This is a genomic window from Pandoraea soli (assembly GCF_902459595.1).
GTDB classification, from domain to species: domain Bacteria; phylum Pseudomonadota; class Gammaproteobacteria; order Burkholderiales; family Burkholderiaceae; genus Pandoraea; species Pandoraea cepalis.
Window position 1 is genome coordinate 113,150 of record NZ_CABPSG010000005.1, and the last position, 57,671, is coordinate 170,820.

Below are 57,671 nucleotides of genomic sequence, written 5' to 3' on the forward strand. Positions count from 1 at the left end.
GAAAAGGTGAGTTCCGTCGTCACGCGCATCGTTCGATGCCGCGGTTCAGATCGCGCTTGATCGCGGACCGCGCTCGCTGGCGTTATCGCGCATCGGCACACACGCTTTGCTGCCGTCGCGATCGTGTCGCCGTCCAGCACAGTATCGACCCGCCGCACACCATCGCCGCGCCTTGCCAGAACGCGTAGGACAACGGCGCGTGCAGGAGCATCGCAGAGATTGCCGCGGAAAACACCGGGATGAAATACGACGCCCCGGCCAGCACCGTCACATTGCCGCGCAAAATGCCGACGTTCCAGGCGGCATAGCCGAAACCCATCGCACACGCGGCCAACACCAGGTAGACGATGCCACTCACACTCAATTGCATCGGCCCACCGCCCGCCAACCCATACTTGGCCCACAGCGCCGCGGCAACCAACAGGAAGAAGAACGTCACGCCGTTCTTGCCCTCGGCGTAGCGCGTCGTCACCGTGCAATAAGCCGCCCAGATCACGGCGCCCGCGAACGCCAGGCCGTAACTCAGCGGGTTGGCGAGCACGTTGGACGCCATCTCGGCGATGTCGAGGCCATGATCGCCGCCCAGTACCCAGCAGATGCCGAGCATCGACAGGAAGAACCCCGGAATCACCCAGAGATTCGCGCGCTGCTTGTTGAAGACGATGGCCGAGATCAGCGTGAACGTTGGCCAAAGATAGTTGACCATTCCGACTTCGATCGCCTGCTGCGCACTGTTCGCGTAGCCGATCGACAGTGACAGGCACAGCTCATAGGCCACGAACAGCAGACTTCCCACATACAGATACCGCTTCGGGAACGTCTTGAGTTGCGGGAAACCAACGGAGAAAAGCAGAAACACCGAGGCCACGGTGTACATCATCGCCGCGCCGCCAGTCGGCCCGAAGCTCTCGCTCACGCCGCGAATCAGCCCGATGATCGAACTCCACAACATCACGGCCATCAACCCAATGAGCGTCGCCCGGTTCTTGCGCTTGCTATCCATGCTCCCTGCCTGCCTCCACGTTCAACGATGTCGCCTGCCGACGCATCATAAGCCAGCAACGTCCGCTGCCTGCCGGCCGCCCCTACCCCTCCGCCATCGTCTCGCGAAGTACCTCGGCCAGCGCGATGATGCCCGACTCGATGTGCTCGAGCCGTATCGACGAAAAGCCCAGGCGGAACCGGTTGAGCGGCGGCGTATCGCCCATGAAGAAAATGTCGCCCGTCTCGATGAGAATGCCGCGCACCTTCGCGCGCGCCGCCAGCACGTTCGCGTTAAGCGTCGGTGGCCCTTGCACCCAGCACGACGCCCCGCCCTTCACCTGCACGAACGACACCTCCGGCATATGCGCGGCAAGCGCCGCGCTCAGCACCTCGGCTCGCTTCGCATAGGTGTCGGCCAGACGACGCAGCAAGGCGTCGTGATGGCCCAGCGCGAGGAACATCGAAAACGAGCGTTGAATGAAGGCCGACGGATGGCGAATCATCAAGCGGCGCAACGCCCGCAACTCCGCCACCAGCGCCGCCGGCGCCACGATATACCCCAGGCGCAGCCCAGGGGCGAACGACTTGGACAAGCTCCCGATATAGATCACACGGTCGCTGCGATCCAGGCTCTTGAGCGCCGGGATCGGAATGTCCGAATAGCTGTTTTCGCTCTCGTAGTCGTCCTCGATCACCACGAAGTCTTCGGCTTCCGCCCGACGCAGCAACGCCTCGCGATTCGCCAGCGGCATCGTGGTCGTCGTGGGGCACTGGTGCGACGGCGTGACGTATACGTAATCGCACTGCGACAAGCGATCGTCGACCGGCAGACCCGACTCGTCCACGGGCAAGCCCACGAGCTTCGGCGTGCGTATCGCGAAGATGTTGCGCGCGTCCGGGTAGCCCGGGTCTTCGATCCCCACCGTCGTGTGCGCCCCGACCAGCAAATCCGCCAGTAGATACAGCGCCTGTTGCGCCCCATTGGTGAGCACGATCTCGTCGGCGTCGGCCCACACGCCGCGTCGCGGCAGCACGCGCGTGCGGATCTGCTGGATCAGTGTCTCGTCGTCGCGCGCGATCATGTCCGGCGCCCAGTCGCGGATCTCCATGACCGTGAGTGCCTTGTGGCAACACTCCCGCCAGTCCGCCGTCGGGAACATGGTCGGATCGAACTGGCCGTAAATAAAGGGGTACTGATACTTCTGCCAATCGATGGGCTTCACGATGTTGCGTTGCCCCGACGGACGCACCACGTAGCGCCCCTCCCAGTCCGGTGTCGCCGGATCCCGTGGCGCGATGGTGCCAGCGGCCAACGCCGGCACATCGCGCGCCGGCGTGACCTGCGACCCGACGCGGGGCGCCAGAATATCGCCGTTGACGAAATATCCGCGCCGCTCCCGCGCAATCAGGTAGCCCTCGTCGACCAGTTGCTGATAGGCGAGCACCACCGTGTTGCGCGCCACGCCAAGCCCTTCGGCCAACTCGCGCGACGACGGCACCGCAGCGCCGCGCATCAGCCGCTCGTCGAGAATCGCCGACACCAGCATCTGGCGAATCTGGCTTTGCAAACTCATGCCGGCGTGCGCCGACATCTGAAACAACTGGTTCCACATCGCCGCGGAAATCCGGCTCGACATCGCGCCCCCTCTCGACTCACCCTTCCAGAACATCAATTATTACTCAAGTGACGGTGACATCCCTTCCGAGTTGGGGTTTATCCGCAGTCGTGTGAAATCGCGTCGGAATCCAGCATTCATGCGGCTTGCGAGCCGATTTCGGGTCAACTGGACCAGTTGGCATCATCAAATGCGGCCAACTGGCTCTAACGAACAAAAAGGCTGGCGGCAATGATGCAATCACTTGGCGCCGATTCTTAACAGCGTGTGCGTCAAACCCGAGTGTTCTACCGAAAACTTTCCCATTAGAGGTGAACCATGATTGGACTTCCGAACCGGCTGCGACGGGTGTTCGCCGCCACGGCACTGGCGGCAGCCGCGCTCCCCGCTGCGCTGACGCTCGGGCTTACGCTGCCCTCGACGGCGCAGGCGCAGGAAAAAGAGGTGACGATTGCGTACCAGCAAATCGTCGATCCGTGGCTGGTCGCCATTACCGGCGGCGAGTTCGAGAAGACCACCGGCTACAAGATCCACTGGCGTCAGTTCGAGTCGGGTGCCAAGGTTGCCACGGCCCTCGCCTCCGGCGACATCAAGATCGGCGTGCTCGGCTCCAGCCCGATGGCCGCCGCCGTCTCGCAGGGGCTCGACCTGCAACTGTTCTGGATTCTCGACGACATCAACCAGGCCGAGGCCATGGTCGTGCGCAACGCCTCGAACATCAAGTCGCCTGCCGACCTGAAGGGCAAGAAGATCGGGGTGCCGTTCGTCTCGACCACGCACTACCACACGATGTTCGCGCTGCAACAATGGGGTATCAAGCCGACCGAGGTGAAGGTGCTCAACATGCAGCCGAACCAGATCGTGGCGGCTTGGGAGCGCGGCGACATCGATGCGGCCTACGTCTGGGATCCGGCGCTCGCGCAGATCAAGAAGAGCGGTCACGTGCTGATCACCTCCGGCGAACTGTCGAAGCAGGGCAAGCCGACGTTTGACGGCATCGCCGTCGACCGCAAATGGGGCGAGGCGAACGCCGACTTCATGGCGAAGTTCGTCAAGGTGATCGCCGACGCCGACGCGGCGTACCGTGACCATCAGGCCGCCTGGACCGCCACCTCGCCACAGGTCAAGGCCATCGTGAAGATGATCGGCGGCAAGCCGGAAGACGTTCCCGGCGCGCTCTCGCTCTACGCCTTCCCCTCGGCCCAGCAGCAGGCCTCGGCCGAATGGCTGGGCGGCGGCAAGGACAGCCGCGCCGCCAAAGCCCTCAAGGACACTGCGGAGTTCCTGAAGGGTCAGCAGAAGATCGATGCCGTCAAGGCCGACTACACGCCGTATGTCACGTCGCGCTACGTCGACGCCGCACTTAAACTGAAGTAAGCCGTACCGGGGCGGTCACGCCGAAAGTTCAGGCGCGACCGCCCCTCCCCGATCGCTCGATCGACAGGAGAAGGGCTTCATGGAACAACTCATCGTCAACGACGTCAGCGTCGTCTATCCCGGCCGGCGTCCCGGCGAGCAGGTGCAGGCGCTCGCTCACGTCGATCTGACCATCGCACCCGGCGATTTCGTAGTGGCGCTCGGCGCCTCGGGTTGCGGCAAGACCACGCTGCTCAGTCTGATGGCTGGCTTCATCGCGCCCACGTCCGGCGAATTGCTGCTGGGCGATGCCCCGATCGAAGGCCCTGGCGCCGATCGCGGCGTGGTGTTCCAGAAGCACGCGCTGCTGCCGTGGCTCAACGTGATGGAGAACACCGAGTTCGGGCTGAAGCTGCAAGGTGTGTCGAAGACGGAACGGCGAGCCATCGCGGCACGCAATCTCGCGCTGGTCGGGCTGCAGGATTTCCACAATCACATGATTTACCAACTCTCCGGCGGCATGCAGCAGCGGGTGGGCATTGCACGCGCGCTCACGTGCAATCCGTCGATGCTGCTCATGGACGAGCCGATGGCCGCACTCGACGCGCTCACGCGCGAAACCATCCAGGAACTGCTGCTCGACGTGTGGCGCGAGACCGGCAAGATGATCTTCTTCATCACGCACAGCGTCGAAGAAGCCCTGTTTCTCGCCAGTCGCCTGATCGTGATGTCGCCGCGCCCCGGACGCATCACGCACACGTACGAACTCGACTTCAACCAGCGCTATCTCGAATGCCGTGACGCGCGCACCATCAAGTCCAGCCCGGATTTCATCGCCATGCGCGAGACCGTGCTCAGCATCATCTACGGCGACGAACGTGCGGGCCAGACGACGACGTCGAATGCCAACGCGGTCGCAGCCTGATCGCCGCAGGAGAGAACACCATGATGACCAAACCCGTCACCCCTCACCCCACGCCGCCCGCCACTGCGGCCAATGCGCCCGGCGCGCGCCGCCCGGCGGTTGCGCCCCGTACACCGCGTCGGCGCGGTTTCTTCGCTCGCATGTTTGCCCCGCGCCCGGTCAAGGCCGGTGAGTCGTTCGGCGCCCCCGGCCAAGGCCCGAGCCTGGCGATCAGCGTCGTGACCGTGCTTGCCCTGTTGCTGCTCTGGATCGCCATTACGTCGTCGGGCATGATCAAGCCGCTGTTCCTGCCGGGACCGCGCGCCATCATCGAGAAGTTCATGCAGGTCGCCACGGAGGGCTTTGCCGGCTCTACGCTGTGGGAGCACACGCTCGCGAGTCTGTATCGCGTCTTCGGTGCCTTTGCGCTGGCCTGTGTGACCGCCATCCCGGTGGGCATTCTCATGGGCGTGTCGCGCATCGGCCGCGGCGTGTTCGATCCGCCGATCGAGTTCTACCGCCCGCTGCCGCCGCTGGCCTACCTGCCGCTCGTCATCATCTGGTTCGGCATCGGTGAATTCTCGAAGGTGTTCCTGATTTACCTGGCCATCTTCGCCCCGCTGGCCATTGCGGCACGGGCAGGCGTGCGCTCGGTGTCGATGGAGCAGATTCACGCGGCCTATTCGATGGGCGCTTCGCCGCGCCAGATCGTCATGCACGTGATCGTGAAGTCGGCGCTGCCGGAGATCTTCACCGGCATGCGCATCGGCATCGGCGTGGGCTGGACAACGCTGGTCGCCGCCGAAATGGTGGCGGCATCGAGCGGACTCGGTTTCATGGTGCTCAACGCGGCGGAATTCCTCGCGTCGGACATCGTGATCATGGGGATCATCGTGATCGGCTTCTTCGCGTTCGGATTCGATCTGATCATGCGCTACCTCGAGCGCGTGCTGGTGCCCTGGAAAGGCAAGGTCTGACAAGACGTAAGCAGGTCCGTTGGTCATTACAAAAGACGCAGGGCGGCTCCCCCCGCCGCACCTGCCGTCAGATAAGGTCTTCAGGAGGTTGTGTGGTAGTCGAGACATTGCAGGTCGGGCGTGTTGCCCGTGAGCGGCGCGTTGTCGCATTGGCGGTTCCCCCCCGGTTCTTCCTCTCCCCTTGTTCCATCAGCGTCTCCGATAGCGCCGTACGCATCGCACGCCCCGTCACGGGAGGTCGTCATGGCCAATCGTGAACAGGGCACGCATCTGCAATCGAGCCTCAAGCAGCGGCACATGAGCATGATCGCGCTGGGTGGCGTGATCGGTGCGGGCCTCTTCGTCGGCAGTGGCGTGGTCGTGCATGCCGCCGGCCCGGCGGCCGTGCTGTCGTTCCTGATTACCGGCGCGCTCGTGGTGCTCGTGATGCGCATGCTCGGCGAGATGGCGTGTGCGCTGCCCGCCGTGGGGTCGTTCTACGAGTACGCACGGCTCGCCTGGAACGACAAGCCGGTCGGCGGTGAGCTGGCCGGCTTTCTGACAGGCTGGATGTACTGGTACTTCTGGGTGATCGTGGTCGCGGTCGAAGCGGTCGCGGGTGCCAACCTGATCCAGTTCTGGCTCCCCGGCATCCCCGCCTGGGCCATCAGTCTCGCGTTGCTGGTGGTGCTGACATTGACGAATCTGGTATCGGTGGCGTCCTACGGCGAGTTCGAATTCTGGTTCGCGTCGATCAAAGTCGCGGCCATCGTCGTGTTCCTGTTTCTCGGCGGGCTCTTTGTGTTCGGCCTGTGGCCGGGCGCGGTGGCAAGCACCGGACACCTGCTCTCGCACGGCGGCTTCATGCCCAATGGCATTGGCCCAGTGATGGCCGGTGCGGTCGCGGCGACCGGCTTTTACTTCGGCGCGGAGATCGTGACGATTGCCGCCGCCGAAGCGGCCGAGCCGCAGCAAGCCGTGGCGCGCGCCACCAACTCGGTCATCGGCCGCGTGCTGTTCTTCTACATCGGCTCGATCCTGCTGGTGGTGATGCTCGTGCCCTGGAACTCCGCCAGCATGGCCACGCCGTATGTGAGCGCGCTAGAAGCGATGCACATTCCGGCAGCGGCGCACATCATGAACGCCGTGGTGCTGACCGCCGTGCTCTCGGCACTGAACTCGGGCTTGTACGCCTCGTCGCGCATGCTCTTCGCGCTCACGCGCCGTGGCGATGCCCCGCGCTCGCTGGCCAAGCTCAATGCACGTGGCGTGCCGGTTCGCGCCATTCTCATCGGCACGCTGTTCGGCTATGCGGCCGTGGTGATGTCTTACGTGTCGCCCGATACGGTGTTCGCCTTTCTGGTGAACTCCTACGGCACGGTGGCGATCTTCGTGTACGTGCTCATCGCCTTCTCGCAGTTGAAACTGCGCAAGCGGCTCGAGCGCGAGGCGCCGGGCAAGCTCAAGATTCGGATGTGGGGCTACCCGTACCTCACCTGGGTCGCGATTATCGGCATGCTGTCGATTGTCGGGGCAATGGCCTTCATCCCGGACCAGCGCACGCCGCTAGCCCTCGGGGTGGCCAGCCTGACGGTCCTGCTCGTGGCGTTCACCGTCCGGTCGATCTGGCGCAAGCTGCGCTCGCCGGACCCGGGCTTCGAGATCTGAGATAGGTCGGTGTGACAAGGGCGGTGGCAGAGATGCTGTCGATGGGCGAACGTTCAAATTCCGACGACCGCTTGCCACCGCCCTCATTCGCGGACTACCGCTGGCATCCAGACGATGCGGCATGCCTTCGGACGGGCCAACGTGCGCTTATGTCGCGTTACGCTTGGCGCCTCGCCCCCGCAGCCACTCGAGCACAAGTAGCAGACATGTGGAAAAGACGATCAGGATGGTCGCAAGCGCAGCGATGGTCGGGCTGATGTTTTCACGAATCCCCGTAAACATCTGACGCGGCAGCGTTGCCTGCCCCGGTCCGGCGAGAAACAGCGTCACGACCACATCGTCAAACGAGGTCGCGAAGGCGAACAGTGCCCCCGATATCACCCCTGGCGCAATCACCGGCAGCGTTACGCGGAAAAAGGTTTCCAGGGGGCCTGCGCCCAGCGACAGGCTCGCACGCACCAAATTCTGATTGAAGCCCCGCAAGGTGGCCGACACCGTGGTGACCACAAACGGTGCGCCCAGCGCGGCGTGCGCCAGCACCATGCCCAGGTAAGTGCCGGCCAGCCCCAACGGCGCGAAGCACAGATACATGCCGACGCCGACCACGATCACCGGCACGATCATCGGTGACATCAGCACCGCCATCAGGATCGCCTTGCCGCGAAATTGCACCTGGTTCAGCCCCGTTGCAGCCAGCGTGCCCAGTATCGTCGCCAGCAAGGTGGCCAACGGCGCAATAATGAAGCTATTGCGTGCCGCCGACATCCACTCGTCGGAGTTAAACAGGTTGTGATACCAGCGCAGCGAGTACGCCGGGATCGGATAGACGAGAAAGGTGCTGTCCGAGAACGACAGCGGCACCATCACCAGAACCGGCAGCACGAGGAACACCAGCGTAAGCGCATTGCCCGCGCGCAGCAGGTAGTACCAGAGCCGCTCGACCAGGGAAACATAAGGCGGAAAGCGCGATGGACGACCAACGGTTGCCGGCGGCTCCTGATACGCGTTATGAGAGTTGATTGCTTGTTGACTCATCGCTCACCCCATGCCCAATTCCGCGCGCGTCAGGCGCCCGTAGACCACATACAGCACGAGCGTGGCGGCAAGCAACAGGCCGCCCAATGCACACGCCATACCCCAATTGATGGAAACGTTTGTGAAATAGGCCACGTAGTAGCTGATCATCTGGTCGTTGGGTCCGCCCAGCAACGCTGGCGTGATGTAGTAGCCGATCGACAGGATGAACACCAGCAGCGCGCCGGCGCCAACGCCCGGATAGGTTTGCGGCAAATAGACGCGCCAAAACGCCGCGAACGGATGACTCCCGAGCGAGACGGCCGCGCGCTGATACGTCGAGGGAATCGACTTCATCACGCTATACAGCGGCAAGATCATGAAGGGCAACAGGATATGGGTCATCGAGATGTACACGCCCACCCGATTGAACAGCAGCTCGAGGGGTGCGCGTGTCATGCCGCTCGCCACCAGTGCCTTGTTGACCAAGCCTTGCCCTTGCAGCAACACGATCCATGCGGCGACACGCACGAGAATGGACGTCCAGAATGGGATCAACACCAGGATCATCATCAAGTTCGCGCGCCGCCCCGGCAGCGTCGAAATCCAATAGGCAAGCGGAAAACCGATCAACAAGGCGAAGCATGTCACCACGGCGCTGATGCCGAATGTGCGCGCAAAGATGTTCAGGTAGATCGACGCGTCCGGGTCGGCCGGCACCACCTCGCCGAACGCATTCTGTCGATGGTCCAGCGCCGCAAGCACATAGAACGCAGAGTAGCGGCTGCTGTTCTTGGCGATCGCCCGCCAATAGGGCAGTTCGCCCCATCGCGCATCAAAAGTCACCAGCCGCTCGCGCGCTTGCGTGAGCGGCACTGGCTTGCCGTCGTCATCGGTAAACGGCAACGCCCGCGCCGTCTTCATCACGAGTGTGTGAAATCCGGGCAATTCCGTGTTGAGGCGTCGCGCCAGGCCGCCAAGGCTATCGCCGTCCTGTAGCGCCGTCAGATCACTCACCAGTGCGACGTACGCGGCGTCGCCGGGCAATTGCTTGCGATCCCAGTCGTGCAGCGTGCGGCTCGTGGTGGGCAAGGCGCCGACGACCTCGGGATTCTCGACCGCGCGAGTGAGTAGCATCGCAATCGGCACGACAAAAATCAGGAGCAGAAAAATCGCCAGCGGCGCAACCAAGGCCAGCGCCTTGATCCGCTTTCGATTCCGGGTCTGACGCAACTCGCCTTTAACGAGTCGCATGTTCTCGGCAACGGCCAGTGTTGCGGTTTGCATGTGGGAGATCTCTTTTCTCGACGTCGAATCCTGCGATTCCACTACCGTTTCGGGTTCGCTCGTAGGTGCCGCGCGAACCCGAAACATAGGCTTGCTACATCGTCTTATTTCGAGGCCCAGGCCGCGAAGCGTTGCTCGAGTTCATCGCCGCGATCCGTCCAGAAGTCGATGTTCTGAAGCACGGCAGTCTTCACGTTAGCCGGTGAGTTAGGCAAGTCTTTCAGGGTGGAGGCATCGAGCGACTTGACCGCCTCGTTGTTGACCGGGCCGTAGGCTATGTGCTTGGCATAGGCATTCTGCGCGGGTGCCGACAGCGAATATGCGATGTATTGCAGTGCCAGGTCCTTCTTCGGCGACCCCTTCGGAATCGCCCAGTAGTCGAGATCGTAGATACTGCCGTTCCAGACCACCTTCAGGTTCTTCCCCTCACGCTGCGCCGCATCGATGCGGCCGTTGAATGCCGTCGACATGACAACGTCACCGGCTACCAGGAACTGCGGCGGCTGAGCGCCCGCTTCCCACCACTGAATCGACGGCTTGAGTTCGCTCAGCTTCTTGAAGGCTCGATCGACACCCTCCTTGGTCGACAACACGCGATAGACATCCTTGGGCGCAACGCCGTCGGCCATCAGCGCAAATTCAAGATTGCCGCGTGCGCCCTTGCGCATCGCGCGCTTGCCCGGGAATTTCTTGGTATCCCAGAAATCGGCCCAACCCGTCGGCGCAGTCTTGAGCGCGCTCGCGTTGTATGCCAACACCGTCGACCAGATGAAAAAGCCTGCGCCACAGGTCTGCACCGCTGCGGGCGTGAATCCATTCTTCGGCCCGATCTTGCTCCAGTCGAGCTTTTCGTACAATCCCTCGTCGCAGCCACGGCCAAGGTCACCGGACTCGACTTCGACCAAGTCCCAATTCACATGCTTGGCTTCGACCATGGCCTTGACCTTGGCCTGCTCGCCGTTGTACTCGACGCTCGTCACATGATGACCGGTGGCCTTCTCGAACGGCTGCACGAAAGCCGCTTTCTGGGCGTCGCCGTTGGCACCGCCGAAGTTGACAACGGTCACGTCGGCGGCTTGAGCAACGCCGAACAGCATGGCGCTGGCAACGACGAATACTGTGTTCACAACCTTCTTCATTTTCAACTCCTGTTGATGATCAGACGGACAACTAGACGACGAAACTGGATATCTTGATCAAGTGAACACGCGCAGATGTTCCGGCTCGAATGCGAGCGCGACCGGTACGCCCGGCACAAAATGCTCGAGCGCCGGCGTTCCCAGCGGCACCTTCACGAAGCATTCGTCCTGCTGCGGCAATTGGCACCGCATGCGCACGTGGTCGCCGAAATAGATCAGGCCGGCGGCACGTCCCACCACGCCATTAACGCCGCCGTCGACCGACGAAGCGGGGTCAATCAGGCGCATGCGTTCGGGGCGGATGCATGCGTTCACCACTTCGCCAATCTCGGCGCGACGGCCCGTACCGCCGACGTCGCGAGCCGCCGGCGCGTGAATGCTCATGCCACGAACCTCGCTTCCGTCCGCGAGCCGCAACGTGCAGTAGTCGTCCCCGAGTTGCGAGACCACACCGCGCAGGCGGTTACTGTCGCCAATGAAGTTCGCAACGAATTGATTGCACGGCGACTCATACAAGCGGTCCACGGTATCGAGCTGCTGTACATAACCTTGATCGAACACGGCGACACGATCGGACATCGTCAACGCTTCGCCCTGATCGTGCGTCACATACACGAACGTCACGCCCAACCTCTCGTGCAACGCCTTGAGTTCCAGTTGCATGTGTTCGCGCAGTTGCTTGTCGAGCGCACCCAGCGGCTCGTCCATCAACACTAGACGCGGCTCGAACACCAGTGCGCGCGCCAACGCGATACGCTGCTGCTGCCCCCCCGACAACTGCGCCGGATAGCGCTTGCCAAAACTCCCCATCTGCACCATGTCCAGCGCCGCGGCAACTCTCTTCGCACGGTCGGCGCCAGGCACACGGCGCACCTTCAGCGGGTATTCAACGTTCTGCGCCACACTCAAGTGCGGAAAAAGTGCGTAGTTCTGAAAAACCATGCCGATATTGCGTTGATGCGGCGGCACCGTGTTGAGCAGCACACCGTCGAGCCAGATCTCTCCGCCAGTGGGGTACTCGAACCCGGCCAGCATCATCAGGCAAGTGGTCTTGCCCGATCCCGACGGCCCCAGCAAGGTCAGGAATTCGCCTTGGTAGATGTCGAGGTCGAGTTGTTTGACCACCAACGTTTCGCCGTCGTAGGTCTTGCTCACGCGACGAAAACTCACCAGTACCTGTTTGCTGTTCACCATCGCGGGCCTCTTCATCCCTGGTTGATATGCGCGCACCGAAGCGCGACAAGCCCAATGCGCTTAGGGCGTCACGACGTTTGCGACGCCGTGGAACTTAACTTGCATCTGAATATAGACTGACTTGGCCCTACAATAGGGAACCATTTCTTTATTCTGGATGGGACCACTTTGGACGCAATCATTCTGTCGGACTGGCTGATCCAGCATCTCGACAAAGCGGGCGGCGAGCCGGCATATCGCCAGATCAATAGCCTGCTTCAGCAGGCCATCCTGAGCGGCCAGTTGCCGCCCGGCACGAAGCTGCCCTCCTCGCGAACGCTCGCCGCCGATTTGCAGGTGGCGCGCAATACCGTGCTGCATGTCTATGACCAACTGACTGCCGAGGGCTATGTCACTTCGTCCACGGGCAGCGGCACCTACGTGGCGGATACGCGGCCTGCGCGCGGTGTCGATACGGCCGCCTCGGAGATGACATCGCACGAGAAACCGCACAAGCGCTTGTCGACGCGGGGGCAGCAAATGATCGACCAGGCGGGCGTATCAAAGCGACAATGGGGTGCTTTCATGCCCGGCGTACCGGACACCTCCGAATTCCCGAGCAAGACATGGAACCGCCTCCAAGCCAAGCTCTGGCGCCAACCCAGCCATGAACTGCTGACGTATGCATCGGGCAGCGGCTACCGTCCGTTACGACGTGCCCTGTCGGATTATCTGCGCGTGGCACGTTCGGTCAATTGCAATCCCGATCAAATCATCATCACGACCGGCGTGCATCAGTCGGTCGACCTGGCAGTCAAGCTGCTGAGCGATATTGGCGACGTCGCGTGGCTGGAAGAGCCGTGCTATTGGGGTGTGCGCAGCGTGTTCCGGATGTCGGGCCTCGAACTGAAGCCGATCCCGATCGATACCGAAGGCCTCAACCCGAGCGTGGAAGACATGCAGGGCCCACCACCGCGCTTGATTCTCGTCACGCCGTCGCACCAGTATCCGATGGGGATGGTAATGAGCCTGTCGCGCCGTCGAATGCTGCTGGATTTCGCGAGCAAGCATCGTACTTGGGTGATCGAGGACGACTACGACAGCGAATTTCGCTATGGCAGCCGGCCGATCTCATCGCTACAAGGACTGGATACGGCAGGTCAGGTCATCTATGTCGGTAGCTTCGGCAAGACCATGTTCCCCGGTTTGCGCATGGGCTATATGGTCGTGCCCGAGAACCTGATCGAACACTTTCGCACCGGCCTGTCGGAGCTGTATCGCGAAGGCCAACTGATGCAGCAAGCGCTGCTGACCGACTTCATCATCGATGGCTACCTGACCTCGCACATCCGACATATGCGCGCGCTGTACGGCGAGCGGCGCACCTTGTTGATCGATACGATTCGCGCCAACTTCGGCGATGCGCTGCCGGTGATGGGCGACGAAGCCGGATTGCACCTGGTGCTTGGCCTGCATGGGCAGTCAAGAGACCCGCGCGACAACCCCATTTCGGATGAGAGAATTACCGACGAAGCGCTGGAAGCGGGCATCGTGGTGCGGCCTCTGACGCGCTATTACATCGACCCAGCCTCGGCACAATCGGGCCTGTTGCTCGGCTATGCGTGCGTGCCCAACCACCGTATTGAGCCCGCCTTCGACAGCCTCGCCCGCGTCATCGAAAAGCACCTGAAGCCGTAGACAAGCGCTGCCGAAAATACCCATGCTCAGCCATTCGGATCGGCGGGCGCGATTCTCCCTCAGCGACTGTCCATTCCCATCCGAGGCGAAGCCGCGCCTCATTCGCGAACAAAGCGGCTCCATTAAAGATAATGAAATGGCTCTTTTTTAAGAACCAGACCTGAGTATATTCCGAACTATCAGCCAGATCGTGTCGAACCTCGGCGCGGCAACCGGACCACTCAGGAGTCGAAATGTCGAATGCGGAATTTCACGCGCGCAAAAATGCCGCCACCCCACGCGGGATTGGAGTCATGTGCGATTTCTATGCGGAACGAGCGAAAAATGCGGAGCTCTGGGATGTCGAAGGACGGCGTTTCATCGACTTCGCCAGCGGCATCGCTGTGCTCAACACAGGGCATCGTCACCCCAAGATCGTAGCGGCGATTCGCGAGCAACTGGATCGCTTTACGCACACGGCATACCAGATCGTGCCGTATGAATCGTATGTGACGTTGGCCGAGCGCTTGAATGCCTGCACGCCGGGTGACCATTCGAAGAAGACGGCCTTCTTCACCACCGGCGCCGAGGCGGTCGAAAACGCGATCAAGATCGCACGTGCCGCCACGGGACGTACGGGGGTGATCGCATTCGGCGGGGCATTCCACGGACGAACAATGATGACCATGGCGCTGACGGGCAAGGTCGTGCCATACAAGAAGGGTTTCGGGCCGTTCCCTGGCGAGGTGTACCACGTGCCGTTCCCATCGGCACTGCACGAGATCGACTCGGCGCAGAGCCTGATGGCGATCGAACAGCTGTTCAAGAACGATATCGACCCGCAGCGGGTCGCCGCGATCATCTTCGAGCCGGTACAGGGCGAAGGTGGCTTCTACCAGGCGCCGCTGGAGTTCGTGCGTGCCTTGCACGCGTTATGCACGCAGCACGGCATCCTGCTGATCGCGGACGAGGTGCAAAGCGGTTTTTCTCGTACAGGCAAGCTTTTCGCGATGCAACACTACGACGTGATACCCGACCTGATGACCGTAGCCAAGAGTTTGGCAGGTGGCATGCCACTGTCGGCAGTCGTCGGTCGCACGGAGATCATGGATGCCGCCGCGCCGGGGGGGCTGGGCGGGACATATGCGGGGAATCCGCTGGCCGTTGCGGCAGCGCATGCGGTACTGGATGTGATCGAGGAAGAGCAGCTTTCATCGCGCGCCGAGACCTTGGGCAATCAGTTGAAGGCGCGCCTGCGCAAGCTACAGGCGTCGGTGCCGCAGCTTGTCGAGGTGCGCGGACCGGGCGCAATGGTAGCGGCGGAATTCCACGACCCCCAGACCGGGGCGCCGGCACCGGAAGTCGTGAAACGGATCCAGGCCCGCGCACTGGAACAGGGCCTGCTGCTGCTGAGTTGCGGTGCCTATGGCAACGTGATTCGCTTCCTGTTTCCGCTGACCATAGAACAAGCGGTGTTCGACGAAGCACTCGGCATTCTGGAGACAGCCTTGCTCGAACTTAGCGCCGTAACGGTCTGACCATACCTCGTTTCCACGCGCAGCAATTCACGCCGCCTATCGCATGGCCTCGTCGTCGCAAGCGCCTCGGAGAATGGCGGCTTCGAGCGCCTGCGTGAGCCGACGCTCGTCTTCGTCCGAAACAATGCCGATGAACACGATGACCGACGACGCGGCAGGGAGATCCGAGCGACGTGTGAGCATCGAACGACGCCCGACAACGTGCAGCTCGCTCATCTGCCCAGCCTGCAGCGCCACGAAGCCTTTCGCGCGCAGCAGTTTCTCGCCCAACAAGGCCAGCGCAGCCTTCAATCGCGACCGGTCGAATACGCCCCCCGTCTCGAAACTGAAGCTGCGCAGTCCGTGTGGCAACGCGCGCGATGCCGCGCCCATCGGGCGCGGGCTCAGCAGCCCGGGCAGGGTCATCCCATCATCGGGAAAGAGAATGGCGGGTGGCACGACACCTTGGGTCGCCGTGACAACGATCCGCGTTGCCCCCAGCGATGCCAGCCGTTCTCTGACGGCCTGCAACCTGGCGTCGCTCACCAGATCGGTCTTGGTCAGCACGAGCGTGCTGGCCGCCGCGATCTGACGCCGAACGATGTCGCCGACATAGCGATCGTCCAGCACGGCGTCGATGCCGTCGACGTCCACGGCCACCACGATGCCGTGCAGACGGAATGCCTTGTCGAGCAAGCCCACTTGCGCGATGCGCAGGGGATCGGACACACCGCTCGCTTCGATCACCAGCAAGTCGGGCCGCTGCGCGCGCTCGCCCAGCGAGATCAGCGTCTCGACCAGGCGTCCGCCAATGGTGCAGCACACGCAGCCGTTTTCGAGTCCGATCACGTCGTCGCCACGCTCACGGATGAGCGACGCGTCGACATTGATCGAACCGAAGTCGTTGACGAGCACGGTAACGCGCAAACCCTCGGCATTTTGCAGCAGCGCGTTGACGAGCGTGGTCTTGCCCGCACCGAGATAGCCGCCCAGGACGACCATCGGGATCGGCGGCCTGGGCGCCGCAGCGACCGCCGCGGGTGCGAGGGGTTGACTGCCTTGCATCGTCGTCACGCCGGGGCGCGGAACACCTCGCCCCCGAGCACCGTGCCCCACACCGGCATCTGTCGCAGGTCGTCGACGGGCACCTCGAACGGATCGGCCTCAAGGACGGCAAAGTCGGCGTACTTGCCGACTTCGACACTCCCGACCAAATGATCCATTCCCAACGAGAACGCGGCGCCCAACGTGATGGCGTGCACGGCGTCCGCCACCGGCAAGCGCAGCGACTCGCCCAACACGCGTCCCGACGACGTCTCCCGTTTGGCCGCGCACCAGGCGGTGAACAGCGGATTGAGCTGGGTGATCGGCGCATCCGAATGCAAGGCGAAAGGCAACCCGATCTGACGTGCAATCTCGGCGGCATCCATGCGGTTGGCACGATCCGGGCCCATCGTCTGCTGATAGTGCGCGTCGCCCCAGTAGTAGACGTGGTTCGCGAAGAAGTTCACACACATGCCAAGCCGTTGCGCGCGCGTGAGTTGCGCGGCATCCGCCATCTGGCAGTGCTGCAACGTGTGACGGTGGTCGACACGCGGATGCAGCGCCAGCATCGCTTCGATCGCATCGAGCACGACGTCGGTCGCCTCGTCGCCATTCGTATGAATATGCAATTGCAGGCCCGCCGCGTGGAACGGCATGAACGTCTCGACCAGTTGCGACGGGGGAATCAGCCAGAGCCCGTTGGGCTTGCCATTGTGGTATCCCGGCCAGCGCAGCCGCGCCGTAAAGCCTTGAATCGAGCCGTCGACGATGAATTTGACCGGCCCGTAATGAAGCTTGTCCGTGTTGCCCTCGCGCGCGCTCAACACGCGTTGCGGCCCGCCCTCCGGGCAGCGCTGCGGCGCAAACGCCGGCACGATGCGGATCGGATATGTCGGGTCACCTGTCGCCTCGCGAAGATTCGCATTGCCCGACGGCGTCAAGTCGTTGACGAGGTCGGTGGCCGTCGTCACCCCGGCGAGCTGCGCAACGCGTCCGAAATTCCAGATCGCGCGAACACTCTCGCTCGCTGCAATCGATAGTCCTTCCCCAATGACCCGATACACCGGAAACATCGCCGCGAACTCCTGCAATTCACCGGTCGGCTCGCCATCAGTGCCCATGACGACGCCTTCGACATCGGTGTCGCCGTCGATGCCCGCCAGCGCGAGCATTGCCGAATTCACATTCATCAGATGCACACTGGCATGCAGGATCGCAATGGGCCGGGTGGCGGACACGGCATCGAGGTCCCGCGCGACGAGCGGTGCGCCCTCGAAGAAGATCGGGTCGTAGCCCCAGGCCAGCAACGGCTTGGGGTCGCCGGTCATGCGTTGCTCAGCCTCGCGCAGGCGCTCCAGCACGGCGGCCGGCGACTTCAACCCTTCCCACAAGTGTCCATCGGGGCCGCGCCGGTCGTAGTAACCCACGTAGACGGCATCCCACATCGCGCCCTCCATGAGGTGGCAGTGCCCCTCCACCAGTCCGGGCATCAACACCTTGTCGCGCAATGTGTCGATCGGTGCCGCATCGGTCCAGCGACGCATGTCCTGCAAATCACCGACGGCCAGGATGCGGCCGTCGCACACGGCCACGTGCGTCGCGACGGGCTGCGCCGGGTTCATCGTCAATATCTTGCGGGCGACGTAGACGCGAATGTCGTCGCGGCTGGCTGCTGTGTTGTCTCTGTCTGTCATCACGACTTCTTGTAGGTGGAAAGCGAGCCGACCCCCGTGTCCATCGAACGCTCGCGACTGCCGCCAAGCAGCAGGTTGAGCACCGACATCACTACGATGTTGACGACCAGGCAGATCAGCCCGAGGTTCACGCCGCCAAGGTCCGGATTCTTGAAGTAAAGCACGAGCGCCAGCCCCTGACCGGCCAGCACGCCGGCCGCGACCGCCGACGCCCGGACACGCAGGCGCAAGACCACGGCGATCACGCCCGGCAGGAATTGCGTCACCCCGTAATACGCCATATTGATCAGCGTCAGCATGAGGTTCGGTGTGAGCAGCGTAAGCACGATGGAGCCCAGCAGATACAGCACGATCACGACCTTCGAGCTGGCTTTCTGACGATGTTCAGGCATGCCCGACAGGATGTTTCGCGTGACGATGGGGCCCAGCGCAAGGCAGATCCCCGCGAGCACCAGCAACCCCGACAACGCCGCGCCCGCGGCCACGAGACCTACCAGCCACGACGGCAGCAATTGCGTCACTGCGGCGAAGAACGCTTCGTTCGGCGACGCCAGCGTGATGTTCCGGCTGATCGCGTAATACGACGCCAGCACGAGGAACGGATACATCAGCATGTACAGCGGCATGGCGACCTGCGTGCGGCGAATCGTCGACGCACTCTTCGCGGTGAAGAAGTTCTGCACGCCAAATGGCATGACGTACATGCCGAGCGACTGGAAGACGATGGTCGTCATGGCGAACGTGAGCTGTTGCGTGCTCATCGCGTTGCTCACGTGCTGGCTAGCGGCCTGGAACACCGGCGTCACGCCCACTTCCCACGCAACGGCCACCCCCGTGATGACGATGGCGGCGACCATCAGCACGTCCTTGAGTACGGCGATATAGGCCGACGCGCGCACGCCTGCAATGGCGATGTAGATGAAGGCCAGCATCGCCGAAAAAGCGATGAGCCAAAGCGGCTGGAAGTTCCACCCCAGCCCCTTGAGCGCCGCCACCAGACCGGTGAACTGCAACTGGCCCCAAGGCAACAGGAAGACGATGGCGGTCACCGCCACCACCAGTTCGAGAAAGCGATTTTGAAAATGCCCCTTGAACAGATCGGGCAGTGTGATCGCGTTGTAGCGTTTGCCCGCATCCCAGATCTTCGGGCCGAGGAAATATCCGACCGGATAGGCCAGCAGGATGTAGCCGAGAAACCAAACGCCATACGTCGGCCCCTTGGCGTAAATGCCGCCGGGAAAGCCGACCATCGTGCCAATGCTGTAGATCTCGCCGGCCGCGAGGAAGAACACGAGCCACGCGCCGAACTGGCGTGACGCGACGAAGAAATCGTGCACGCTCTGCGGGCCGCGTCCACCGCGCGCTCGCAAGGCGAGATAGACCGACAACAAGATGAAGCCGGCAAAGATGAGGGTTGCCATCGACGCAATCTCCGGAGTTTCGGTAATGAAGCGCTGTTCGCGCTGTCTGCGCGAGCTGGGCACGACGGCAAAACACGCCGGCCGCCAGGAATTAAGGGGAAACGGCCGTTACGCCGGTTCCTCGACGGTATGTCGGTCGAAGAGCGCCCAGCACAGCGCAAGGCAGCCGGACGTGAGCACGAACCACAGGAAAATCCAGCCGTAAATGAACGGCACCCCGAGCACATAGCGATCGACGGACGCCGCCCACGGCAGCATTCCCACGACACCGAGATACGGCAATCCAAGACCAATGAACCATCTGAGCATCATCTCTCTCCGCTGCGCGAGGCGTTGATCGGCTTGTGTGCGCCGGCCACTGCGGCGCACACGTGGCCCGCATCGTCGAATGACGACCCGAGGCCGGTTGTCTGGCCCAGTATCCACAGCCAAAATTCGCGCCGTTTAGAGCCACATGCGACAAAAATGTGGTGCCAGAGAGGCGCTCACCGACCCGCGAAAACGCTGCAACGGTGCCGCTTTTCACTGGCACCATCACAAAGCGGCGGTGGTACTAATCGCGGCAAAATGTTCTTGGCAGTATGGTCACATTTCCGTCAGGAGCCTACCGTGGGTACGATTGAAACCTTCGCGCTGGATCGTCGCTCCGAAGCTGCGCCATACGATCCCCTCTACGATCCGCTAGTCTCGGCCAGCCCTGGCCTCGGCATGGACTACGCGCCCACTTACTGGGTCGCCACCGCGGGCGATGCGCCCGAAGACGACGGCCCACTGCCCGGCGATGCCGATGTCGACGTGGTCATCGTCGGTGCCGGTTTCACCGGTCTGGCGACCGCGCTGTTCCTCGCTCGCGAGCACGGCATTCGCGCCATGGTGCTCGAAGCGAACCGCACGTGCTGGGGCTGTACCAGCCGCAACGGCGGCCAGGGACAAAACGCCAGCGGACGACTCTATCGCTCGCAATGGATCGCGCGCTGGGGCAAGGAAACGGCCCTGCGTCTCGATGCCGAGATTCGCGAGGGCTTCAACACGTTCAAGTCGCTCATCGCCGAAGTGCCCGAGTGCGAGCCCCAACCGGGCGGCCATCTCTACATCGCGCACCGCGATCGCAAGATGGAATTCCTGCGCAACGAAGCCAAGGTCATGCACGACGTGTTCGGTTACGACACGCGCATCCTCTCGCGCGACGACGTTCGCGAGCGGTATGTCGACGACCAGGAGAACTGCGGCGCGATGCACGAACCCGATGGCATCGGTGTGCACCCGCTCAAGCTCGCGTTCGGCTATCTGCGCATGGCCCGCGCCCTCGGCGCTCGCGTGCATCCGGCCACGCCTGTGCTGGATGTGCAGACGATCAACGGTGTGCATCACGTGCGCACGCCGCGCGGGGTAGTGCGGGCCAAAGCCGTCGCCTTCGCCACCGGCGGCTACACGCGCAACGACGTGACGAAAGCCCTGCGCGCCAAGATCATGCCGATTCTGTCGAACTCGCTCGTCACGCGTGTGCTCACGCCCGACGAACTCGCCGCGACGAACTTCCGCACCCACGAAGTCATTACCGATACGCGCACGCTGCGCTATTACTACCGTCTGCTGCCCGACAACCGCGTGCAGATCGGCAGCCGCAGCTCGATCACTGGCGCCGACGCGCAGAATCCAAAGCACATGGCGGTGCTCGTCGAAGGCCTGCACCGCAAGTTTCCGGCGCTGCGCGGCATTCGCATCGATTACTCGTGGTGGGGCTGGGTCGACGTGAGCCACGACATGATGCCCCGCGTCACGCAACCCGATCCGCGACAAAGCCTCTTCTATGCGGTGGGTTACGGCGGCAATGGTGTGTCGTTCTCCGCGCATGCCGGACGCCGCCTCGCACAACGCATTGCCGGAGAGCGCGATCCGTCGTGGAACCTGCCGATCTACGACTCGGCGCTGCAATACCCGAACGTGTTCGGCGCCGTGCAGTGGCAAGGCTTCGCGCCGTTCCGCCGCATCGGCCAGCGCTTCCTCTATCAGAAATACCACGCGCAAGACGAAGCGCGTTGATCCATTTGCCTTGCTGCCTTTTTTTGGAATTTGCCATGACGACTCAAAACGCCTCCGCCGACATCCAGTTGCTCACGACCTTCAATGACGCCTGGAATCGGCACGACATCGACGCCCTCATGGCCTGCATGACCGATACCTGCGTGTTCCACGCCGTAGCCGGCCCCGACATGATGGGCCGCACCTTCGAAGGCCGTGACGCCGTGCGCACCGCGTTCCAGTCCGCGTGGGAGACCTTCCCCGACGCGTCGTGGACCGAGGGTGTGCATTTCGTCACCGGCAATCGCGGCGTGTCCGAATCGACGTTTCGTGGCACGAAAGCCGATGGCACCCGCGTCGAGGCCCGTATGGTCGACGTCTTCACCCTGCGCGACGGCAAGATCGAAGTGAAGAACGCCTTCCGCAAAGACCGCCCGGCGCTCTGAGCCGCCCCCCCAACATCTCGTGGATCCAAGGCATCGCCGTCGCCGATCTCATTTTTCAATACAAAACGTACCAAATAATAAAAATACTGATTGACCACGGCAGATACTTCGCCTAAATTTCCACTTACACAACTAAATCGGAATCATTTGTTCCGTTTATTTTTCACCGGAGACATCCATGAGCGCCAAAGATTCGGCTACGGCCACCCAACAACTGACCGCCTCCGACGGTGGCCCGCAGGCCATGACGCCGTCTGAAGCCTTCGTCGAAACGATGGTCGCCAACGGTGTGAGCGAGATGTTCGGCATCATGGGCTCGGCCTTCATGGATGCGATGGACATCTTCGCGCCGGCCGGCATTCGACTGATCCCGGTGGTGCATGAACAAGGCGCCGGCCACATGGCCGACGGCTACGCCCGCGTCTCGGGCCGCCACGGCGTTGTGATCGGACAGAACGGCCCCGGCATCAGCAACTGCGTGACGGCGATTGCCGCAGCTTACTGGGCACACAGCCCGGTCGTGATCGTGACGCCTGAAGCCGGCACGATGGGCATTGGTCTCGGCGGCTTCCAGGAAGCCAAGCAGCTCCCGATGTTCCAGGAGTTCACGAAGTACCAGGGCCACGTGACACACCCAGCCCGCATGGCCGAATTCACCGGCCGTTGCTTCGACCGCGCGATGGCCGAAATGGGCCCGACGCAACTCAATATTCCGCGTGACTATTTCTACGGCCAGATCAAGGCCGAGATTCCGCGTCCGCAACGTCTCGATCGTGGCGCAGGCGGCGACGAGCGCCTGAACGAAGCGGCCGAACTGCTCGCGCAAGCCAAGTTCCCGGTCATCATCTCGGGCGGCGGCGTGGTGATGGGCGACGCCATCGAAGAATGCAAGGCGCTCGCCGAACGTCTGGGCGCGCCGGTCGTGAACAGCTATCTGCATAACGATTCGTTCCCGGCCAACCATCCGCTGTGGTGCGGCCCGCTCGGCTATCAAGGCTCGAAGGCCGCCATGAAGCTGCTGGCGCAGGCCGACGTGGTCGTGGCGCTCGGCTCGCGCCTCGGACCGTTCGGCACGCTGCCGCAGCACGGCATGGACTACTGGCCGAAGAACGCCAAGATCATCCAGATCGATGCCGATCACAAGATGCTCGGCCTCGTGAAGAAGATCTCGGTCGGTATCTGCGGCGATGCGAAGGCTGCAGCCATTGCGCTGTCCCAGCGTCTGGCCGAGCGCACCCTCGCATGCGATGCCACGCGTGCCGCCCGCGCCGACCAGATCGCCACGGAGAAGGCCGCGTGGGAGAAGGAACTCGACGAGTGGACCCACGAGCGCGATCCGTACAGCCTCGACATGATCGAAGAGCAGAAGCAAGAGCGCACGTTCAACGGCGGCGAGTATCTGCATCCGCGCCAGGTGTTGCGCGAGCTGGAAAAGGCCATGCCGGAAGACGTCATGGTGTCGACCGACATCGGCAACATCAACTCGGTGGCCAACAGCTACCTGCGCTTCAACAAGCCGCGCAGCTTCTTCGCGGCCATGAGTTGGGGCAATTGCGGCTACGCGTTCCCGACAATCATCGGCGCGAAGGTCGCCGCGCCGCACCGTCCGGCCATTTCGTACGCCGGCGATGGCGCCTGGGGCATGAGCCTGATGGAAACGCTCACCTGCGTGCGTCACAACATTCCGGTCACGGCCGTGGTCTTCCACAACCGTCAGTGGGGTGCGGAGAAGAAGAACCAGGTGGACTTCTACAACCGCCGCTTCGTGGCGGGCGAACTCGATAGCCCGAGCTTTGCCAACATCGCCCGCGCGATGGGCGCGGAGGGCATCGTGGTCGATCGTCTGGAAGACGTGGGTCCGGCGCTCAAGAAGGCCATCGACCTGCAGATGAACCACGGCAAGACGACGATCATCGAAATCATGTGTACCCGCGAGCTGGGCGACCCGTTCCGTCGCGACGCGCTGGCCAAGCCGGTGCGCATGCTCGACAAGTACAAGGACTACGTCTAACGTCGTCGAGGTCGTTCGTGTGACAGCGCTCCCGGCTCTGTGGGTGCCGGGGGCGCTTTCTTTTTTTTGACATCGACATCATGAAAGCCATCCATCGCATTATCGACACGGCGCGCCACGCACCGATGCGCATCGTGCTGTGCGAATCGGAAGACGAGCGGGTGCTCGCCGCCGCCGCACGGGCCACGCGCGAGGGCATCGCCCGCATCTTGCTCGTTGGCGACATCGGCAAGACACAACGTGCGGCCGAGGCGGCGCACATCGACCTGGCCGGCATGGAACTGATCGATCCGGCCACGTCGCCGCTGACCGATGCCTTCGCCGAGACCTGGTACGGCATGCGCGCCAAAAAGGGCATGACGCGCGAGCAAGCCGTCGAGGAAATGCGCGCGCCGCTGGGCTTCGCCAACATGATGGTGCGGCTCGGCCACGCCGACGGCTCCGTCGCCGGCGCGGTCAACACCACGGCCGACGTGGTGCGCATGGCGATACAGATCATCGGGGTGCAGCCGTCGTTCCAACTCGTGTCGAGCTTCTTCCTGATGATGCTCTGCGAGCCGTTCCATACGATGAAGGGCGGCCTGATCTTTTCCGATTGCGCCCTGGTCGTCGATCCCGACGCCGCCCAGCTCGCGCAGATTGCACTGGCCGCCGCCGACAGTGCCAGCGCCCTGCTCATGGAGCCACCGCGCGTGGCGATGCTGTCGTTCTCGACCAGCGGCAGCGCGAAGCACGCGGCCGTCGACAAGGTGGTTCAGGCGACCCATCTCGTACAAGCGGCGCGGCCGGACCTGGCCATCGATGGCGACGTCCAGCTCGATGCGGCCATCGTCGCCGAGATCGCCCAGCGCAAGGTCGTGCACTCACAAGTCGAGGGCCATGCCAATACGCTCATCTTCCCGAATCTCGACGCAGGCAATATCGGCTACAAGCTCGCGGAACGCATCGGCGGAGCGAAAGCCATCGGCCCGCTCCTGCAAGGGCTGAACCGACCAGCCAACGACCTGTCGCGCGGCTGCAGCGCCGACGACATCTATTACGTGATCGGCGTGACCTGCGTGCAGGCGCAGGCCGCCCAGGCAAAGCTCACCGGAACCTCGCCGCTCGCCACCCGGCCATGACGCTTCACGCCATTGCGGCTTACCTGCCGTTGATGCTGTTGCTGGGCTTCGCCACGTATTTCCAGACGGTCACGGGCTTCGGTCTGGGCATGATCGTCCTGGGCGGCGCCAGCGGGTTCGGGCTGGCGCCGGTGGCGAGCGTGGCCATTCTGGTGAGTCTGGTCACGCTGATAAACAGCGCCCTTGCGCTGCCGGGCACGCTGCATCACATCGACTGGCGGGCGGTAGGCGCGGCGACCCTGGGCATCCTGCCATCGGTCGTGGTCGGCGTGTTGCTCTTCGATTATCTGAACGGCACCGCGTCGAACGCGCTGCATCTGCTGCTCGGCGCGGTGGTGTTGTACGGCGGCATTGGCTCGGCGCTGCGTCCGGCACCAAAGACCGAACGCTCCGGCGACACCGGGTTCTTTCTCAGCGGCATCTTCGGCGGATTGCTCAGCGGGATGTTCGGCATTTCCGGGCCGCCGCTGATCTTCTATTTCTATCGCCAGCCGCTCACGCTGGTGCAGATTCGGTGTGCGTTGATTCTGCTGTTCGCTGTCACGGCGTCGATCCGAACGCTCTACAGTGCCGTCGCGGGACAGTTGCCCGCGTCGATGATCTGGCAGGCGGTCGTCGCACTACCGGTCGTGACGTTCGCCACCCTGTTCGCACGCCGCTATCCCCCTCCGCTCTCGAGCGTAACAACGCGGCGTCTCGCCTTCCTCACGTTGATCCTGTTGGGCACCCATTTGATGGTGAGCGCGTTGATGGAAATGGCTTAGGGACGGCGACGCGGGCGGCGGTTACGTGTGTGCGCGACGACCACCGGTGCCGATCCAGTCGACGAGTCGCGAGAGCATCGTCATGTCAGGCGGCGACGTCAGGTCCAGCGCCAGCGAGTTCCGGTAATACGGGCTGAGATCGAGACCCACGCCGAGCCCCAGCACTTCCACATCGCCGAGCGCCTGCTGTTGCGCCACGACTTCGCGCAGGTGATGGTCGAGATAGTGGTCGTCGTTGGCCTGGTTCGTGGCGGCGTCCATCGGACTGCCGTCGGAAATCACGATCAGCAGGCGTCGGTTGACGCTGCGCGAGCGCAACCGCTCGCACGCCCACTCGACGGCCTCGCCATCGACGCCCTCGCGGAACAGATCGGCCTTGAACAGCGACGCGATGTCGGACCGGGCACGGCGCCAACTCGTCACGGCGTCTTTGAAGATCAGGTGCGAGACTTCGTTCAGTCGCCCCGGGAACTTGGGCTTGCCGCGCGCGAGCCAATCGGTGCGCGCGCGTCCGCCGTTCCATGCGCCGGTGGTAAAACCGAGGATTTCGTTGGTGACGCCCGCCGCATCGAGTGCCCGCGACAGGACGTCGACAATCATCGCAACCGCTTCGATCTGGGCCTTCATCGAACCGGAACAGTCGATCAGCAAGCTCACCATCGACTCTGCTATCAACGTGTGCTTTTCGAGCCGGAACAGCCGCCGCTCGCCAGGCGAGCTGACCAGTTGCGCGAGCCGCCGCCCATCGATGCGCCCCTGCTCTTCGCCGAACGACCAGCCGTCGCGCTGCGGCACCGCCAGCGCCGCCTTGAGCGCGCGCGCAAGCCTCGGCACGTTGATCGCCTGCGCGACGATGCGCTCGTCGAGCCGTTCGCGAAATTCCGTCAGCAGCGCCCGGCGCACGAGCGTGCCGGCATACAGCTCACGGTCATAGTGCTGGGTGAACACGCGGTAGCCCTGCGCCGACGCCTTGAGCACGCGGCTATCGCCCGAATGCGCGAGCGTGATGCCGTCGTCTTCCCGATCGTCGATATCGAGAAACAGCGAGAACGCGTTACGCACGCCTTTCTCGTCCTCGTCGTCCTTGGCATCGCCCTCGGCCTGCTGACCGCCGGCGGCACGAATCAGGCCCGCGATATCGGCGGCCAGCGCGCGCGCGTACGCGGCGAAGGCGGCCTGATCGGCACACGTTCGGCGCATGCCCGCGAGGGCGCCGCCGATCTGCGGCGCGATGGCCATGCGCGTGGCTTCGATAAGCCCTTCCGTATCCTCGATCACCGGGTAGCCGGTCAATCGCGACCAGCTCATTTGGGCGACGGTATAGAGCAGCAGCCCGACATGACTGTCGGCCACGCCGGCGGCGTGCATCGCGCGCGACCAGGCTTCGAAGCGATCGCGTACATTCTTCGCCACGCCAGGCATGCCCGCCGGGATGAACGTCTCGCAGCGCAATTGCTCCATCAGCTCGAAGAGCAGCCGCTCGAGCGGCGCGTCCGGTTGCAGACGGCGATGCAACGCCGCATCGCTGTGCCGCAGCCGCAACGCCGCACCGTCGGCGGCGCCGCGCAGCGTCGACAGCGGGTCGGCGGGTTCCGGCAACGCTTGCAGATGCGGGGCATGCAACGGCAACGGCCGCATGTTCCGGCACAGGCGCGCGCCGCTGTAATGCAGCGCGGCGTCGCCGGTCAGCGCGCGCACCGTCGCCGCGCACAGCGCCTCGCCACGCGCGGCGCGACGTGCCGCCTCGCGGTCGGACATCGTCATGACGCATCGGCCAGCAGCGACCGGCTGCCGTCGTTCGTGGGCAACTCGCAACCGAAGGCGCGCTGATAATACTCGGCCACCACGGCGCGCTCGGCCTCGTCGCATTTGTTCAGGAACGTGAGCCGGAAAGCCAGCCCCGCATCGTGGAAAATGCCAACGTTCTCTGCCCAATTGATGACGGTGCGCGGCGACATGAGCGTGGACAGATCGCCCGTCGCGAAGCCTTTGCGCGTGAGTTCCGCCACGCTCACCATCGAGTCGATGAGCGTGCGCCCGTCGCCGTTGTCCAGTTCCGGCACGCGTGCCAGCACGATGCCCGCTTCGTCCTCGCGCGACAGATAGTTGAGCGTCGCCACGACATTCCAGCGATCGATCTGGGCGTGATTGAGCACCTGCGTGCCGTGATAGAGGCCGTTGAGGTTGCCGAGGCCGACGGTGTTCGTCGTGGCAAACATGCGAAAGCCCGGGTGCGGATGGATCACGCGATTCTGGTCGAGCAAGGTGAACTTGCCGTCGCGCTCCAGAATGCGCTGAATCACGAACATCACGTCGGGACGCCCGGCGTCGTATTCGTCGAAGATCAACGCGACCGGGCGTTGCAGCGCCCACGGCACGATGCCTTCCTGAAACTCCGTGACCTGATGGCCGTCGCGCACGACGATGGCGTCCTTGCCCACCAGGTCGAGACGGCTGATGTGTCCGTCGAGATTCACTCGCACGCACGGCCAGTTCAGCCGCGCCGCCACCTGCTCGATGTGCGTGGATTTACCGGTGCCATGCATGCCCTGCACCATCACGCGCCGGTTGCGCATGAAGCCGGCCAGAATCGCCAGCGTGACGTCGGGATTGAAGCGGTAAGCCGTGTCGATCTCGGGGACATGGTCGTCTCGCTCGCCGAACGCCGGCACCTGCAGATCCGTATCGATGCCGAATACGGTGCGGGCATCGACCAGACGATCCGGTTGTTGGGTTGCGGTCTCCATTACGTCCCTCTCCTGTTCCAAAGCCATTTCAGCGCATCATAACGTTAACCATTTTTAGAAACAATTTGTTCCGAAAAATAAAAATACTGATTGACGATGCCTGATGGCTCATCTACATTTGAACCAACCGAAACGCATCGGAACCCAGCCCATGCCGTTCAATCCGTTCGATGGCCCGTTTGGGTACAATACCGCTGATCCATTTTCCGGAACGGCGCATATGAACGACGCAGCACTTCAGCTCGACTCTCCTGCAGACAACAAGGCGGATACCCCGACCCTGCGGGCGTTTGCGTTGCTCGAATATCTCGTCGCGGCCGACGCACCGGTCTCGCTCGCCGACATGGCGCACGACATCCAGATGCCAAAAGCCTCGCTGCACCGCATGCTCGGCTCGCTCGAGGCAGGTGGCCTGGTGATTCGCGAGCCGGGGCAGAAGAATGCCTATGTGATCGGCCCGCGCCTGGCGCAACTGAGCCTGGGCGTGATGATGCAGGCGGGTGCTCGACGCATGCGCCATGCGATTCTTGGCCGTCTCGTGGCCGATCTGGGCGAGACGTGCAATCTCACGATGCTGCACGAGACCGAGGTGCTCTATCTCGACCGCATGGAAGCGCCGTGGCCGCTGCGTCTCGATCTCAAACCGGGGTCGCACGTACCCGCGCACAGCAGTGCGAGCGGCAAGCTGATGCTGGCCATGCTGCCGCGCGAGCAACGCGCCGCCCTCCTGCGCGCCATGAAGCTGCAACGCTTCACGCCGAACACGCTCACCGATCCCGAACTGCTGGAAAGCGAACTCGACCGCATTGCGCACAAGGGCATTGCCGTCGACAACGAAGAGTTCGTCCTGGGCATCGCCTGTGTGGCTGCGCCCGTGCTCAAGGACGACGGCACGTGCATCGCCGCCGTGGCCGTGCATGCCCCGGTCTCGCGCACGTCGCTGTCCAAGGCAATGGAGTTCGTGCCGCGACTGCAGGAAGCCGCGAAGGAACTCGCCAAGACGTTCTGACACGTCAGACGGCTCTGCGCTGTTCCTGGGCGTCGGCAAGCTTCGCCAACGCCTCCGCCTTGCCCGCCCGCTGCCAGTCGAGCAGCGGCGCGAGCGCCGTTGCGGTCTCGCGCAGCGTGGGCACCAGGGCCAGCAGTTGCTCCAGCGTCACCCGCGCCGTCGGCCCGTGCACGGCGAGCACCGCGCGTACGTGGCCGTCATCGAGTGCGCGCACCGGCACGCCCACCGCCACCATGCCGCGCACGAATTCCTCGTTATCGATGCCGATGCCGCGCGCGGCCAGCCGGTCCAGCTCGGCCTCCAACAGGCTCACGTCGGTGATGGTGCGCGGCGTCATGCGCTTGAGCGACAGGCGCGAGAGTACGGCGCGCCGTTCCGCCACCGGCATCTGAGACAGGAATAGCTTGCCGCTCGCCGTACAGTGCAGTGGCACGCGCATGCCGGGATGCATCTGCATGCGCAGCGGCTCGTTCGTCTCCACCCGTTCGATGTAAAGAATCTCGTCGCCGTCGAGCGCTGTCAGGTTGACGGTCTCGCCGACACGATCGACCAACGCGCGCAGCAGCGAGCGCGCCGCACGCGTGAAGTTGTTGTTCGCCAGCGTGACCAGCGCCAGTCGCGCCGCGCGCGGTCCCAACGACAAACCCCGCTCCGATCCGCGCGAATCGGGCACGTGCGAGACATAGCCACAGACCTCCAGCGCCTCGATCAGGCGCATGAGGGTGGCCTTCGGAATCGACAGACGCGTGGCGAGCTGCGACAACGTGTAGGGTTGCCCGGCCATCGCCAGCCGCTCAATGACGGCCAGCGCACGCAGATTCCGCGCCTCGTCGCTCGCGCGCAACTCCCCCTCCTCCAGCGTGACCGTCTCGCGCATTGCGCCTCCTCGCTCGCCATAAACACAATAAAAGAAACAAAATATACCAATTATTTGATGATCATCCGCTTCGGGATAACCCCGGGGCTGTCTAAAAGACCTCGCGGCGCGCCAGTCGATCGACGCATCGAGTCCGCGCGCCAACCCCTAGTAAAACCCCGCAGATGCGCTGCAGCAATCGTCTCGTTCTGAGACGCCAAGCGCGAAATCCGTTTCAGTTTTCCGCCGCACGCGGTTTTTTGCTTGGCATTTGCGTACAGCTCGCCGACATTGGATCGAAACAATCCGAAACAAATCGTTTCATCCAATTCGAAGCAGACGCAAGGCAGGAGACAAGCGGTATGGAACATGAGGTCGACTATCTGATCGTCGGTGCGGGCTCCGCCGGGTGCGTGCTCGCCAATCGCCTGAGCGCGGACCCGGCAAACCGGGTGCTGCTGCTCGAGGCCGGCGGCCCCGATAGCAATCCGTGGATTCACATCCCGGTCGGTTACTTCAAGACGATGCACGACCCTGAACTCGACTGGTGCTATCGCACCGAGGCCGACGCCAACGTGGCCAACCGGCAGATCGACTGGCCGCGCGGCAAGGTGCTGGGCGGCTCAAGTTCGCTCAACGGGCTGCTCTACGTGCGTGGACAGCGCGAAGACTACGATCACTGGGCGGCACTGGGCAATCGTGGCTGGCGCTATGCCGACGTGCTGCCGTACTTCCGCAAATCCGAAGATCAGGAGCACGGTGCCAACGAGTATCACGGCGTGGGCGGCCCGCTGAAGGTGTCCGATCTGCGCCTGCGCCGCCCGATCGCGGAACACTTCATCGCCGCCGCGAACGACACCGGCATTCCGTTCAACGCCGATTACAACGGCGCGACGCAGGAAGGCGTCGGCTACTTCCAGCAGACGGCGTTCCGGGGCTTTCGCTGGAGTACGGCGAAGGGCTTTCTGAAGCCGGCTCGCGGGCGTCGCAACCTGGTGGTGGAGACGCGTGCGCAGACCTGCCGCGTGCTGTTCGAAGGCAAGCGTGCGGTAGGTGTCGAATATCTGCAGAACGGCGAGCGCAAGAAGGCACGCGCACGCGTCGAGGTCATTCTCGCGGCCGGGGCCATCGGGTCGCCGCAGTTGCTGCAAAATTCAGGGGTCGGTCCGACGACGGTGCTGGCGAAGGCCGGTGTCGCGCTGCGGCATGCGCTGCCGGGCGTCGGCCGGAACCTGCAAGACCACCTGCAAGTGCGCCTGGTCTTCAAGACCCGCGAGCGCACGCTCAACGACGAAGTCAACAACCCGCTGCGCAAGGCGCTCATCGGCCTGCAATACGCGATGTTCCGCACGGGGCCGCTCACGCTCGCCGCCAGTCAGGTGACGATCTTCACGCGCTCGCGCCCGGAGCTCACGCGTCCCGACATCCAGTTCCACATGCAGCCGCTCTCGGCCGACAAGCCGGGCAAGGGTGCGCACCGGTTCTCGGCGTTCACTTCGTCGGTGTGCCAATTGCGCCCGTTCAGCCGGGGCAGCGTCGAGATCCGGTCAAACGATCCGCTGCAATACCCGGCGATCCACGCCAACTATTTGTCGGATGAGCGCGACCATCGCGTGGTGATCGACGGCATCAAGGTGGCGCGCCGCATTGCCGCCGCCCCGTCGCTCGCACCGCACATCATCAGCGAGTTCATCCCGGGCGCGCAGTATCAGAGCGACGACGAGTTGCTTGAGGCCGCGCGGCAGTTCAGCCAATCGATCTATCACCCGGCGGGCACTTGCCGGATGGGTCACGACCCGATGTCGGTCGTCGACGACCGCCTTCGCGTGCACGGTCTCGCGGCGCTGCGTGTCGTGGACGCGTCGATCATGCCCGAGCTGGTTTCGGGCAACACGAATGCACCGACCATCATGATCGCCGAGAAAGCGGCCGACATGATTCTCGAAGACAGGAAGCAGGGGTCGGGCATGCAGGAGATTCGCGGCAGTGAGGCGCCGCCAGCGGAAGCGGCACGCGTTGCCGTCGCCATTTAGCCAGTCACGTCAGCCCCAACCATTACAAGATTCGGAGACAACCATGAATGCATCGAAGCAGACCGACGCCCGGCAGATGCGCCGTGTCGTCGTCGCCAGCCTGATCGGCGCCACCATCGAGTGGTACGACTTTTTCCTGTACGGCGTCGTCGCCGGCATCGTGTTCAACAAGTTGTACTTTCCCGGCAGCGACCCGCTCGTCTCGACGATGCTCGCCTATGGCACGTTCGCCGTGGGCTTTCTCAGCCGGCCGCTGGGCGGCGTGATCTTCGGGCACTTCGGTGACAAGCTCGGCCGCAAGAGCATGCTCGTGATGACACTCACCATCATGGGCATTGCCACGATGCTCATCGGGCTGGTGCCGACGTATGCACAAATCGGCCTGTGGGCGCCAGTGCTGCTGCTCGTGCTGCGGGTGCTGCAGGGCATCGGTCTCGGCGGCGAGTGGGGCGGCGCGGTGCTCATGGCATTCGAATATGCGCCCAAGGAGAAGCGCGGCTTCTACGCCAGCCTTCCGCAGGTGGGCCTCGCGCTCGGCCTGTGCCTGGCCTCTGGCGTGGTTGCTCTGCTGTCGTACACCCTCACCACGGCCCAGTTCCTGGCGTGGGGCTGGCGCGTGGCGTTCTTCCTGTCGGTGGGTCTGGTGGCGATCGGCATGTACATTCGCCTGAACGTGATGGAGACGCCCGAGTTCACGAAGATCAAGAAAGCGGGCACCGAAATCAAGATGCCGATTGCCGAAGTTCTCATGCGCAGCCCGGGCAATGTGCTGGCCGGCATGGGCGCGCGCTTCATCGACGGCGTGTTTTTCAACGTTTTCGGTGTGTTCTCGATCTCCTACCTGACGCAGACGCTCAAACTGTCGCAGACCGAAGCGCTCACCGGCGTGATGGCCGCCGCGTTCGTGATGATCTTCACCATTCCGTTCTTCGGCAAGCTGTCGGATCGCATTGGCCGCACGCGCATCTACTTCTGGGGCTCGCTTGCGACCGGCCTGTCGTCGTTCGCCGGGTTCTGGCTGATGAAAGCGAGCGGCGGCAACGTGATGCTCGTCTGGCTGTCCATCGTGATTCCGCTGGGCGTGATCTACGCCTCGATTTACGGACCGGAAGCCGCCCTCTTCTCGGAACTGTTCGACGCCAAGGTCCGCTACACCGGTATCTCCTTCGTCTACCAGTTCTCGGGCATCTTCGCGAGCGGCCTGAGCCCGATCATCGCGACCTACCTGTTGCAGAAGAATGGCGGGGAGCCGTGGATGATCTGCATCTACGTACTCTGCGCCGGCCTCATCAGCGCGCTGTCCGCGGCGTGGATCGGCAGCCGCCAGCGCCGCCAGAATGTATGGCACGGGACCGGCGTGACCGAGCATTGAAGGGCCACGCGCCGCCGCGCCGGGACGGACATCCGGCGGCGGCGCGATGCCGGGCGCCCTAACGCCAAGGCCCCAGTTTGGTGCGAAGGCGACGCACGCTGGTGCGATGCGTCGTCTCTCGGGCGAAAAATCGCGGAAAATCAGGGACAATAGCGCCGGCGCCGCCGGGCGCCTTTGAGCACGGTTCTTGCTCATCTATCCTGTACTTAACCCTGCTGCCCCGCGCCCGTCCCTACCATGACCATGATCGATCTCGACGCCCCCGGCTTGCTGCCGCCCCGTTTGACGGCGGCCGAAGACGGCCGGCGCATCGTCATTTACGGCGACTTCACGATCTGCAGCGTCTTCCAGCCGGTTTTCTCGGTCTCGCACCGGCGCGCCATCGGCTATCACGCGTCCCTGCGCGCGCACGACGCGCAAGGTCGCCACATCCCGTCGCACGAAGTCTTCACGCTGGCCGCGCGGCACGGCGACATGCTCGAACTGGGCCGACTGGCCGAATCGCTGCATCTGGGCAACTTCCATGAATTCGACGGCCGCGATGCGTGGCTCTTCCTGAGCCTGCACCCCGCCGCCCTGATGGATACTGTCTACGGCGACGCACTCATCGCCACGCTCAAGGCCATCGGCCTGTCGCCGCAACGCGTGGTGCTCGAAGTGCCGGAGCAGGCGGGCGGCGACACCCCGCGTTTCGGCGCCATCGTCGGCAGCCTGCGCAAGGCGGGCTTCCTGATCGCGCTGGGCGGCTTCGGGGCCAAGCATTCGAACATCGACCGGGTGTGGGACCTGCGCCCGGACATCGTGGTGCTCGATCGCGGCATTCTCGCGCAGGCGACCGAGCAATCGCATCTGGCACGCGTCCTGCCCGGGCTCGTGTCGCTGTTGCACGAATCGGGACAACTGGTGATGATGGGCGGCCTCGCGACGGATCGCGAAGCGCTCATCGCGCTGGAGTGCAACGTCGACTTCGTGCAGGGGCTGTACTTCGCGGGGCCGGATGTGGACCCCGTGCCGCCGAAGGTCGCGGCCGAGCGCATGGACGCGCTGTCGTCGGCGCTGCGCACGCAACTCGTCGAGCGCGAACGGGCCGAGCATGCGCGGCTTGCGCCGTATGTGGCGGGCATCGAGGCTGCCGCCGCGCACTTGGCTCAGGGGCAGGACCTCAGACACGCAACGCACGACCTGCTCGCGCTGCCCGATGCCGCGCGCTGCTTCTTGCTCGATGCCGCCGGACGCCAGATCGGCGACAACGTGCTGCCGCACAACCATTCGTCACAGCGCGCCAAGCGGTTCCGTCCGCTGTTGCATTCGGAGGGGGCGAACTGGGCACGGCGGCCTTATTTCATCGACGCCATGCGCGCGCCCGGCGAAGTGCACTTCACCTCGCCCTATCTCTCGATCAACGAGGCTCACCTGTGCGTGACCGCCTCCATCGCCACACCGGCCAAGCAAGGCCTGCATGTGCTCTGCGTCGATATCAACTGGTGACGGCGAGCGTTTGAACCTCGCTTGAAATGCCAACGCCCCCGTACATCGTCCGACCTACGGGGGCGTTGTTCATGACGCGTCGCCGAGATCAGGCGGCGCGTTGCACGCGATAGCGTTCAAGCCAGTGCGCATACGGGGCGGGCAACACCCACGACGGACGCGCCACATCCAATTCGCGCGCCGCGTAATACGGCCAGTGCGGGTTGGCGAGCAGTGCGCGGCCGATCATCACGAGATCCATCTGGCCGTCGGCCACCACGCGTTGCGCCGCATGCGGATCGTCGATACTCCACGACGACGCCACGGCAATCCCCGCTTCTTTCTTGACGCGCTCGGCGATCGGCGCGAGGAACGCCGAGCCCCAGGGAATATTCGCGGTGGGCGTCGAGAAACCGACGCTCACGTTGAGCAGATCGAGACCGCCTTCACGCATCTGCCGCGTGAGGCCAATCGATTCCGCCAGCGTTTCTTCATCGCGGCCGTCGTATTCGAGCACGCCGAAACGTGCCGTGAGCGGCAGATGCTCGGGCCACACCTCGCGCACGGCGGCGAGCGTTTCAAGCAAGAAACGGCTGCGTCCCGCCACGTCGCCGCCGTAGGCATCGTCGCGATGGTTCGCATGCACCGAGAAGAAGCTCTGCGCCAGATAGCCGTGGGCAAAGTGCAATTCGAGCCATTCGAAGCCCGCCGCCAGCGCACGGCGTGCGGCCGCCACGAAGTCGGCTTTCACGCGTTCGATGTCGTCCAGCGTCATCGCCTTGGGCACTTTGCCAAGATGCGCGCCGAAAGCGACCGCCGACGGCGAGATCGTCGGCCAGCCGCGCGGATCGTCTTCACCGATGTGATCGTCGCCCTCCCAGGGGCGGTTGGCGCTGGCCTTGCGGCCGGCGTGCGCGATCTGAATGCCGGGCACCGCGCCGTGCGCCTTGATGGCCGACGCAATGCGCGCCATGCCTTGCGCCTGATCGTCGTTCCACAGTCCGGTGCATCCCGGGGAGATACGGCCTTCGGGCGAGACGGCGGTCGCCTCGACGATCACCAGCCCGGCGCCGCCACGCGCCAGTCCGGCGTAATGGGCGAGGTGCCAGTCGTTGATGAGACCGTCGACGGCGCTGTACTGGCACATCGGCGGAATGGCCACACGGTTGCGCAACTTGACGCTTTTCAATTCAAACGGGGAAAACAGGGCGGACATGGGTTTCTCTTGGAGTCAGGGGAGCGGCGCTGACGGACGACATCGGTCGCTGAAGACCCTGTCGGATGTCGGTGTTTCGCAGCGCCTCGACCGTGGCAGGTCGACCAGCGCCATGTTAGTCGCACAGCGCTATAATGAAAACCATCCACACATTATCGAATTGATAACAGTTCATTATGGTCAATCCTCAGTGGCTCAAATCGTTCGCCACGCTCGCCGAGCTCGGTAACTTCACGCGCACCGCCGACCGGTTGGGCCTGACGCAGGCGGCCGTGAGCCAGCACGTGAAGCATCTGGAAGCGGAGTTCGGGCCGTTGTTGGTACGGCGTCCGCGCGCCATCGAACTCACGCCCGCCGGCCAGGCGCTGCTGACCTATTGCCGCGAAGTCGAGTGTGCGGCGCGGCATCTTCGCTCGCGGTTGGACGATGCGGACGACGATTGCGGTGAAATCACACTCATCACGCCGGGCAGCATCGGGTTGTACCTGTGTCCGATCCTGCTCGACATGCAGAAGGCCAACCCGACGATGGTCGTGCAGCATCGCTTCGCGCCTGACCGGGAGGTGCTCGAAGGCGTGTTGCAGAATCGTTTCGAGCTGGGCCTGGTGACGTTGCGGCCGGACGATCCGCGGCTTGCCGCCACGCCGTTCACGCAGGAGCCGCTCGAACTCGTGGTTCCGGCGGGGGAAGACGTGCACAAATGGGAGGACCTGAAGCGCATCGGGTACATCGATCACCCGGATGGCGAGGCGATGTCGACGCGCTTGTTGAGCCGTCGCTTCCCCGGCAATCCCGGCGTACAGAGCCTGCCGTGCAAGGGCTGCACGAACCAGATTGGCCTGATTCTCGAATATGTTGCGCGGGGGCTGGGGTTCACCATCATTCCGCAATACGCGCGGCAGGCGTTCGCGTCGCAGGCGGCCATTCGCGTGGTGGACTGCGGCCCGCCGGTGGTCGACACGCTGTGGCTGATCCACCGTGCCGAGTGGCCGCTGTCGGCGCGCGCTCAGCGGGCGGTGGCGCTGCTGCGTGAGCGTGTCGACGCCCCGCGCCCGCGCGCCTTCGGTGGCGAACGGGTGCGCCAACGCGCGGGCGCGTGAGCGGGCGGCGGCGCCATCGCTCGGCCCGCTCGACACGTCTCACACGCTCACGCGGTCGCAGCAACCGCGACCGCCCTTACCGGCCTATCCCGCTTATCCCGCTCAGACCGCGCTGACCACGGCGGCAATCGCCTGACCGACTTCGGTCGTGTTCGCCTGCCCACCCAAATCGCCAGTGCGCGGCCCGTCCTTGATGACCTGCGTGATCGCCGCGAGAATGGCGTCGTGCGCCTCACGCGTGCGGCCTTCGCCCCGGCCGATAAAGTCGAGCATCATCGCGGCCGTCCAGATCATGCCGATCGGGTTGGCGATGTTCTTGCCTGCGATGTCCGGCGCCGACCCGTGCACCGGTTCGAACAGCGACGGAAATTTGCCTTCCGGATTCAGATTGCCCGACGGTGCAATGCCGATGGTACCGGTGCAGGCCGGTCCCAGATCCGACAGGATGTCGCCAAACAGATTCGACGCGACCACCACGTCGAAACGATCCGGATTGAGCACAAATCGCGCACACAGAATGTCGATGTGCTGCTTGTCCCACGTGATGTCCGGATACTTCGCCGCCGTCTCGGCCGCGCGCTTGTCCCACCACGGCATCGAGATCGAAATCCCGTTGCTCTTGGTCGCCACCGTCACGTGCTTGCGCTCACGTTGCTGCGCGAGATCGAACGCGAACTTCAGCACGCGCTCCGTGCCGTGGCGCGTGAAGATCGACTCCTGCACCACGAACTCGCGCTCCGTGCCCTCGAACATCACGCCACCGACCGACGAGTACTCGCCTTCGGTGTTCTCGCGCACGATCAGGAAATCGATATCGCCCGCCTCGCGGCCCGCCAGCGGCGACGGCACCCCATCGAACAGACGCGCCGGGCGCAGGTTGATGTACTGATCGAATTCGCGACGAAACTTGAGCAACGACCCCCACAGGGAGATATGGTCGGGCACCGTCTCGGGCCAGCCCACGGCACCGAACAGAATGGCGTCGACGCCGTCGAGCTGCTGCTTCCAGTCGTCCGGCATCATCTGGCCATGCTTGGCGTAGTAGTCGCAGCTCGCCCATTCGATGTGCTGGTAGTCGACGGGAATACCGAAGCGCCGGCAGGCGGCGTCGAGCACGCGCAGGCCTTCGGGCATCACCTCTTTACCGATGCCGTCGCCCGGAATCACGGCGATCTTGAACGGACGCGCAGGGCGCTGGGACGTGTCGGTCATGGTCTGTCTCTCCTGAGGGTTGGACGATGACGCTAGATTATTCCATTCCAACGCGGATAAAATCCCCCAATCGGTTAATCCACTATCCACGAATCGTGAATAAACCTCTGCCCGTCAACCCGAATCTCGACGATCTGCGTGTGTTCTGCCAGGTCGCGCGCCGTGCCAGCTTTTCTGCGGCAGCCGAAGCGCTGGGTGTCTCGCCCGCGTATGTGAGCAAGCGCGTCGGCATGCTCGAAGCCGACCTTGGCACGCGCTTGCTACATCGCTCGACCCGGCGCGTGGCCATCACCGACGCAGGGGAACGGGTGTACGCCTGGGCGGAAAAAATTCTCGACGACGTGAATCACCTGATCGAGGACGTCTCCAGCACGCGGCAGGTGCCGCGCGGCACGCTGCGGGTGTCGAGCAGCTTCGGCTTCGGACGGCATGCGGTGGCGCCCGCCATGTCGCGGCTGCGCGCGCTGCATCCACAGCTCAACGTGCGGCTGGACCTGTTCGACCGGATCGTCGACGTGGCGGCGGAGGGGTATGACCTCGATGTGCGCATCGGCGACGATATCGCGCCGCATCTGATCGCCCGCAAGCTCGCGGACAATCATCGCGTGCTGTGCGCCTCGCGCGCCTATCTCGACGCACATGGCACGCCGCGTCAATTGAGCGATCTGGCCGGCCATGCGTGCATCGTCATCAAGGAACGCGATCATCCGTTCGGCATGTGGCGGCTGCAACAGCGCGGCGAGGCCGTCGCGCTCAAGGTGACGGGGCCACTGTCGACGAACCACGGCGAGGTGGCCGTGCAGTGGGCGCTCGACGGACAGGGCATTGTGCTGCGCTCGATGTGGGACGTGGAAGCGCTCATCGCGCGCGGGGATCTGGTGCAGGTGCTGCCCGACGTGACGCAACCGGCCAACGTCTGGGCCGTGTATCCGTCGCGCGTGGCGTCGTCGGCCAAGGTCCGTGCCTGCGTGGAATTCCTTCGAGAGGAATTCCAGACGCAGACGTGAGGTACGTCAAATCGCGACAATACGCCGCGACAGATAGTGCCATCACTGCAGCGTGAACGAGGCCTGTTCGACGTGTTGCGAATCGAGCCCGATCTCGACATTGAAGTCGCCGGGTTCCGCCACGTATTGCAGTTTCGCGTTGTAGAACTTCAGCAGGCTTTCATCGATCGCGAAGTGAACGGTGCGCGATTCGCCGGGCTTCAGGCTCACATTCTCGAAACCCTTCAGCTCCTTGATGGGACGCACGATCGACGCGGCAACGTCCTGCAAATAGAGCTGCACGACGGTCGCCCCCTCGCGCTTGCCGGTGTTGCGCACCGTCACGCTCGCATCGAGCTTGCCGCCGCGCTCAAGTGTCTTGCTCGATAGCGTCACCTTCGACACCGCGAACGAGGTGTAGCTCAGGCCGTAGCCAAAGGCATACAACGGACCGGAGTCTTCCTCGAAGTATTGCGAGGTGTAGTTGGCCGGCTTGCCCGGCGTGAACGGACGACCAATGCGCAACTGGTTGTAGTACGTCGGGATCTGGCCGATCGAGCGCGGGAACGAGATCGGCAGCTTGCCCGACGGGTTGTAGTCGCCGAACAGCACGTCCGCAATCGCGTGGCCGCCTTCGGTGCCGGTGTACCACGTCTCGAGCATGGCGTCGGCGTTGGCCTTCGGCCAGTTCAGATCGAGCGGGCGACCGTTCATCAGCACGACGACGAGCGGCTTGCCGGTCGCCTTGAGCGCCTGCAACAGCGCCAACTGGCTACCCGGCAACGACAGACTCGTGCGGCTCGACGCCTCGTGCGACATGCCACGCGCTTCGCCCACCGCCACGATCAGCGTGTCGGCGTTGCGCGCGACTCGCACGGCTTCGTCGATCATCTGCTGCGGCGCTCGCTTGTCCTGCACGACTTCCGGATTGTCCCAATCGAGGAAGTTGAGATATTGCACCACGCGCGGGTCGTCGGTGATGTTCGCGCCGCGCGCGTAAGTCACCTGCGCCTGCGGGCCCAGCGCATCGCGCACCCCTTGCAGCAGGGTGACGGCCTGCGCCGCCACGCCCGCGGCCGACCAGCTCCCCAGGATATCGATCTTCGCGTCCGCGAGCGGCCCGATCACCGCGACCTTGCCCGCTTTGGCCAGCGGCAGTGTGTCGTGCCGGTTCTCCAGCAAGACAATGGACTTGCGCGCGGCATCGCGCGCGGCGTCACGATGCAGACGGCTCTGTGCATTCACATCTTTCGGATCCTGCGCCGCGTTGCCAATCCGGCGATAGGGGTCGGCAAACAGGCCCATGTCGTATTTCGCGCCGAGGACTTCGCGCACGGCGTCGTCGATGTCGCGCATCGGCACCTCGCCCGACTTCACCAGCCCCGGCAATTGCTTGAGGTACTGCACGTCGGCCATGCTCATGTCGACGCCCGCCTCGATGGCCAGCTTCGCGGCCTCCCGGCCGTCCTTCGCCACGCCATGACGCATCAACTCTTCGATCGCGCCGTGATCGCTCACGGTCACGCCCTTGAAGCCCCATTCGTCACGCAGCAGATCGCGCAGCAGCCACTTGTTCGACGTGGCCGGCGTGCCGTTGATGGAGTTCAGCGCGATCATCACCCCGCCCGCACCGGCGTCGATCCCGGCGCGGTACGGCGGCAGATAGTCCTGGTACATGCGCATCGGGCTCATGTCGACGACGTTGTAATCGCGTCCGCCCTCCACGGCACCGTAGAGCGCGAAGTGCTTCACGAAGGCCATCAGGCTGTCCGGGTTGGCCGGCGACGTGCCCTGGAATCCCTGCACGCTCGCGCGCGCGGCTTGCGAAACCAGGTACGGGTCCTCGCCAAAGCCTTCCGAGGTGCGCCCCCAGCGTGGATCGCGCGAGATGTCGACCATCGGCGCGAACGTCGCATCCAGCCCGTCGGCGCTCGCTTCGATGGCGGCCACGCGTGCGGCTTGCTTCACCACCGACATATCCCAGCTCGATGCCAAGCCGAGGCTGATCGGGAACACGGTGCGATGCCCATGCACGATGTCGTAGGCGAAGAAAATGGGAATCTTCAGGCGGCTTTGCTTGACGGCCGCGTCCTGCAACGGGCGGTTGTCGCTGCGCGTGACCGAGTTGAACGTGCCCCCTACGCGACCGGCAGCAATCTCCTTGATGAGCTGCGGCTGCGGCATATCCGAGCCGATGCTGATCAGGCGCAATTGGCCGACCTTCTCCTCGAGCGTCATACGCGCGATGAGGTCGTCGATGAACGCCCGCTTGGCGGACGCAGACGGCATGGCCGCCGGGGGATTGCCTTGAGCACCGTTGCCCAAGGCGGCAGGCGTGTCGGCGAAGGCCGGTGCGGCCGCGAGACTGGCCGCGAGCGCCAGTGCGGAGAACATTCTCATCTGATAGCGATCCAATGTGGCGCGACGTTTGGATGACCGGCGAGATCGCGCGGCAGCGCCTTGCGTCGTATCAACTGGCGTTACCCATACCGGCGCAACGATCCGGGTGCGTAACTCGAAGTGCGAAGTGCGATACTTTGCCACAATTGGTTTTTCCCGAAGGCGTTCGTCCCGGCTTTCGCGAACGTCGCGATGCCATCGGACGCGATACGCCCCCCCCCCAACGACTGGAGAATTTCGTGGTTCTGCTTCCCCTCGCCAAGTCTTGGCATCGACGCGCACACTCGTTCGTGGCCGCCTTCGTCACGGGTGCGGCCCTGCTGGGCGCGGCGCATGCCCATGCCTTCTCGCTCGACGACGTCACGGCCCGCGCGAAGGCGCTCGCCGACAAACCTTACGTCGCGCCAGTGAGCAACCTCACGCCGGCCTTCGCCAAGATGCCGTTCGGCGACTACATCAAGATCCAGCCGCGGCGCGACGCCTTCGAATGGAACGATCAGCCCTCGCCGTTCAAGCTGGGTTTCTATCATCAGGGCATGCAGTTCAGCACGCCGGTGAAGATCAATGAAATCGTTGGCACCGGCGGCAACGCCAAGATCGACGAGATCAAGTACGACACGCGCCGCTTCGACTTCGGCGATCTCAAGCTCGACCGCAGCGCCACGCACAACCTCGGCTACGCGGGCTTTCGCGTGCTTTACCCGATCAACGAACCGGGCAAGCTCGATGAAATCATGAGCGTACTCGGCGCGAGCTACTTTCGCGTTATCGGCAAGGGACAGGTCTACGGACTCTCGGCGCGCGGCCTGGCCATCGACACGGGCCTGCCCATCGCAGAGGAATTCCCGGCCTTTCGCGAGTTCTGGATCGAACGGCCGAACGCGGGCGACAAGCACCTGGTGTTCTACGCGCTGCTCGACTCGAAGCGCGCCACCGGCGCCTATCGTTTCGATCTGACGCCCGGCGAGGATTCGCTGTTGAAGGTGCAGGCACGGGTCTTCCTGCGCGCACCGGTGACCAAGCTCGGCATCGCGCCGCTCACGAGCATGTTCCTGTTCGGACCGAATCAGCAGCGCGATCCGTACAACTTCCGTCCGGCGCTGCACGATTCGAACGGCCTGGCCATTCACGCCGGCAATGGCGAATGGATCTGGCGTCCGCTGAACAATCCGCGCAATCTGGCCATCAGTCAGTTCCAGGTGACGAATCCGCGCGGCTTCGGCCTGCTCCAACGCGGGCGCGATTTCGCGCAATACGAGGACCTGAAGGATCGTTACGATCTTCGCCCAAGCGCCTGGATCGAGCCGCAGGGCGACTGGGGGAAGGGACATATCGAGCTGGTGGAGATTCCGTCGCCGGACGAGACCAACGACAACATCGGCGCGTTCTGGACACCTGACCAATTGCCGCCCAAGGGGCAGCCGCTGCAGGCCGATTACACGATCCACTGGACGATGAATGAGCGCGGCATCGTCGATCGACGTCTGGCCTGGGTGAAACAGACGCTGCGCACGGCAGGCGAGATTACGCAAGCCAACCTGATCCGTCACTTCGACGGCAGCACGGGGCTGATCGTGGACTTCGACGGCGGCCCGCTCGCCACGCTGCCCGCCGGATCGGTCACGCCACAGGTCAGCGTGAGCGATAACGCCACCCTCATCGAGCAGACGCTGCAACCGAACCCGGTCACGCATGGCATGCGCCTGAATCTGCGCGTGATGGTCAAGGACCCGGCCAAGGTCGTGGAACTGCGGGCCGCCCTCGTCTCCGGCGGCAAGGCCGTGAGCGAGACCTGGAGTTATCAGCTCCCGCCGTTTTCGGTCGCCAAGCAATAAGTTGCATCCTGCATCTTCGTGCGGCGGTGTCCTGCCGCCGCACACCACTCCCCCTCCGCGCCCGCCGCCACCACAATTAAACAGGCACTTACGCGCCTCGTTTCCTCCTGTAAAACCCTGAATCGGGCAAATTGTCCTTGCAGCAGATCGTCATTTCGCGTTTACTGCATGCACAATATTGCATAAATGACTGCCCATCGAGGTGTGTTGAGGCAGTCGGCTTCCTCGGCAACGGTCCTCGGCCGCCCGGATGGAGCCCGGCCTGGTGCCGCTTGCGTCGGTCAAGACATCCCCCCAAGACTCTCCGCATTTCGACGGAGGGCGGATTCGTAATGGAGACACTCGCATGCGACCTATCGACGTACATGAGTTGGCCGACAACGCCCGCTTGAACGGCTATCACTACCGCATCCTGCTCTGGTGCGCGCTCATCATCATCTTCGACGGCTACGATCTCGCGGTCGCGGGCATTGCGCTGCCCTCGATCATGAAAGCGATGAACGTCGACGCCACCAGTGCCGGCTTCATGGTCAGCGCCGCCCTCTTCGGCATGATGTTCGGCGCCATTGCGATGGGCATGGTGGCCGATAGCATCGGCCGTCGCAAAGCCATCACCATCTGTGTGCTGATGTTCTCGCTGTTCACCGCCATGGCCGGATTCACGCACGAGCCGATCAGCTTCTCCGTGACGCGCTTCTTCGCGGGTGTCGGCATCGGCGGCGTGATGCCGATCGTGGTCGCGCAAATGACGGAGTACGCGCCGCGTCGCCTGCGCGCCACGCTCGTCACGCTCATGTTCTCGGGCTATTCGGTGGGCGGCATGCTCGCGGCGCTGCTCGGCAAGGGGCTGATCGAAACGCACGGCTGGCAGTCCGTCTTTCTGGCGGCAGGTCTGCCCGCGCTGCTCGTGCCGTTCGCAATGAAGGCACTGCCGGAGTCGATGCCGTTCCTGATCCGCACCGGCCGTCTCGACGCGCTCAAGCAAGTGCTTGCCCGCCTCGCGCCGGATTATGTCGCGCAGCCGGGCGATCAGTTCGCGCTGGCCTCGACGGATCGCAAGCAGGCTGCGCCGCTCTCGCGTCTGTTTCAGGACGGGCGAGGCGTGAGCACCGTCATGCTGTGGGTCGCGTTCTTCATGTGTCTGTTCATGGTGTATGCGCTCAGCTCGTGGCTCACCAAGCTCATGGCAAGCGCCGGTTACAGCCTCGGCTCGGCGCTCACGTTTGTGCTCGTGCTGAACTTTGGCGCGATGCTCGGCGCCATCGGCGGCGGCTGGCTCGCTGACCGTTTCAACATCAAGTACGTACTTGTGGGCATGTATGCGCTCGCCGCCGTGTCCATCACGCTGCTCGGCGTGAAGGTACCGACGCCGGTGCTCTTCGTGCTGGTGGGATTGGCCGGGGCGTCGACCATCGGCACGCAGATCGTCACGTACGCCTACGCGGGACAGTTCTATCCGATGGCCGCGCGCGGCACGGGCATCGGCTGGGCCTCCGGGGTGGGACGCAGCGGTGCCATTCTCGCGCCCATTGCGATCGGCATGCTGGTGAGCCTGTCGCTGCCTTTGCAACAAAACTTTATGGCAATCGCCATTCCCGCCGTCATCGCGGTCGTCGCCGTGTTGCTGATCGACCACAAGAAATCGGCGTCGGTGCAGCAGGAAGCGGCAACGCGATCGCACGTCACAGCGGCAGAACTCGCGAACGGCGCGGGAGAACCGGCGTAATCTCGCGCGTCAAGGCACGCTCGGCCAGCCATATCCGAAGGAAAGGCATGGCGACGCAAGCGCGCGTCGTCATGCGAAAATTCGCGCCGCGGCGGTTATGGGAATGATCGCGGCTTTCAGTGACGCAACGCGCCGGTGCCGGGGCAATCCATCAACGCCCGGCGTATCCGCGGCACATGAAAATTTCCTTCAACCCGAGCGCCTCAGGCGCCGATAACCAGATATCCGTCCCAACGGACTCTCTGGGGAAAATCAATATGCCGCGTATTGCTTTGCTGAGTGCCCTCGTGCTGACCGTCGCCCACGCGCCGGCCTTCGCCGCCCCCCTCAACGACGCCACCGTCGTCAATCTCTCCACCCGCCAAACCCTCGCCAGTGACGCCGTGTTTCGTGGCGGCCAGACCGCCACCCTCGGCACCGACGCGCTGCGTAACGCGCACGGCAGCTTTGGCGTCAACGTTGCCGCCGGCGCGCTCAACTTGCAGTCGAATCAGCTTGTGCTGGCGAACGCCTCGCGCATTGCGGTCGATACCCGTCAGACGATCCGCAATACGACGATCCTGACCGGCGTGCCGAGCGCGTCGCTGGGTGACCGGGCCCTGATGGGCGCCTCGGGCAATCTCGGTGTGAACGTGGTCGCCGGCGTGGCCAACGCACAGGCCAACGCGTTGGCCATTCATTGACGACTTGCTGAAACTTCGCCCGGCCGAATGACGTCTCGGCCGGGATCGGTCTGTACCGATACGGCTCTCGCAGCGCGACTGTGTCGACGCCGCGCGCTTACCCCACCGCGCCAACCGAACCATCCGCGCCGTCCGCCCGGCCCACGGCGCCAAAGCGCCACGACAGCCGGCGCGCCGCCGCCAGCAAGGCCTGCGCCGGCGATGCGTCCAGCGCCGTCTCGAAACTGCCCGCCGACCCCATCAACGCAAGCACCAGCGTGACTTCCCCCGTGTGATCGAACACCGGTACCGCCACCGTGTCGATTCCGGGCACGGGATTGCTCTGCGCCGTATCGAATCGTTGTTCGCGAATCGCCTTCAACCGCGCGGCAAAGTCGGCTGGCGGCGTCGACGCGCGCCCTTCCGCGCCGAGGCCCGCCATGCGCACCGATTCCTGTGCGAGCATGCCCTCGAGTACCGCATCGGGCAGGAACGCCGCGAACGTGCGCCCCATGGCGGTGTTCACCAACGAGAGCACCGTACCGATGCGCAAGCTCACGTGCTGCGGACGCATCGCTTCCTCAAGCCGAACCACCGTGGGGCCGACCGGCCCCAGCACGGCCATCGCGGCCGACAGCCCGGTGGCGTGAGCCAGCGCAAGAATCTCCGGCTCGGCTTCCCCCGTAGGCGAGAGACGCTGCAATGCCATCAAGCCAAGTTCAAGGCTGAGCGCCCCCGCCTCGAAATTGCCGTTCGCATCACGCGAGAGCAAGCCGGCACGTTGCAGGCTCACCAGATGCGGATGCGCCTTTGCTGGCGCCATCCCCGCGTCGCGCGCCAGCGCATTGAGCGGCAGCGGACGCCCTGCCGCCGCCAGCGCCTCGAGCAATGCCCCGGTGCTTTCCAGCGCCTGAATGCCGCGCTGCGGTTTCGCGGGCATCGATGCCACGTCGTCCGGCACCTCGTGCGTTTCCTTTCGGCGTTGCGTCGCTTTCATGCGCCCTCCTTGCCGTCTGCGCCACGAGCATCGACTTGCGCGGCGATGTCGCTCGCCGTCGCGCGCAACGCATTCGCCGCCGCGCCGTCCCAGGCGACATCGAGGGCGGCCGTCGGCCCGATCGCGGTGAGCGCGAGACGCAGCCGCCCGCTCGCATCGAACACCGGCGCGCACAGGCTGCTCACCGACGGGCTCGGCGTATTCACGCTACGCGCCGCACCGTGCGCGCGTGTCTCGTCGAGCAGCGCATCGAAACCTTCGCGCTCGCTCGGGGATGTCGGCATCTGTTCATGCCACGCCTGCGGCCATTGCGCCTGCGGGGTGAAGGCGCAAAACGCCCGCCCGGTCGACGTCGTCGTGAGCGACATGACCGATCCCACGTGCAAATTCACATGCAACGGAAACGCCGCACGCTCGAAATGCACGACGAGCGGGCCCTGCGGCGCACTCGTGCAGATCGCGACACAAAGCCCCGTCTCCCGTGCCAGCGCAACGACACGCGGCACCGCCGCGCGATACGCCGGGTCGTTCTCGAGATGCAGCAACGCGAGACGCAACGTCATCGGGCCCGGCGTGTAGTCGCCCGACATCGGGTCTCGCTTGAGCAAGCCGAGCCGCGTGAGGCTTACCAGATACGGATGCGCCTGCGCAGGCGGCAGCCCGGCGAGCGCGGCGAGATCGCCCGGCCCCAGCGCACGGTGTGCCTGCGCCAGTGCCTGAAGCACGCGCGCCGCCACGTCCACGCTTTGCACGCCGCGCGAGGCACGCCCGGGTTGGCCGCTCGCGTCGACCGTGCCGTCCATCGGAATTCGATTCATGCGATCAAGGGAGGCGGGCTCCCGAAGGAAAATGGCCTAGATTCTAAACAAGTCGACGCCCGCAATGGCATCGTTCCCGATGTTCCTCGGGGTTAACCCAAGACGGGAACGTCATTCCATCGCCATGACGCAACATTAGCAAATAACGATACTATTTGTCATTGACAAATATTAAGGGCATTTCGTAAGATGGCTTCATCCACCCCATCAGTCGCATCATCCCCGCAGACAAGATAAGAGAGAGACAAGCATGGCCAAAGCATTCGCCTCGCAAGCCGACCTGGAAACCAAGAAGGTCACATTCACCCAATTGTCGGAAAACACCTGGGCCTACACGGCCGAGGGCGACCCGAACTCCGGCGTCATCATCGGCGACGACGGCGTGATGATCGTCGACACGACAGCCACGCCCGCCATGGCGCAGGATCTGATCGCGAAAATCCGCACAGTCACCGACAAGCCGATCAAGTATGTGGTGCTCTCGCACTATCACGCCGTGCGCGTGCTGGGTGCGTCGGCCTACTTCGCCGAAGGCGCGCAGCAGATCATCGCAAGCCGTGGCACGTACGAGATGATCGTCGAGCGCGGCGAAGCCGACATGAAGTCGGAGATCGAGCGCTTTCCGCGTCTGTTCGCCGGCGTTGAAACGGTGCCGGGCCTCACATGGCCGACGCTCGTCTTCGAGAAGGAAATGACGCTCTTCCTCGGCAAGCTCGAAGTGAAGATCGCGCACCTCGGTTCGGGTCACACCAAGGGCGACACCGTGGTGTGGCTGCCGTCGCAAAAGGTGCTGTTCTCGGGCGACCTCGTCGAGTACGACGCCGCCTGCTACACCGGTGACGCGCAACTCGCCGAATGGCCGGCCACGCTCGACGCGCTGGCCGCGCTCGGCGCCGAGAAGCTTGTGCCGGGCCGGGGCCCTGCCCTGACCACGCCCGACGATGTTGCCAAGGGCCTGGCGTACACGAAGGACTTCGTGACGACATTGTTTGAAGCGGGCAAGCAGGCCGTCGAACAGAAGCTCGATCTGAAGGGGGCGATGGCGCTCACGCGTCGCGAGATGGATCCGAAGTTCGGTCATGTCTTTATTTATGAACACTGCCTGCCGTTCGATGTGACCCGCGCGTTCGACGAAGCGAGCGGCATCACGCATCCGCGCATCTGGACGGCGCAGCGCGACAAGGAAATGTGGACCGCCCTTCAGGACTGAGTTCGCGCCGAGCGCAACATCAAAAGTAAAAAGCGGAACCCGCCGGGGCGCTTGCGCCGGTGCGGTGCCGACGATGGAGACATTGCATGAGCAGCATCGATTACCAGCGCCTGACGTTCGATTACCAGCCTTGCGCAGAACAGTCCGGCAACGCCGCAGGTGAGATCCACCCGGTCATCGTGGTCGGCGCGGGGCCGGTGGGACTGGCCAGCGCCATCGACCTTGCGCAGCAGGGCGTGCCCGTGATCGTGCTCGACGACGACTGCACGCTCTCGGCCGGCTCGCGCGCCATCTGTTTCGCCAAGCGTACGCTCGATATCTTCGACCGTCTCGGCTGTGGCGAGCGCATGGTGCAAAAGGGCGTGTGCTGGAACGTCGGCCGCGTGTTCCTGCGCGATCAGGAGGTCTACAACTTCGATCTGCTGCCCGAAGCGGGACACCATCGCCCGGCGTTCATCAATCTTCAGCAGTACTACGTCGAAGGCTATCTCTACGAGCGCGCACGCGAACTGCCGAACATCGACATCCGCTGGAAGCACAAGGTCGTCGGACTCACGCAGCAGGGCATGCCCGGCACGCCTGAGGCGAGCGTCACGCTCACGGTCGAGACGCCCGACGGCGAGTATCAAACCAGCGCACGCTACGTCGTGGCCGCCGACGGGTCGCGCAGTCCCGTGCGCAAGTTGATTGGTGTGGACACCCACGGACGCACATTCAAGGACCGCTTCCTGATCGCCGACGTGAAGATGACGGCAGACTTCCCGACCGAGCGCTGGTTCTGGTTCGATCCGCCGTTCCATCCGAATCAATCCGTGCTGCTGCATCGTCAACCCGACAACGTGTGGCGCATCGATTTCCAGTTGGGATGGGATGCCGACCCGGCCGTCGAGAAGACGCCCGAGCGCGTCATCCCGCGCGTGCAAGCCTTGCTCGGACCGGACGCCAAATTCAGCCTGGAGTGGGTCAGCGTCTATACCTTCTCGTGCCTGCGCATGGACGACTTCCGTCACGGTCATGTGCTGTTCACCGGAGACGCCGCGCATGGTGTGTCGCCGTTCGGCGCGCGCGGTGCGAACAGCGGCGTGCAGGATGCGGAGAACCTCGCGTGGAAACTGGCGCTGGTGCTCGCCGGCCAGGCACCGGATACGCTGCTCGATACCTACGCCCGTGAACGCGAATTCGCCGCCGACGAAAACATCCGTAACTCGACGCGCTCCACCGATTTCATCACGCCCAAGAGCCCGGTCTCGCGGGTCTTTCGCGATGCCGTGCTGATGCTCGCCCGCGATCATGCGTTTGCGCGTCAGTTGGTCAACAGCGGGCGGCTGTCCGTGCCCGCCGTGCTGAGCGAGTCGACACTGAATACGTCCGAGCGCGACACGTTTGCCGGCCGCATGATCCCGGGCACGGCCTGCGTCGACGCGCCGCTCGTCCGGCATGGGCAGGACGGCTGGCTGCTGCCGCGCCTGGGCGGGCGTTTCGTCGCGCTCGTATTCGGTGCACCGGCGTCGCTCGATGCGGCATCGCTCGCGGCCCTCGACGCCCTTGCGAACGACAGCGTGCCCGTCATGCCGTTGTTCGTCACGCCGGATGCCGAAGCGGCGCAGGACGCGCACGGCGAACCCCACAGCGTCTGGCACGACGCGCAAGGCCTGGCGGCCCAACGCTATGACGCCGCGCCGGGAACGGTGTATCTGATTCGTCCGGATCAACACGTGTGCGCACGGTGGCGCAGTGTCGACGCGACGGCGATTGCCGCCGCGCGCGAACGCGCCCTGGGACGTACAGCCCCGGAAGTCGCGCCGATGCAATGCGCGGCCTGACGTGCCTCTGGCCAAACGCATCGACCCACATCCCGATCCCATCGATCCCGCAGTAAGGAGCCCCTTCATGGCACTCGATACACAACCGCGTCTGACGCGTCCGGACGATTTCTACGAAGCCCTGATCGACATGCACCGAGATCTCGACGAGGCGCAAAGTCAGGCCGCCAACGCGCAACTGATCCTGCTGCTCGCCAACCAGATCGGCGATCACGACACGCTGCTTTCGGCGCTTCGGCTGGCGCGCGCGGGCGCACTGGGTAACGCGGCGAGTGGTTCGACGGACGGTCCGCACGCGTGACACAAGCAAAAGCGGGGCGCCCGGCCATCGGGCGCCCCGCTTTGTTCGACGCGAGACAGCGCAAGCAACGCACGTGCGGGCGTTACACCACCACCATCTGCGAAATCTTCTGCGCCGCCGATAGCAGCGGGGCGAGGAATTTGGCTTCCATTTCGGCCGCCGACGTCCGGTTGGCCTGACCGCTGACATTCATCGCCGCGATCACCTGCCCCGCGCGATTGCGAATTGGCGCAGCGATCGAAATCATCCCCTCTTCCAACTCCTGATCGACGATGGCCCACCCCTGGGCGCGCACGTCGAGAATGCGCTGACGCAACGTATCGACGTCCGTCACCGTGCGGCGCGTGTGCTGACGAATGTCCGCGCGGCGCAAGGCAGCGTCGAGTTCGTCGTCGGGCAACGCCGAGAGCATGACGCGCCCCATCGAGGTACACCATGCGGGCAGACGGCTGCCGATCGACAGGTTGATCGACATCACTTTGCGTACCGGCACGCGCAGGACATAGACGATGTCGTCGCCATCGAGCACCGAGGCGGAGCTGCTCTCGTGCACCTGCTGCACCAACGCCTCCATGAATGGTTCGGCCAGATTCCACAGCGGCATCGACGTCAGATACGAAAAGCCAAGGTCGAGAATGCGCGGCGTGAGCCGAAACAGGCGCCCCTCGCTTCGCACGTAGCCCAGCGCTTCGAGCGTGAGCAGAATGCGGCGCGCCCCCGCACGGGTGAGGCCCGACGCTTGTGCGACTTCAGAGAGCGTCTGCGCTGGACGCGTCGCGTTGAACGCCTTGACCACGGCCAACCCGCGCGCAAACGACTGCACGTAGGAGTCACCCGGTTTCTTGTCGGTCGGTTCGGTAGCGTCGTTGGGCACGGGTGTCATGGAAAAGGCGGATGGCGATAGGCAATGGAACGGCAAGCGTAATGGATTTGTGTCGCCGGTTCCACCGCACGACACACGCCACCGCGTCGCCTGCGCCAGACCGGCGTTTCCCCCCTCGGGCCGACCCTCGCTTGACGGCCGACACGAGAAGGCTTACGCTGTTCTTATAGCGAATACATGTTCGCTATAAGAACATTGTGAACCAGACGATGCCGCCTGACAAGTCGCCGTCGCCGGGAGACACTCAACAAGGGCCACGGGCGCGAGTCCGCCAGCCCGATGGAACTGCCCAGGAGGCACGTGTGATCAACAAGATTTACGATTCGCTCGCCAGCGCGGTGGCCGACGTTCACGACGGCGCGACGATCATGATTGGCGGCTTCGGCAATGCCGGGATGCCCTCGGCGCTCATCGACGCCCTGATTGAGCAGGGCTCGCGCGAACTGACCATCGTCAACAACAATGCCGGTAACGGCGAGACCGGCCTTGCCGCCCTGCTCAAGGCCGGGCGCGTGCGCAAGATCATCTGCTCGTTCCCGCGCCAGACCGACTCGCAGGTGTTCGACGCGCTCTACCGCGCAGGCAAGATCGAGCTGGAACTGGTGCCCCAGGGCAATCTGGCCGAGCGCATTCGCGCCGCGGGCGCCGGCATCGGCGGCTTCTTCACGCCGACCGGCTACGGCACGCTGCTCGCCGAGGGCAAGGAAACGCGCGTCATCGACGGCAAGCCGTACGTGTTCGAACTGCCGATCCACGCTGATTTCGCGCTCATCAAGGCGCTCAAGGGCGACCGCTGGGGCAACCTCGTGTATCGCAAGACCGCCCGCAACTTCGGCCCGATCATGGCCACGGCGGCCAAGTGCGCCATCGTTCAGGTGAACGAAGTCGTCGAGCTTGGCGACCTCGATCCGGAAGTCGTGGTGACGCCCGGCATCTTCGTTCAACGCGTTGTCGCGGTGCCTGGCGCCGCACGCGCCTGATCCCCATCTGATTTCGGAGCACGACATGAACCGACTGACCCGCGACCAGATGGCCGCCCGCGTTGCCCAGGACATTCCCGACGGCGCCTACGTGAACCTCGGCATCGGCTTGCCGACCGCTGTTGCCAATCACTTGCCCGCCGAGCGAGAGATCATTCTCCAGAGCGAAAACGGCGTGATCGGCATGGGCCCGGCCCCCGCCAAGGGCGAAGAGGACGAAGACCTTATCAACGCCGGCAAGCAACCCGTCACGCTCAAGCCGGGCGGCGCCTACTTCCACCATGCCGATTCGTTCGCGATGATGCGTGGCGGTCACCTCGACTTCTGCGTGCTCGGCGCGTTCCAGGTCTCGAAGACGGGCGACCTCGCCAACTGGCACACCGGCGCTCCCGACGCCATTCCGGCCGTCGGCGGTGCGATGGATCTCGCCAGCGGCGCCAAACAGGTGTTCGTGATGATGGAGCACCAGACCAAGCAGGGCGAGAGCAAGATCGTCGAGCAGTGCACTTATCCGCTCACCGGCGTGGGTTGCGTCACGCGCATCTACACCGATCTGGCGGTGATCGACGTCGCCCCCGAGGGCCTGCGCGTCGTCGAGATGGTCGACGGCCTCACGCTCGACGAACTCCAGCGTGTGACCGGCGTGACGCTGCTGCCCTCGCCGGCCGTTGCCTGACGCGCCCCCCCCATCGCCGGGACATCGCTTGATGTGACCCGGCGTTTTTTTATCTGCGAGACTCCCTGCGCGAGTTTCGATTCGGCTGAGGTAGACCCATGAGTGAAGTCTTTATCTGCGACGCGATTCGCACCCCCATCGGCCGCTACGGCGGCGCGCTGTCCTCCGTGCGTGCCGACGACCTCGGCGCCATTCCGCTCAAGGCGCTCATGGCGCGCAACGGCGGCGTCGACTGGACGCAAGTCGATGACGTGATCTTCGGCTGCGCCAACCAAGCCGGGGAAGACAACCGCAACGTGGCGCGCATGTCGTCGCTGCTGGCCGGCCTGCCGCAAGACGTGCCGGGCGCCACACTCAACCGCCTGTGCGGCTCGGGCATGGACGCCATCGGCACCGCCGCGCGCGCCATCAAGGCGGGCGAAGCCGGTCTGATGATCGCCGGCGGCGTGGAGAGCATGAGCCGTGCGCCGTTCGTGATGGGCAAGGCGGCGAGCGCGTTTTCGCGTCAGGCGGAGATTTTCGATACCACCATCGGCTGGCGTTTCGTCAATCCGCTGATGAAGGCGCAGTACGGTGTGGATTCGATGCCCGAGACGGGCGAGAACGTCGCGACCGAATTCGGCATCAGCCGTGAAGATCAGGATCGCTTTGCGGTGCGTTCGCAGGAAAAGGCCGCACGCGCCCAGGCGGACGGCACGCTGGCCCAGGAAATCACGCCGGTGTCCATCGCCCAGAAGAAGGGCGAGGCGATCGTGGTGGATCGCGACGAACATCCGCGTGCAACGAGCATGGAAGCGCTCGCCAGACTCAAGGGCGTGGTACGCCCGGATGGCACCGTGACCGCCGGTAACGCTTCTGGCGTCAACGACGGCGCCTGCGCACTGCTGTTGGCAGACGAGGCGAGTGCGGCGCGCTTTGGCCTGACGCCGCGTGCCCGCGTGCTGGGCATGGCGACGGCAGGGGTGGCACCGCGCATCATGGGCATCGGTCCGGCTCCCGCAACGAAAAAACTGCTCGCTCGGCTCGGTATGTCGATCGATCAGTTCGATGTGATCGAACTCAACGAAGCGTTTGCGAGCCAGGGCCTGGCCGTGCTGCGTCAGCTCGGCGTGGCCGACGACGACCTGCGCGTCAATCCGAACGGCGGCGCCATTGCGCTGGGCCATCCGCTCGGCATGAGCGGCGCACGTCTGGTGACGACGGCGATGTATCAGCTCCAGCGGACGGGTGGTCGCTTTGCGCTGTGTACGATGTGCATTGGGGTCGGCCAAGGCATCGCTATCGCCATCGAAGCGGTGTAATCCCACAACACCGCCCGTATTTCAGGGCCGGGCGCGCGTGCGGGACTGGGTAAGTCCTGCCACGCCGCACCGGGGTCCCGTCGGCACGATCGGTGCCGGGCGGGACGCATCTGCCCTCAATCTCCTTCCATCCTTCCCGTGCTTCCCCTGCTTGCCCTGACCGTTCAGACGGCCTTGGCGACGTCGCGCATGACGGCGTCGAAGAACGTTGCCTGCGCCTGCGCGTCGCTGCGGGTATAAGCGCGGTTGATGCCGCTGATCACCGCCCGGATCGACGCGGTCGTCAGATTCGCATCGATGCCCACGCCGAAGGCGCTGCCCACAATGGCGTCGCCGGCCATCTCCGCGATGGCGATCGCTCGGGCGTCGGCGCCTTGCGTGAGTGCGCGCTCCTCGTAGTGCTGCACGCGCACCGGCGTACGCATGGCGTGCATCAGCGCATCGAGCGGACCGTTACCGGTGCCCGACACCGTCGTGCGCTGACCGTGAATGTCGACCGTCACGGCGATGTGCTGGCGGCCGTCGCGCTCGGACAGCGAGTGACCGACGTAGGCGACCGGCTCGCTCGACGCCACGTATTCCTTCTGGAACAGTTGCCAGATCTGCGACGCGGTGACTTCGGCGCCCGTCTCGTCGGTGTAACGCTGCACGGCCGAGCTGAAATCGACCTGCAGGCGACGCGGCATCTGCACGCCATACGACTGCTCGAGCAGATAGGCGATGCCGCCCTTGCCCGACTGGCTGTTCACGCGAATGATCGAGTCGTACGTGCGGCCGAGATCGCTCGGGTCGATGGGCAGGTACGGCACTTCCCAGACGGCGTCAGGTTTTTGCGCGGCCAGGCCCTTCTTGATGGCATCCTGATGGGAACCGGAGAATGCGGTGAACACCAGGTCGCCGACATACGGATGACGCGGATGCACGGGCAACTGCGTGCATTCTTCCGAGGTGCGGGCGATCTCGTTGATGTTCGAGAAGTCGAGGCCCGGATCCACGCCCTGCGTGTACAGGTTCAAACCGAGGGTGACGAGGTCGACGTTGCCGGTGCGCTCGCCGTTGCCGAAGAGGCAACCCTCGATGCGGTCGGCACCGGCCATCACGGCCAGCTCGGCCGCGGCCACCGCCGTGCCGCGATCGTTGTGCGGGTGAACCGAGAGAATCAGCGAATCGCGGCGCGCGAGGTGACGGTGCATCCACTCGATCTGGTCGGCGTAGTGGTTCGGCGTGCCGATTTCCACCGTGGCCGGCAGGTTGACGATGCACTTGCGCTGCGGCGTCGGTTGCCACACGTCGAACACCGCGTCGCACACGTCCTTGGCGAACTCAAGTTCGGTGCCGGTGAACGTCTCGGGGCTGTATTGCAGCGTCCATTGCGTGTCCGGGGCGGCGTCGGCACAGCGTTTGATCGTCTTGGCCGCGGCCACGGCAAGCGCCTTCACACCGGGCTGATCGAGGTTGAAGACGATGCGGCGGAATTCGGGCGCGGTCGCGTTATAGAGGTGGACGATGGCGCGCGGTGCGCCCTTGAGCGCGGCGAACGTGCGCTCGATGAGGTCGTCGCGGGCCTGCGTGAGGACTTCGATCGTGACGTCGTCGGGGATGTGGCCGCCTTCGATCAGTTCGCGCACGAAGTTGAAATCGGTATCGGACGCCGACGGGAACGCCACTTCGATTTCCTTGAAGCCAATGGCGACGAGCGTCTTGAACATGCGCATCTTGCGCTGGGCATCCATCGGCTCGAACAAGGCCTGGTTGCCGTCTCGCAGATCGGTGCTCATCCAGATCGGTGCGCGCGTGATGGTGCGGCTCGGCCATTGTCGGTCGGGGATATTGACCGGCGTGAACGGGCGGTACTTCGTGGCGGGGTGCTTCAACATGGCGTAGTCTCGATAGTCGACAAAAGTGGCAACCGGACGACGCATGAACGCAGATAAGCTACGACCGCCGGTTGGAGGAACCGGGGCTCAGATCGGCGTAACTGGGGAAAATCAGCGGTGCTTCAGAGAAGTCTTCAGACGATGCACGCGCGCAGCAACGGACCAAGCCCGGTGGAGCGGGCTAGTAGTCGTAGCGAGAGGGAGAATTGCGCGGTGATCATGGCCCTCATGAAATCACAGAGTTTCGGACGCTGTCAACCATGATGTGCTGTCTCATGACATTTCCCTCGTGGGCGGGCACGCACCGGCGCTGCCGTCGTTGCCCCGCGGCCCAAGGGATCGGGCGCCGCGTCAGGGCGTGAGCGGCACG

Annotated in this window: 48 protein-coding genes (2 of these 48 running past the window's edge); 27 read left to right on the plus strand and 21 right to left on the minus strand. The window is 64.1% G+C overall.

The features are described 5' to 3' along the window. On the plus strand, positions 1–60 hold the 3' portion of the coding sequence (gene mdcH, locus PSO31014_RS10860) for a malonate decarboxylase subunit epsilon (RefSeq protein ID WP_150551637.1). 879 nt of this gene lie to the left of the window's left edge; only the last 60 of its 939 coding nucleotides appear in the window; its start codon lies beyond the left edge, outside the window; its stop codon occupies positions 58–60. A 22-nt stretch (positions 61–82) separates the two neighbouring features. On the opposite strand, the gene yddG is transcribed toward mdcH, so the two are convergent. Together yddG and pdxR (PSO31014_RS10870) are read right to left on the minus strand one after the other, a co-directional pair. Next, a complete protein-coding gene (gene yddG, locus PSO31014_RS10865) occupies positions 83–1,003 on the minus strand; it encodes an aromatic amino acid DMT transporter YddG (protein ID WP_150551638.1) in 921 nt (306 codons plus the stop codon). 82 nt (positions 1,004–1,085) lie between these two features. Continuing rightward, the gene (gene pdxR, locus PSO31014_RS10870; RefSeq protein ID WP_150551639.1) at positions 1,086–2,621 is read right to left on the minus strand and encodes a MocR-like pyridoxine biosynthesis transcription factor PdxR; all 1,536 of its coding nucleotides are present in this window, start codon (positions 2,619–2,621) and stop codon (positions 1,086–1,088) included. 297 nt (positions 2,622–2,918) lie between these two features. On the opposite strand from pdxR (PSO31014_RS10870), the gene tauA reads away from it, so the two are divergent. The 4 genes from tauA to PSO31014_RS10890 all read left to right on the plus strand — a co-directional run bounded on the left by tauA (position 2,919) and on the right by PSO31014_RS10890 (position 7,484). Continuing rightward, positions 2,919–3,977, plus strand: coding sequence for a taurine ABC transporter substrate-binding protein (gene tauA, locus PSO31014_RS10875; RefSeq protein ID WP_150551640.1), 1,059 nt, complete (start codon positions 2,919–2,921; stop codon positions 3,975–3,977). A gap of 79 nt (positions 3,978–4,056) precedes the next feature. Next, the gene (locus tag PSO31014_RS10880; RefSeq protein WP_150551641.1) at positions 4,057–4,881 is read left to right on the plus strand and encodes a taurine ABC transporter ATP-binding protein; all 825 of its coding nucleotides are present in this window, start codon (positions 4,057–4,059) and stop codon (positions 4,879–4,881) included. Positions 4,882–5,021: 140 nt separating this feature from the next. Then, positions 5,022–5,837, plus strand: a complete 816-nt coding sequence (locus PSO31014_RS10885; protein WP_130027702.1) for an ABC transporter permease subunit — start codon at positions 5,022–5,024, stop codon at positions 5,835–5,837. 243 nt (positions 5,838–6,080) lie between these two features. Continuing rightward, a complete protein-coding gene (locus PSO31014_RS10890; protein WP_017235495.1) occupies positions 6,081–7,484 on the plus strand; it encodes an amino acid permease in 1,404 nt (467 codons plus the stop codon). Positions 7,485–7,631: 147 nt separating this feature from the next. Here the strand turns inward: PSO31014_RS10890 and PSO31014_RS10895 are convergent, their stop codons facing one another. The 4 genes from PSO31014_RS10895 to PSO31014_RS10910 form a co-directional block, all read right to left on the minus strand. Beyond that, positions 7,632–8,519: an ABC transporter permease gene (locus PSO31014_RS10895; RefSeq protein ID WP_150551642.1), complete on the minus strand. Its 888-nt coding sequence runs from the start codon at positions 8,517–8,519 to the stop codon at positions 7,632–7,634. Positions 8,520–8,522: 3 nt separating this feature from the next. After that, positions 8,523–9,752 carry an ABC transporter permease gene (locus PSO31014_RS10900; protein ID WP_246176603.1) on the minus strand — a complete coding sequence of 410 codons (1,230 nt, stop codon included), beginning with the start codon at positions 9,750–9,752 and terminating at the stop codon, positions 8,523–8,525. Positions 9,753–9,889: 137 nt separating this feature from the next. Continuing rightward, positions 9,890–10,924: an ABC transporter substrate-binding protein gene (locus PSO31014_RS10905; protein ID WP_150551644.1), complete on the minus strand. Its 1,035-nt coding sequence runs from the start codon at positions 10,922–10,924 to the stop codon at positions 9,890–9,892. A gap of 57 nt (positions 10,925–10,981) precedes the next feature. Further along, positions 10,982–12,115 carry an ABC transporter ATP-binding protein gene (locus PSO31014_RS10910; RefSeq protein ID WP_150551833.1) on the minus strand — a complete coding sequence of 378 codons (1,134 nt, stop codon included), beginning with the start codon at positions 12,113–12,115 and terminating at the stop codon, positions 10,982–10,984. A gap of 171 nt (positions 12,116–12,286) precedes the next feature. Between PSO31014_RS10910 and pdxR (PSO31014_RS10915) the strand changes: the two genes are divergently transcribed. Together pdxR (PSO31014_RS10915) and gabT are read left to right on the plus strand one after the other, a co-directional pair. Next, a complete protein-coding gene (pdxR, locus tag PSO31014_RS10915) occupies positions 12,287–13,795 on the plus strand; it encodes a MocR-like pyridoxine biosynthesis transcription factor PdxR (RefSeq protein ID WP_150551645.1) in 1,509 nt (502 codons plus the stop codon). Between the two features lie 233 nt (positions 13,796–14,028). Further along, on the plus strand, positions 14,029–15,312 hold the full coding sequence (gene gabT, locus PSO31014_RS10920) for a 4-aminobutyrate--2-oxoglutarate transaminase (RefSeq protein WP_150551646.1): 1,284 nt from the start codon (positions 14,029–14,031) through the stop codon (positions 15,310–15,312). Between the two features lie 36 nt (positions 15,313–15,348). Here the strand turns inward: gabT and PSO31014_RS10925 are convergent, their stop codons facing one another. The 4 genes from PSO31014_RS10925 to PSO31014_RS10940 all read right to left on the minus strand — a co-directional run bounded on the left by PSO31014_RS10925 (position 15,349) and on the right by PSO31014_RS10940 (position 19,759). Then, the gene (locus PSO31014_RS10925; protein WP_343039580.1) at positions 15,349–16,356 is read right to left on the minus strand and encodes a CobW family GTP-binding protein; all 1,008 of its coding nucleotides are present in this window, start codon (positions 16,354–16,356) and stop codon (positions 15,349–15,351) included. A 5-nt stretch (positions 16,357–16,361) separates the two neighbouring features. Continuing rightward, positions 16,362–18,029: an amidohydrolase gene (locus PSO31014_RS10930; RefSeq protein WP_150551647.1), complete on the minus strand. Its 1,668-nt coding sequence runs from the start codon at positions 18,027–18,029 to the stop codon at positions 16,362–16,364. After that, positions 18,029–19,450 carry a sodium:solute symporter family protein gene (locus PSO31014_RS10935; RefSeq protein WP_150551648.1) on the minus strand — a complete coding sequence of 474 codons (1,422 nt, stop codon included), beginning with the start codon at positions 19,448–19,450 and terminating at the stop codon, positions 18,029–18,031. Before PSO31014_RS10935 ends, PSO31014_RS10930 begins: the two co-directional genes overlap by 1 nt. A 108-nt stretch (positions 19,451–19,558) precedes the next feature. After that, entirely contained in the window at positions 19,559–19,759 is a 201-nt protein-coding gene (locus PSO31014_RS10940) for a DUF3311 domain-containing protein (RefSeq protein ID WP_026132274.1), read from the minus strand. Positions 19,760–20,059: 300 nt separating this feature from the next. Here PSO31014_RS10940 and PSO31014_RS10945 point away from each other — a divergent pair, with 300 nt between their 5' ends. The 5 genes from PSO31014_RS10945 (at position 20,060) to PSO31014_RS10965 (ending at position 25,814) form a co-directional block, all read left to right on the plus strand. Further along, a complete protein-coding gene (locus tag PSO31014_RS10945; RefSeq protein ID WP_174976474.1) occupies positions 20,060–21,493 on the plus strand; it encodes an NAD(P)/FAD-dependent oxidoreductase in 1,434 nt (477 codons plus the stop codon). 35 nt (positions 21,494–21,528) lie between these two features. Next, the gene (locus PSO31014_RS10950; RefSeq protein ID WP_150551649.1) at positions 21,529–21,918 is read left to right on the plus strand and encodes a nuclear transport factor 2 family protein; all 390 of its coding nucleotides are present in this window, start codon (positions 21,529–21,531) and stop codon (positions 21,916–21,918) included. 178 nt (positions 21,919–22,096) lie between these two features. Continuing rightward, a complete protein-coding gene (xsc, locus tag PSO31014_RS10955; protein WP_017235482.1) occupies positions 22,097–23,929 on the plus strand; it encodes a sulfoacetaldehyde acetyltransferase in 1,833 nt (610 codons plus the stop codon). Between the two features lie 80 nt (positions 23,930–24,009). Continuing rightward, on the plus strand, positions 24,010–25,050 hold the full coding sequence (pta, locus tag PSO31014_RS10960; RefSeq protein WP_017235481.1) for a phosphate acetyltransferase: 1,041 nt from the start codon (positions 24,010–24,012) through the stop codon (positions 25,048–25,050). After that, a complete protein-coding gene (locus PSO31014_RS10965; protein WP_150551650.1) occupies positions 25,047–25,814 on the plus strand; it encodes a sulfite exporter TauE/SafE family protein in 768 nt (255 codons plus the stop codon). The genes pta and PSO31014_RS10965 overlap by 4 nt, the downstream gene beginning before the upstream one ends. 21 nt (positions 25,815–25,835) lie before the next feature. Here PSO31014_RS10965 and PSO31014_RS10970 read toward each other — a convergent pair whose 3' ends face one another. After that, positions 25,836–27,578 carry a cobaltochelatase CobT-related protein gene (locus PSO31014_RS10970; RefSeq protein WP_150551651.1) on the minus strand — a complete coding sequence of 581 codons (1,743 nt, stop codon included), beginning with the start codon at positions 27,576–27,578 and terminating at the stop codon, positions 25,836–25,838. Next, complete coding sequence (locus PSO31014_RS10975) at positions 27,575–28,561, minus strand: AAA family ATPase (protein WP_150551652.1); 987 nt, start codon at positions 28,559–28,561, stop codon at positions 27,575–27,577. The genes PSO31014_RS10970 and PSO31014_RS10975 overlap by 4 nt, the downstream gene beginning before the upstream one ends. A 220-nt stretch (positions 28,562–28,781) precedes the next feature. On the opposite strand from PSO31014_RS10975, the gene PSO31014_RS10980 reads away from it, so the two are divergent. Then, the gene (locus PSO31014_RS10980) at positions 28,782–29,570 is read left to right on the plus strand and encodes an IclR family transcriptional regulator (protein WP_130024881.1); all 789 of its coding nucleotides are present in this window, start codon (positions 28,782–28,784) and stop codon (positions 29,568–29,570) included. Between the two features lie 4 nt (positions 29,571–29,574). On the opposite strand, the gene PSO31014_RS10985 is transcribed toward PSO31014_RS10980, so the two are convergent. Then, complete coding sequence (locus tag PSO31014_RS10985) at positions 29,575–30,447, minus strand: IclR family transcriptional regulator (protein ID WP_150551653.1); 873 nt, start codon at positions 30,445–30,447, stop codon at positions 29,575–29,577. A gap of 341 nt (positions 30,448–30,788) precedes the next feature. On the opposite strand from PSO31014_RS10985, the gene PSO31014_RS10990 reads away from it, so the two are divergent. From PSO31014_RS10990 to PSO31014_RS11000, 3 genes are all read left to right on the plus strand, one after another. Further along, positions 30,789–32,459: a GMC family oxidoreductase gene (locus PSO31014_RS10990; RefSeq protein ID WP_150551654.1), complete on the plus strand. Its 1,671-nt coding sequence runs from the start codon at positions 30,789–30,791 to the stop codon at positions 32,457–32,459. Between the two features lie 43 nt (positions 32,460–32,502). Beyond that, positions 32,503–33,831: an MFS transporter gene (locus tag PSO31014_RS10995; RefSeq protein WP_150551655.1), complete on the plus strand. Its 1,329-nt coding sequence runs from the start codon at positions 32,503–32,505 to the stop codon at positions 33,829–33,831. Positions 33,832–34,068: 237 nt separating this feature from the next. After that, a complete protein-coding gene (locus PSO31014_RS11000) occupies positions 34,069–35,319 on the plus strand; it encodes an EAL domain-containing protein (RefSeq protein ID WP_150551656.1) in 1,251 nt (416 codons plus the stop codon). Between the two features lie 88 nt (positions 35,320–35,407). Here the strand turns inward: PSO31014_RS11000 and PSO31014_RS11005 are convergent, their stop codons facing one another. Next, positions 35,408–36,514, minus strand: coding sequence for an NADH:flavin oxidoreductase/NADH oxidase (locus tag PSO31014_RS11005; protein WP_150551657.1), 1,107 nt, complete (start codon positions 36,512–36,514; stop codon positions 35,408–35,410). A gap of 176 nt (positions 36,515–36,690) precedes the next feature. On the opposite strand from PSO31014_RS11005, the gene PSO31014_RS11010 reads away from it, so the two are divergent. Then, positions 36,691–37,614 (plus strand): LysR family transcriptional regulator, encoded by a 924-nt coding sequence (locus tag PSO31014_RS11010; RefSeq protein WP_150551658.1) that lies wholly within the window; start codon positions 36,691–36,693, stop codon positions 37,612–37,614. A gap of 102 nt (positions 37,615–37,716) precedes the next feature. On the opposite strand, the gene PSO31014_RS11015 is transcribed toward PSO31014_RS11010, so the two are convergent. Further along, positions 37,717–38,826, minus strand: a complete 1,110-nt coding sequence (locus tag PSO31014_RS11015) for a tartrate dehydrogenase (protein ID WP_150551659.1) — start codon at positions 38,824–38,826, stop codon at positions 37,717–37,719. A gap of 107 nt (positions 38,827–38,933) precedes the next feature. On the opposite strand from PSO31014_RS11015, the gene PSO31014_RS11020 reads away from it, so the two are divergent. Next, positions 38,934–39,833: a LysR family transcriptional regulator gene (locus PSO31014_RS11020; RefSeq protein ID WP_150551836.1), complete on the plus strand. Its 900-nt coding sequence runs from the start codon at positions 38,934–38,936 to the stop codon at positions 39,831–39,833. A gap of 42 nt (positions 39,834–39,875) precedes the next feature. On the opposite strand, the gene bglX is transcribed toward PSO31014_RS11020, so the two are convergent. Next, entirely contained in the window at positions 39,876–42,206 is a 2,331-nt protein-coding gene (bglX, locus tag PSO31014_RS11025; RefSeq protein ID WP_174976488.1) for a beta-glucosidase BglX, read from the minus strand. Positions 42,207–42,502: 296 nt separating this feature from the next. Between bglX and PSO31014_RS11030 the strand changes: the two genes are divergently transcribed. The 3 genes from PSO31014_RS11030 to PSO31014_RS11040 all read left to right on the plus strand — a co-directional run bounded on the left by PSO31014_RS11030 (position 42,503) and on the right by PSO31014_RS11040 (position 46,456). Further along, entirely contained in the window at positions 42,503–44,047 is a 1,545-nt protein-coding gene (locus tag PSO31014_RS11030) for a glucan biosynthesis protein G (protein ID WP_150551837.1), read from the plus strand. A 346-nt stretch (positions 44,048–44,393) separates the two neighbouring features. Then, on the plus strand, positions 44,394–45,773 hold the full coding sequence (locus PSO31014_RS11035) for an MFS transporter (protein WP_150551661.1): 1,380 nt from the start codon (positions 44,394–44,396) through the stop codon (positions 45,771–45,773). A gap of 257 nt (positions 45,774–46,030) precedes the next feature. Beyond that, a complete protein-coding gene (locus PSO31014_RS11040) occupies positions 46,031–46,456 on the plus strand; it encodes a hypothetical protein (RefSeq protein WP_150551662.1) in 426 nt (141 codons plus the stop codon). 97 nt (positions 46,457–46,553) lie between these two features. On the opposite strand, the gene PSO31014_RS11045 is transcribed toward PSO31014_RS11040, so the two are convergent. Beyond that, the gene (locus tag PSO31014_RS11045; RefSeq protein ID WP_246176586.1) at positions 46,554–47,432 is read right to left on the minus strand and encodes an IclR family transcriptional regulator; all 879 of its coding nucleotides are present in this window, start codon (positions 47,430–47,432) and stop codon (positions 46,554–46,556) included. Then, complete coding sequence (locus tag PSO31014_RS11050; protein WP_246176587.1) at positions 47,429–48,250, minus strand: IclR family transcriptional regulator; 822 nt, start codon at positions 48,248–48,250, stop codon at positions 47,429–47,431. The genes PSO31014_RS11045 and PSO31014_RS11050 overlap by 4 nt, the downstream gene beginning before the upstream one ends. 250 nt (positions 48,251–48,500) lie before the next feature. Between PSO31014_RS11050 and PSO31014_RS11055 the strand changes: the two genes are divergently transcribed. The 3 genes from PSO31014_RS11055 (at position 48,501) to PSO31014_RS11065 (ending at position 51,584) form a co-directional block, all read left to right on the plus strand. After that, the gene (locus PSO31014_RS11055; RefSeq protein ID WP_150551663.1) at positions 48,501–49,460 is read left to right on the plus strand and encodes an MBL fold metallo-hydrolase; all 960 of its coding nucleotides are present in this window, start codon (positions 48,501–48,503) and stop codon (positions 49,458–49,460) included. Positions 49,461–49,546: 86 nt separating this feature from the next. Continuing rightward, the gene (locus PSO31014_RS11060; protein WP_150551664.1) at positions 49,547–51,283 is read left to right on the plus strand and encodes an FAD-dependent oxidoreductase; all 1,737 of its coding nucleotides are present in this window, start codon (positions 49,547–49,549) and stop codon (positions 51,281–51,283) included. 67 nt (positions 51,284–51,350) lie between these two features. Continuing rightward, the gene (locus tag PSO31014_RS11065) at positions 51,351–51,584 is read left to right on the plus strand and encodes a DUF2783 domain-containing protein (protein WP_150551665.1); all 234 of its coding nucleotides are present in this window, start codon (positions 51,351–51,353) and stop codon (positions 51,582–51,584) included. A gap of 82 nt (positions 51,585–51,666) precedes the next feature. Here the strand turns inward: PSO31014_RS11065 and PSO31014_RS11070 are convergent, their stop codons facing one another. After that, positions 51,667–52,467, minus strand: a complete 801-nt coding sequence (locus tag PSO31014_RS11070) for an IclR family transcriptional regulator (RefSeq protein WP_150551666.1) — start codon at positions 52,465–52,467, stop codon at positions 51,667–51,669. Positions 52,468–52,769: 302 nt separating this feature from the next. On the opposite strand from PSO31014_RS11070, the gene PSO31014_RS11075 reads away from it, so the two are divergent. From PSO31014_RS11075 to pcaF, 3 genes are all read left to right on the plus strand, one after another. Continuing rightward, complete coding sequence (locus tag PSO31014_RS11075) at positions 52,770–53,447, plus strand: 3-oxoacid CoA-transferase subunit A (RefSeq protein ID WP_150551667.1); 678 nt, start codon at positions 52,770–52,772, stop codon at positions 53,445–53,447. Positions 53,448–53,472: 25 nt separating this feature from the next. After that, a complete protein-coding gene (locus PSO31014_RS11080; RefSeq protein WP_150551668.1) occupies positions 53,473–54,123 on the plus strand; it encodes a CoA transferase subunit B in 651 nt (216 codons plus the stop codon). Positions 54,124–54,221: 98 nt separating this feature from the next. After that, entirely contained in the window at positions 54,222–55,424 is a 1,203-nt protein-coding gene (gene pcaF, locus PSO31014_RS11085; RefSeq protein ID WP_150551669.1) for a 3-oxoadipyl-CoA thiolase, read from the plus strand. Positions 55,425–55,588: 164 nt separating this feature from the next. On the opposite strand, the gene leuA is transcribed toward pcaF, so the two are convergent. Beyond that, on the minus strand, positions 55,589–57,301 hold the full coding sequence (gene leuA, locus PSO31014_RS11090) for a 2-isopropylmalate synthase (RefSeq protein WP_150551670.1): 1,713 nt from the start codon (positions 57,299–57,301) through the stop codon (positions 55,589–55,591). Positions 57,302–57,652: 351 nt separating this feature from the next. Continuing rightward, a protein-coding gene (locus PSO31014_RS11095) for an Lrp/AsnC family transcriptional regulator (protein WP_150551671.1) crosses the window boundary here: on the minus strand, positions 57,653–57,671 show its end. Its footprint extends 455 nt past the window's final position; the window shows 19 of its 474 coding nt (coding positions 456–474); the start codon falls outside the window, past its right edge; its stop codon occupies positions 57,653–57,655.

Coding starts and splice junctions, on each gene's coding strand:
- PSO31014_RS10950 (WP_150551649.1), top strand. CDS start 21,529: ATGACGACTCAAAACGCCTCCGCCGACATCCAGTTGCTCACGACCTTC.
- PSO31014_RS10975 (WP_150551652.1), bottom strand. CDS start 28,561: ATGGAGACCGCAACCCAACAACCGGATCGTCTGGTCGATGCCCGCACC.
- PSO31014_RS10935 (WP_150551648.1), bottom strand. CDS start 19,450: ATGGCAACCCTCATCTTTGCCGGCTTCATCTTGTTGTCGGTCTATCTC.
- PSO31014_RS10925 (WP_343039580.1), bottom strand. CDS start 16,356: ATGCAAGGCAGTCAACCCCTCGCACCCGCGGCGGTCGCTGCGGCGCCC.
- leuA (WP_150551670.1), bottom strand. CDS start 57,301: ATGTTGAAGCACCCCGCCACGAAGTACCGCCCGTTCACGCCGGTCAAT.
- PSO31014_RS11055 (WP_150551663.1), top strand. CDS start 48,501: ATGGCCAAAGCATTCGCCTCGCAAGCCGACCTGGAAACCAAGAAGGTC.
- PSO31014_RS10970 (WP_150551651.1), bottom strand. CDS start 27,578: ATGACGATGTCCGACCGCGAGGCGGCACGTCGCGCCGCGCGTGGCGAG.
- PSO31014_RS11045 (WP_246176586.1), bottom strand. CDS start 47,432: ATGAAAGCGACGCAACGCCGAAAGGAAACGCACGAGGTGCCGGACGAC.
- PSO31014_RS10980 (WP_130024881.1), top strand. CDS start 28,782: ATGAACGACGCAGCACTTCAGCTCGACTCTCCTGCAGACAACAAGGCG.
- gabT (WP_150551646.1), top strand. CDS start 14,029: ATGTCGAATGCGGAATTTCACGCGCGCAAAAATGCCGCCACCCCACGC.
- PSO31014_RS10890 (WP_017235495.1), top strand. CDS start 6,081: ATGGCCAATCGTGAACAGGGCACGCATCTGCAATCGAGCCTCAAGCAG.
- PSO31014_RS11065 (WP_150551665.1), top strand. CDS start 51,351: ATGGCACTCGATACACAACCGCGTCTGACGCGTCCGGACGATTTCTAC.
- pcaF (WP_150551669.1), top strand. CDS start 54,222: ATGAGTGAAGTCTTTATCTGCGACGCGATTCGCACCCCCATCGGCCGC.
- PSO31014_RS11080 (WP_150551668.1), top strand. CDS start 53,473: ATGAACCGACTGACCCGCGACCAGATGGCCGCCCGCGTTGCCCAGGAC.
- pta (WP_017235481.1), top strand. CDS start 24,010: ATGAAAGCCATCCATCGCATTATCGACACGGCGCGCCACGCACCGATG.
- tauA (WP_150551640.1), top strand. CDS start 2,919: ATGATTGGACTTCCGAACCGGCTGCGACGGGTGTTCGCCGCCACGGCA.
- bglX (WP_174976488.1), bottom strand. CDS start 42,206: ATGTTCTCCGCACTGGCGCTCGCGGCCAGTCTCGCGGCCGCACCGGCC.
- PSO31014_RS10985 (WP_150551653.1), bottom strand. CDS start 30,447: ATGCGCGAGACGGTCACGCTGGAGGAGGGGGAGTTGCGCGCGAGCGAC.
- PSO31014_RS10965 (WP_150551650.1), top strand. CDS start 25,047: ATGACGCTTCACGCCATTGCGGCTTACCTGCCGTTGATGCTGTTGCTG.
- yddG (WP_150551638.1), bottom strand. CDS start 1,003: ATGGATAGCAAGCGCAAGAACCGGGCGACGCTCATTGGGTTGATGGCC.
- PSO31014_RS11040 (WP_150551662.1), top strand. CDS start 46,031: ATGCCGCGTATTGCTTTGCTGAGTGCCCTCGTGCTGACCGTCGCCCAC.
- PSO31014_RS10940 (WP_026132274.1), bottom strand. CDS start 19,759: ATGCTCAGATGGTTCATTGGTCTTGGATTGCCGTATCTCGGTGTCGTG.
- PSO31014_RS11060 (WP_150551664.1), top strand. CDS start 49,547: ATGAGCAGCATCGATTACCAGCGCCTGACGTTCGATTACCAGCCTTGC.
- PSO31014_RS11035 (WP_150551661.1), top strand. CDS start 44,394: ATGCGACCTATCGACGTACATGAGTTGGCCGACAACGCCCGCTTGAAC.
- PSO31014_RS10995 (WP_150551655.1), top strand. CDS start 32,503: ATGAATGCATCGAAGCAGACCGACGCCCGGCAGATGCGCCGTGTCGTC.
- PSO31014_RS11050 (WP_246176587.1), bottom strand. CDS start 48,250: ATGAATCGAATTCCGATGGACGGCACGGTCGACGCGAGCGGCCAACCC.
- pdxR (WP_150551639.1), bottom strand. CDS start 2,621: ATGTCGAGCCGGATTTCCGCGGCGATGTGGAACCAGTTGTTTCAGATG.
- PSO31014_RS11000 (WP_150551656.1), top strand. CDS start 34,069: ATGACCATGATCGATCTCGACGCCCCCGGCTTGCTGCCGCCCCGTTTG.
- PSO31014_RS10900 (WP_246176603.1), bottom strand. CDS start 9,752: ATGCGACTCGTTAAAGGCGAGTTGCGTCAGACCCGGAATCGAAAGCGG.
- PSO31014_RS10885 (WP_130027702.1), top strand. CDS start 5,022: ATGTTTGCCCCGCGCCCGGTCAAGGCCGGTGAGTCGTTCGGCGCCCCC.
- PSO31014_RS11015 (WP_150551659.1), bottom strand. CDS start 38,826: ATGACCGACACGTCCCAGCGCCCTGCGCGTCCGTTCAAGATCGCCGTG.
- PSO31014_RS11005 (WP_150551657.1), bottom strand. CDS start 36,514: ATGTCCGCCCTGTTTTCCCCGTTTGAATTGAAAAGCGTCAAGTTGCGC.
- PSO31014_RS10930 (WP_150551647.1), bottom strand. CDS start 18,029: ATGACAGACAGAGACAACACAGCAGCCAGCCGCGACGACATTCGCGTC.
- PSO31014_RS11070 (WP_150551666.1), bottom strand. CDS start 52,467: ATGACACCCGTGCCCAACGACGCTACCGAACCGACCGACAAGAAACCG.
- PSO31014_RS11010 (WP_150551658.1), top strand. CDS start 36,691: ATGGTCAATCCTCAGTGGCTCAAATCGTTCGCCACGCTCGCCGAGCTC.
- PSO31014_RS10895 (WP_150551642.1), bottom strand. CDS start 8,519: ATGAGTCAACAAGCAATCAACTCTCATAACGCGTATCAGGAGCCGCCG.
- xsc (WP_017235482.1), top strand. CDS start 22,097: ATGAGCGCCAAAGATTCGGCTACGGCCACCCAACAACTGACCGCCTCC.
- PSO31014_RS10990 (WP_150551654.1), top strand. CDS start 30,789: ATGGAACATGAGGTCGACTATCTGATCGTCGGTGCGGGCTCCGCCGGG.
- PSO31014_RS10880 (WP_150551641.1), top strand. CDS start 4,057: ATGGAACAACTCATCGTCAACGACGTCAGCGTCGTCTATCCCGGCCGG.
- PSO31014_RS10905 (WP_150551644.1), bottom strand. CDS start 10,924: ATGAAGAAGGTTGTGAACACAGTATTCGTCGTTGCCAGCGCCATGCTG.